A 44,865-nucleotide genomic window follows, 5' to 3' on the forward strand; every position below is an offset into this window, starting at 1 on the left:
TGCCGGACCGGTGATTCTGCTGACTGTCGCCGCCCTCGCCGCCTGGATGTACACGCAAGCCAACGCGACCATCGCCTGGTCGATCCGCGAACCGCTGAGCGGCGGCGAGATGTGGCGCAACATCTTTGCCGGCGGCGCGTTGTGGCTGGCGATCTACGGCACGCTGATCCTCAATTTCTGCGACTTCGCTCGCTCTTCGCCGTGCCGCAAGACCATCAAGGTAGGAAATTTCTGGGGTTTGCCGGTGAATATTCTGGTGTTCGCCGCGATTACTGTTCTGCTCTGTGGCGCGCAATTTCAAATCAATGGGCGGATCATTGAAAGCCCGACCGAGATCATCGCCTCGATTCCCAACACCTTCTTCCTGGTGCTCGGTTGCCTCGCGTTCCTGATCGTCACCGTGGCGGTGAACATCATGGCCAACTTCGTTGCTCCGGCGTTCGTCCTCAGCAACCTGGCGCCGAAATACCTGACCTTCCGCCGTGCCGGGTTGATCAGCGCGACCATTGCCGTGCTGATCCTGCCGTGGAATCTCTACAACAGCCCGCTGGTCATCGTGTATTTCCTGTCCGGTCTCGGTGCCCTGCTCGGCCCGTTGTACGGCGTGATCATGGTCGACTACTGGCTGATCCGCAAAGGCCAGGTCAACGTTCCGCAGCTCTACAGCGAAGACCCCAACGGCGCTTATTACTACAGTCGCGGCGTCAATTTCCGCGCGGTGGCGGCGTTTATTCCTGCCGCACTGATCGCCATTGTTCTGGCACTGGTGCCGGGTTTCCACAGCGTCTCACCCTTCTCCTGGCTGATCGGTGCCGGTATCGCCGGGATGCTCTACCTGATCATCGCCAAGCGTCAGCCGCACTACGCTGACGTCAGCGGTGAATCCATCGCGGTCGACAACGCCGGCCACTAACCCTTGGCGGCCCGGCGACGTCGGGCCGCAGAACCACCCGCTATAAGGACTTCCCATGCGTATTCTCGTGGTCAACGTCAACACCACCGAGTCCATCACCCAAGCCATCGCCCGCTCGGCGCAGGCTGTTGCTTCACCCGGTACCGAAATCGTTGGCTTGACGCCGTTTTTCGGCGCGGACTCGATTGAAGGCAACTTTGAAAGCTACCTCGCCGCGATCGCCGTGATGGATCGGGTGATGGCCTACGATCAGCCGTTCGACGCGGTGATACAGGCCGGTTACGGCGAACATGGCCGTGAAGGTTTGCAGGAATTGCTCAATGTGCCGGTGGTGGACATCACCGATGCAGCCGCCAGTACCGCGATGTTTCTCGGCCATGCCTACTCGGTGGTCACGACCCTGGATCGCACCGTGCCCCTGATCGAGGACCGGTTAAAGCTCTCCGGCCTGTGGGACCGCTGCGCCTCCGTGCGGGCCAGTGGCCTGGCGGTGCTGGAACTGGAATCGGATCCGCAGCGTGCGCTGGAAGCCATTGTCCGCCAGGCGGAATTGGCGGTGCTCGAAGACAAGGCCGAGGTAATTTGCCTGGGTTGCGGCGGGATGGCCGGGCTGGACGAGCAGATCCGCGAGCGCACCGGCGTGCCGGTCGTGGATGGCGTGACAGCGGCGGTGACCATCGCTGAATCGCTGGTGCGGCTGGGGTTGTCGACGTCCAAGGTGCGGACTTATGCCACGCCGCGGCCGAAGAAGATCATTGGTTGGCCGGTGCGGTTTGGTCGGTAGACCGAAGCGCTCCAATCGCGGGCAAGCCCGCTCCCACAGGTACCCCATATAACTGAAGACCACATCGAACCTGGGGGCCACAGGTACTACCTGTAATTGGAGACAACATCGAACCTGTGGGAGCAGCCTTGCTCCCACAGGCAGTACACATATTTGGAGCTGACATCGAACCTGTGGGAGCGGGCTTGCCCGCGATGGGCGCGCCTCGGCCTGAAACCTCGCTCAAATCGCACTGAATCGCCGCGCCAACCCTCTTTCGACAAACTGCTCAATCACGAAATCCACAAACGCCCGCGTCTTGCCGGGCAACAACTTATGCTCGGCATAGTAAATCGAAATATTGCCATCATCGACGAACCACTCCGGCAACACCCGCTGCAACGTCCCCGCGTCCAGATATCCCACCGCAAACGGCATGCTCACCAGCGCAACGCCCAACCCCTGCGCCGCCGTCCTGCAAGCGGCCTCGGAATCGCTCATGGTCATCCGCGCCTTGAGCATCAACGGCCGACAGTTCTGCGGATTGCGCCCGACCAATTGCCAGGAACGCACGCGCCCGGTTTGCGGTGAGCGGATCAGAATACCGTCGTGATGATTGAGGTCGTCCGGCTCAGTGATTTCGGGATTTCTCTGCAAATAATCAGCGGACGCCACCAATATCCGGTGCGCCGGACTCAACTTGCGTGCGATCACGCCTTGCGGCAGTTCGAAACCGCCACCGATGGCCGCGTCAAAGCCCTGCCCGATCAGATCGACCTGGCGATTATCGAAATGCCAGTCCGGATTGATCGCGGGGTAACGCCGCAGGAACTCACCGAGCATTGGCACGATATGCAGGCACCCAAACGCCGCGCCCATGCTGACTTTCAACGTTCCCGCCGGGAGCCCTTCGACACTGGCCAGATTGGCCACGGCATTTTGAATGGTCGTCAGACTGCCACTGACCTGATTTAGAAACAGCTGCCCAGCCTCGGTCAACGTCAGGCTGCGGGTGCTGCGCTGGAAGAGCCGCACACCGAGCCGCCCCTCGAGTTTCGCGACACTTTTGCCGACCGCCGCCGGGGTCAGGCTCAAGCGCCGCGCCGCCTCGGCAAAACTGCCGACTTCGGCGCTACGCACAAAGCATTCGATACTGCTGAAGGTTTCCATGCGGGGCTGACTATCGATTCATGCTGCGTTCGTAGGCCGCCAGAACGGTGCGCTCCGATTGCACCAGATAGGCTTCGAGCATCCGGGTCGCCTCCTCCGGTCGCCCCTCTTCTATGCAACGCAAGACTGAAATGTTCATGTCGACGTAAGGCATGTGCAGGAATTCGGCGTCATCCAGCAGGCCGAACGCCAAGCGCAACTCGGCCGATATCTGCCCATAGAACACCACCAATCGCGGGCTGTCGGCGAGCTCGACGATAGCCTTGTGGAACATCATGTTAGCGGTGCCGACTGCTTTCCAATCCTTGGCTTCGCGCGCTTGCATGCCCGCCTCCACCGCCTGACGCATATGCAATGCCCCCGGGTGCAGCGGGTACCCCTGGGCAATGGCCTTGCATTCGATAAAGCGGCGTACACGATAGATGTCAATGATCGACGCCATATCAGGCACCGCCACAGTGACCCCGCGATTAGGCTCATGCTTGAGCAAACCCTCACGGGTCAGGACCCTGAATGCCTCTCTGAGCGTGTTGCGGGAAATCTGCAGACTATCGGCCAGCGCCGCTTCGGACAGCCGTTGCCCCGGTACCAATTCGCCTTCGACCAGCATCCTGCGGACCTCCTGGGTAATGGACTCACCCAGCGAGCGCGGAAGGGAATGTGCAACGTCGTTCATGTGCGGTCCAGAGTCAGGGAAAGTCATTTTGATGTTCTATCAGAGCTCAGCGCATAGCAAGAACCGAGGGTGCCGAGTGCATCAATAAGTAACACGCAGGAGTGATATGGTTACAAACTGGTGCATATTGTGGAACTACCATGAATGGATTGTTCAACAATCAAATAGCCATGCATCAACACTTTCAGCCATATGATTGAAACCTGGCACGCTCGTTGCTCAATCAAACCATCCCCTACCGAAGGAATGATGCCGTGACAGAGACAGCCGTGACACCGTCCGCCGGGACACAGACCGCTCAGGATTTTGCCAAGGCGCGACGGTCCTCCTGGTCGCCGCCATTTTCATGATGGCGACTTCTGCCATCGGTCCTGGATTCATTACCCAGACCGCCACCTTCACGGCCAAGATGGGTGCGGCATTTGCGTTCGGTATCCTGGCGTCGATTCTTATCGACTTCGTGGTGCAACTGAACGTCTGGCGCATCGTCACCCTGACCCGAATGCGTGCCGCAGACGTGGCCAACAAAGCGATTCCAGGCAGTGGTTACCTGCTGGCGGTGCTGGTGATCTTCGGCGGCCTGGTGTTCAACGTCGGCAACATCGCCGGTGCCGGGCTGGGCCTGAACGCGCTGATGGGGCTTGATGCAAAATGGGGCGGCAGCCTGAGCGCCCTGCTGGCCATCGGCATCTTCCTCTCCCACCGCGCCGGATTGGCCGTCGACCGGCTGATCGTGGTGCTGGGCCTGGTGATGATTGGCCTGACGCTGTTCGTGGCCTTCGCCTCCAATCCGCCACTGGGTGAGGCGCTCTACCAGACCGTACTTCCGGACCAGATCAACTTCGCCACCATTACCACCATTGTCGGCGGCACGGTCGGCGGTTACATCACTTATGCCGGGGCTCACAAACTGCTGGACCGCGGTACTACCGGAGTCGAAAACCTCCAGGCAGTCACCAAGGCAGCCCTGAGCGGCATCCTGGTCACCGGCCTGATGCGCTACGTCCTGTTTCTCGCCATCCTTGGCGTGGTGGCCAGTGGCGTCGTTATCGACACCTCGGGTCAGGGCGCCAATCCGGCCGCGCAAGCCTTCCAGGCAGCGGCTGGGCAAATCGGCCTGCGCGTTTTCGGCCTCATCCTCTGGGCCGCCAGTATCACCAGTGTGATCGGCGCGGCTTACACGTCCATTTCCTTCATCACCGTGTTCATGCCGAGCATCACCGAGAAAGGACGCAACCGCGCCACGATGGTGTTCATCGCCCTGTCACTGCTGATCTTTGTCCTGATGGGTACGGCTCCGGCGGCATTGTTGCTCTTCGCGGGCGGCTTTAATGGCCTGATACTGCCCATCGGCCTGAGCATCTTCATCTACGTGGGCTGGCGCCGGTCCGACCTCATGGACGGTTATCATTACCCTCGCTGGCTGTTGCTGCTAGGCGCCCTGACCTGCCTGCTGACCTGGTACATGGCGATCAAATCCGTCGGGCCGATTTTCGCCTTCCTCAACATTGCCTGAGCCCGATGACGAACAAGGAGTCAAGTTAATGCCAACGATAGACATCAACAGCGACCTGGGCGAAAGCTTCGGCGCCTGGCGCATGGGCGACGATGCCGCGATGCTCGACGTCGTGACCAGCGCCAATGTCGCCTGCGGTTTTCACGCCGGCGACCCGGCCGGCATCCTGCAGACGCTGAAAGCTGCGGTGGCAAAAAACGTCACCATTGGTGCCCATGTCGCTTATCCGGACAAAGTCGGCTTTGGCCGCCGCAACATGGACCTGTCCAGCGATGAACTGACGGCTGATGTGATCTACCAGATCGGCGCGCTGCAGGGTCTGGCCAAGGCCGCTGGCAGCAGCGTGCGCTATGTGAAGCCCCACGGCGCCCTGTACAACACCATTGCTCACGATCGTCGTCAGGCGTTGGCCGTGATCGAAGCCATCCGCGCGATCGACTCCAGCCTGGTATTGGTTGCATTGGCAGGCTCGAGCCTGATTGAACTGGCCCGTAACGAGGGCTTGCAGTGTATCGCCGAAGCCTTCGCTGACCGTGCCTATACCCCACAAGGCACCCTCGTCTGTCGCCGCGAACCCGGCGCCGTGCTGCACGATCCCAAGCTCGTCGCCCAACGCATGCTGCACCTCGTTGAGCACGGCACCCTGGAAGCGATCGATGGCAGCCTGGTCAGCATCCAGGCCGACTCGATCTGCGTCCACGGCGATAGCCCGGCAGCGGTGGACATGGCCCGTGAACTGCGTCGCGTGCTGGAACAGGCCAACATGTCCCTGCAACCGTTTGCCGGAGGTCGTCCATGAACGCCCTGGAACGCGCTCGCCAGGCGGCCATCGCCGCTGGCCGTGAAGCTCGCTCGGCCTACCGCGGCGGCCTGGTCACCCCCACCGCCGGCATCGCACCGGGCATGACTCAGGCGAACCTGATTGCCTTGCCCCGCGACTGGGCCTACGACTTCCTGCTGTATGCCCAACGCAACCCCAAGGCTTGTCCGGTGCTTGACGTCACTGACGCTGCAAGCCCCCACACCCGGCTGGCGGCAGGGGCTGACCTGCGCACCGACCTGCCCCTGTACCGCATCTGGCGTGACGGCAAGCTGGTGGAGGAAGTCAGCGACGCCACCCAGGCCTGGGCCGAACACGACGACATGGTGGCCTTCCTGATCGGTTGCAGCTTTACCTTTGAAACAGCCCTGCAAGAGGCAGGCATTGAAGTGCGGCATATCGCCGATGGCTGCAACGTGCCGATGTACCTGACCAACCGTGCCTGCCGCCCGGCCGGGCGCCTGCAGGGTGAGATGGTGGTGTCGATGCGACCGATCCCCGCTGATCGCGTGGCCGAGGCCTGCGGTATCTCCGGGCGCTACCCTCGGTGCATGGGGCCCCGGTCCACGTCGGCGAGCCTGGCTTGCTGGGGATCCAGGACCTGGCCCGGCCCGATTTCGGTGACGCCGTGCGCATCGAGCCGGGCGAGGTCCCGGTGTTCTGGGCTTGCGGGGTAACGCCTCAAGCCGCGGTCATGGCCTCGGGCGTACCCTTCGCAATCACCCATTCGCCCGGCCATATGTTCATCACCGACGTGCCCGACAGCACGTACCACGTCTAGGAGTCTGCTGTGCGTTTCTTACCGGTAAACCTGGACGCCCTGCTCGTCGAATTGAACGACCTGGATGAGACCCTGGCATTGTTCGACGCCCTGACGGCGGAGCCTATTGCGGGCGTGGAAGAAATCATTCCTACCGCACGAACCTTGCTGATCCAGTTCCGCCCCAGCGCCATTGCGCGGCAGGCGCTGGTCAATCGTATCGCCGGCCAGGACCTGAGCCAGCGCCGCGCGATCGAGCATCGCCGGGTGGAAATTCCCGTTCATTACAACGGTGAAGACCTGGACGAAGTCGCAACGCTGCTGGGGATCAGCCGCGCCGAGGTGGTTCAACGCCACACCGCCCATGACTACAGCGTGGCCTTTTGCGGCTTTGCTCCGGGCTTCGCCTACCTGACCGGCGGTGCGGGTTTCCAGGTGCCTCGCCGACAAACGCCGCGTACCCGCATACCCGCAGGTGCGGTTGCCCTGGCGGGGAATTCAGCGGTGTTTACCCGCAGGCCAGCCCTGGTGGGTGGCAGATCATCGGCGTCACGCCGTTGCAGATGTGGGACCTGAACCGTGCTGAATCGGCCCTGCTTCGCCCCGGCTACAAAGTGCGATTCACCGATGCCGGCCCGCTTCCGGCAGGCGGCCTGCCCGCCTCCACTGCGCAGGCAAGCGCCGCCGCCCCCAGCGGTGCCTACCTGCAAATCATTACGCCCGGCTTGCACTGCGTCCTCCAAGACATGGGCCGACCCGGCCAGACCGGCCAAGGCGTATCCCGCTCCGGCGCGCTGGACCTCGGCGCGCTGCGCGCAGCCAACCGCGCGGTCGGCAACCCTTCGGACATGGCCTGCGTGGAAGCAGTGCTCGGCGGCCTGAGCTTCATCTGTCATGGCCATGCGGTGATCGCAATCACCGGCGCGCAAACCCCGGTCATCATCACCAACGCCAGTGGGCTGCAATGGTCTGCCGACAACTACCAGCCCATCGAACTGGAGCCCGGGGACAAAGTCAGCCTGGGTTCACCTTCGGCAGGGTTGCGCAGTTACCTGGCGATTCGCGGCGGCTTTGAGGTCACTGCGGTGCTCGGCAGCCTGTCCACCGACACGCTCGCCCAGGTCGGCCCCCTGCTCTCGCGGCCGGTGACCGACTGGGCTTTAACGCGCTGACGACAGGCACCAGCGTTTCGTTGAACGAATCTCCCGCCTTTGACCTGCCCACCGCGGCCACCATCGTGACCCTCGACGTGGTCATGGGGCCGCGCACTGACTGGTTTACCGAAGACGCCATCCAGCGGCTGGGCAGCCAGCTGTGGCGCGTCACCTCACAGTCCAACCGGGTCGGTATTCGCCTGGCGGGTGAAACGCCGCTGGAACGCAGCAACCATCAGGAGTTGCCCAGCGAAGGCACTTCCGTGGGCGCCATCCAGGTTCCGGCCAGCGGCCAACCGGTGCTGTTTCTCGCCGATCACCCGTTGACCGGTGGTTACCCAGTGATCGGCGCAGTCGCCAGCTACCACCTGGACCTGGCGGGCCAGATCCCGGTCAATGCGCAGATTCGCTTCAACCCTCTGGGTGGCTTCAAAGAGATGCAACCCGATACGCAAGCCTCTTCATCAACTGCCGATGTGAACAAACTCCCATGAAGAAATTACTGATTGCCAACCGTGGTGAAATTGCTGTCCGCATCGCCCGCGCCTGCAGTGACTACGGCGTGCAGTCTGTGGCGGTGTATGCCGATGCGGACATCGACGCCCTGCACGTGCGCCAAGCCAACGAAGCCTACTCACTCAACGGCCAGCGCCCGGCCGAGACCTACCTGGATATCGGCAAACTGATCGCCATCGCCCAACGCAGCGGCGCCGATGCCGTGCACCCCGGCTATGGTTTCCTGTCTGAGAGGGCCGACTTCGCCCGGGCAGTGATCGAGGCCGGGCTGATCTGGGTCGGTCCCAACCCGGAGACCATCGACGTGCTCGGCGACAAGGTCGAGGCACGAAAAATTGCCCACCTGGTCGGTGCCCCCCTGGTGGCCGGTACGCCTGGCCCGGTCGAAAGCGCCGCCGAAGTACTGGCCTTTGCCGAGCAGCACGGCCTGCCAATTGCCATCAAGGCAGCCTTTGGCGGCGGCGGACGCGGCATGAAAGTCGCCTGGCGCATGGATGAGGTGGCTGAATTGTTCGCCTCAGCCGTGCGCGAAGCAGAAGCGGCCTTTGGTCGTGGCGAATGCTACGTCGAGCAGTTCCTCGACCGGCCCCGGCACATCGAAGCGCAGATCCTCGCCGACAAACACGGCAAGGTCGTGGTCGTCGGCACGCGTGACTGCTCCTTGCAGCGGCGCAATCAGAAGCTGGTGGAGGAAGCGCCTGCGCCTTTTATCAGCGACCAACAGCGCCAGCGTATTCATCAGTCTGCCCAGGATATCTGCGCCAAGGCGGGCTACGTCGGTGCCGGTACGGTGGAGTTCCTGCTCAGCCAGGATGGCACTCTGTCGTTCCTTGAGGTCAATACCCGCTTGCAGGTCGAGCACCCGGTGACTGAAGAGACCACCGGGGTTGACCTGGTGATCGAGCAATTGCGGATCGCCGATGGTTTGCCGTTGTCCTTCAACGAGACGCCGACCCCGCGTGGCCACAGCTTCGAGTTTCGCATCAACGCGGAAGACCCGGGCAAAGGCTTCCTGCCCACCCCCGGTCAGATCACCGATTTCCTGCCACCATCTGGCCCGGGCGTGCGCCTGGACAGCGGCGTTATAAGCGGCTCGCGAGTACCCAGCACCTTCGATTCGATGATGGCCAAATTGATCGTCACCGGCGCCACCCGCGAACAGGCTATCGTCCGCGCCCGGCGCGCACTGGCTGAGTTCAACATCGAGGGCATCGCCTCGGTGCTGCCGTTCCACCGGGCCGTCATGGATCATGATGACTTCACCGGTGCCGATAAATTCGCCGTACACACGCGCTGGATCGAGACCGATTTCGCCGAGCAGATCACGCTCGCCCCACGTGCTGCTGTATCGGCCGACCCGGAAATACTGCGTACGTTTGTCGAGATCGACGGCAAACGACACGAACTGGGCCTTCCAGCTGCGCTGCTGCGCGGCGTCAGCCTGAATGCAGCGGGTACCACCAGCGAAAGCGCGGCCCCCGAGGTCATTGACCCGCAGTCGGTACTGACGCCCGTGGCGGGTAATCTGCATACCTGGGTGGTCGAAGACGGCGAGTCGGTAAGTGCCGGGCAGGTCATTGCCGTTGTAGAAGCCATGAAGATGGAAACTTCGGTCCTTGCACCTTGTGAAGGCCAGGTGCAGATCGCCAAACAGGCAGGTGACTATTTTGAAGCCGGCTCGGTGATTGGCCGCATCAAGATCCTGGCTTGATTTAAAGCTTTTCCTTTTACAGGTAGTCGCGCAACGGGTTCACCACCCGTTTGCCGCGTGCTGCCCGCAGAAAAGTTCAGCTGTAACTTTTCATGAAAAAACAATAAAACCTGACCATTAAAAGCTGCCGTTTATCTGGAGCATCAAGAGCATGTCAATCAACAAGGCTTTTGCCATTGCGGGTACCTGCGCGCTGGTTTTACCAGTGACCGCCTCGGCCGACTTTATTGCCGACAGCAAAGCGAGTGTGGAACTGCGCAACTTCTACTTCAGTCGTGACTTTCGTAACGGCCCGCCCACGGCAGAGCGTGACGCTGCGGCGGAGTGGGCACAGGGCGCGATGCTGCGCATTGAGTCGGGTTATACCGCAGGCACTATCGGCGTTGGCCTCGACGCCATCGGCATGCTCGGCATCAAGCTCGACGGCGGCGATGGGTCCGGTGGCACCGGCCTGTTGCCCGCTGACCTCAGCTCGAAGAACGGCCGCGGCTCGCAAAGCGAGTACTCCAAGCTGGGCCTGACGGCCAAGGCGAAGGTCTCTGCGACGGAACTCAAAGTCGGCTCCCTGGCTTTCCGTACGCCAGTCGTGTCGAGTAATGACACGCGCTTGTTGCCTTCGACCTTCGAAGGAGCGCTGCTGACTTCAAAAGATATCGACCAATTGGCCCTGCAAGGCGGCAAATTGCAGCAAATCAAGTTTAACAGTTCTTCAAACTACCAGGACTTCACGGGTAACCGCATCGGCGGCGTCAGTGATGATTTCCGATTTGCCGGCGGCACCTACAGTTTTAATAAAGCCCTGAGTACAAGCCTGTTCTACGGCAACCTGGAAAATATCTATCGACAGTACTTTGGCGGGGTCATCTATGAAATTCCTCTCGCCGCGCAACAGTCGCTCAAGTTCGACCTGCGCTATTCGAAAAGTACCGACGACGGTAATTTCCGCCCACTCGACAACCGCGCAGCGAACGGGCAAGTGGCCTATACCCTGGGCTCTAGCGTATTGACCGGCGCCTATCAGCGAATGAGCGGTGACGACCCGTTCCCGTACATCGCCAATAGCGACCCCTACCTGGTCAACTTTGTGCAGATCAACGACTTTGCCAACACCGATGAGCACTCATGGCAGGTGCGCTATGACTACAACTTCGCCGCACTGGGCATTCCAGGCCTCACCTTCATGACCCGTTACGTCAATGGCGACAATGTGCAGGTAGCGGGCAGTCACTCGGGGAAAGAGTGGGAGCGCAACACCGATATCGGCTACGTCGTGCAAAGCGGTTCGCTGAAGAATCTTGGGGTCAAGGTTCGAAACGCCACGGTCCGCTCGAACTTCAGCAATGACCTGGATGAGACACGGCTGATCCTGAGTTACACATTGGCCTTGTGGTAAAGGCGGATCGCTTGAGCGCCGTTTGACCGAAGCCTTTGTTCAGCCCTGGGAAGCCCTCGGCATTCGATACTGCTGATGGTTTCCACTGTAGCCATTGTAAACTTATGGTTTACACAGACTATCGTGATTACCGTCTACCCGGCAGGTAATCCCGAACCGATACTAGGCTCCATCAACCGGGACATCTCGCCCCGGCGACTTTGGAGACAGACATGACTACTCAGAACCTCAGCGGCAAAGTGGCTTTGATCCAAGGCGGATCCCGCGGTATTGGCGCAGCCATCGTCAAACGCCTGGCCGCTGAAGGCGCAGCCGTTGCCTTCACTTACGTAAGCTCCACGGCAAAAGCCGAAGAATTGCAGAACAGCATCACCGCCAGTGGCGGCAAGGCCCTGGCCATCAAGGCCGACAGCGCCGATGCCGAGGCCATCCGTCACGCGGTCACGGCCACCGTCGAAGCCTTTGGCGCGCTGGATATCCTGGTCAACAACGCAGGTGTGCTGGCGGTTGCGCCACTGGAAGATTTCAAGCTCGAAGACTTCGACCAGACCCTGGCCATCAACGTACGCAGTGTATTCATTGCTACCCAGGCCGCTGCCAGGCATATGACCGAAGGCGGTCGCATCATCAATATTGGCAGCACCAATGCCGATCGCATGCCCTTCGCCGGTGGCGGTCCGTACGCCATGAGCAAGTCGGCGCTGGTCGGCCTGACCAAAGGCCTGGCACGCGACCTCGGCCCGCGCGGGATCACCATCAACAACGTGCAACCCGGCCCGGTCGACACCGACATGAACCCTGCACAGGGTGACTTTGCCGACAGCCTGATCCCGTTGATGGCAGTAGGTCGTTATGGTCATGCCGATGAAATCGCCAGCTTCGTGGCGTACCTGGTGGGCCCTGAAGCGGGCTACATCACGGGTGCCAGCTTGACCATCGACGGCGGCTTTGGCGCCTGATGGCAACACCTGCGTGAAAAAGCCGGCCACCTGATCAGGTGGCCGGCTTTTTCATGCCTGCTGATTTACGCCCATTCCAACGCCGGCAAGCCGCAGTCAGCGGGCTTGAACGCCTTCAGCGTGCGCAGGATGCCATCGGCATGTGCGTACTTTTCATCGGCCATGGCCGCATCCGGGATGGCAATGGCGGTCATGCCCGCCGCCTTCGCTGCTGTGACGCCGAAGGGCGAATCCTCGAACACCAGGCAGTCGGCCGGATCGACACCCAGACGCCGCGCGGCGGTCAGAAAGATGTCCGGTGCCGGCTTGGCCGCGCCCACTTCCGGATCATCAGCCGTGACGATGAAATCGAATAAATCGAACCACTCCCGGTGCAGCGTGGTTTTCTGGCCGAAGGACTGACGTGAAGAACTGGTGCCCACCGCGATGGGGATATTGTTCGCCTTCAGGTGCCGCACCAGTTCCTGGGCGCCGGGCATTGCCAGCGCGTGTGGAAAACGCTCACGCATCAGCGGTTCGCGAATCACCAGGAATTCTTCTGCGGAGATCGGCAGGTCCAGGGCCTCGACCACGTAGCGCGCCAGATCATTTGCGCCGCGCCCGATGATGTTCTGTTTGATGCTCCAGTCGAAAACCCGGCCATAGCGCTGGGCGATCATCGACGTGACCTCGGTGTAGATGCCCTCGGTGTCCAGCAACAAGCCGTCCATATCGAAAATCACAGCCTTGATCGGGCCGAATTCGTTCAGCGGTGCATTCATCGCGTCTGATCCGTTTTCAACAACAAGAGGACCCGCACGTTAGCACCGATTCTGCGACGGATTAAAGGGTTCAGCAGGATATCGACTTGAGGAAAGGGTAAAGGCGTCCGACATCCACGACGACGTCAGCTCGGTTCATCGGATGCATCATTACCGGCAATGTCCTGATCATCGGGAACGGCCTCTACATCCCCACGCTTCACATCATCCCTGGGCAACTGCTCCACGGCCGTGTCTTCGTCAGGCGGCCGTTGATCGCGACTCAGGGAGTCCGTGGGGGATGGCAGGGGATACTCAGGCGTTTCATCCGGGTCGAATGCTTTGGGAACAGATTTCATGGGTCACCTCTCGACGGGCCTGCAATGGCAGGCCCTGACAGTTCGACGACCTCGGCGGCACGGCCGTTCTATGAGAGAGACAGTCGGTCGACAGCTTATTGCTCGTCTTCGTCCAGCTCTTCGTCTTCGTAGTCGACATCGCCAGCGTCATCGGAGTCATTGAGCGGCACTGTTGCATCGTCCATTACCGACCCTGGATCTTCATTTCCCGGATCGTTGATAAACGGCAGTCCACTCGGACCTTTTTCTTCCTTGCCTTCTGTTTCAGGCGTCATGGGGCATACCTCGCAGGGTGCAGGGATGGATCAACGATGCTTATTCTTATACTTGTTTTTATTCTTGTGCTTGTGATTGCCCTTGGAATGCGAACCACCGTCATCGGTACCCAGGTTGTTGCCGACAGCGCCACCGGCTGCACCACCGAGGCCTGCGCCAATGGTCGAACCGGTCGAACCGCCCAGGCTGTTGCCAATCACCGAACCACCCGCAGAACCCAAACCACCCCCCACCGCAGCGGCCGTGCGGCTGCCCTTGGGCGCCCCTACCGCACTCCCCGCGGCCCCACCGACGCCTGCGCCGATGGCCGCGCCAGTGCTGCCGCCCATTTGCTGACCCACGACATTCCCGAGTGCCCCACCGAGGCCACCGCCGACTGCTGCGGTGCCGTCGCCAGCGGCCACGGCGCCGTGGCTGACCATCAGTCCCAATACCAATGCAGACAACGTCAAGCCTTGACGACGACAGTCGCCTGGTTTGCTTTCGGATTTAGATGTCATGGTGCACCTCGCATGCGTTGGGGATGTAATGGCTTTGAGCCTCTGCAGGGGGAAACGTTCATAAACGCAAAAGCCCGGCAATTAGCCGGGCTTTGCTTTTGGATCAACAGGATCAGTGACGCTTGTGACCCTTGCCGAGGTTGCTGCCGACGCCACCGCCCAATGCACCGCCCAGGCCTGCGCCGATGGTGGAACCGGTCTTGCCGCCGAGGCTGTTACCAATTACCGAGCCACCTGCAGCGCCAACACCACCGCCGATCGCAGCCTTGGTGCGGCTGCCTTTACGTGCCGCAACAGCGCTGCCGGCTGCGCCCGCGACGCCTGCGCCGACTGCTGCGCCCGTGCTGCCACCCATGCTTTGGCCAACCACGTTACCCAAGGCGCCGCCCAGGCCGCCGCCGATCGCGGCCGTGCCATCGCCAGCGGCCATCGCGCCTTGTGCAACGAAAAGTCCCAGAACCAGAGCAGGCAGTGTTAAACGCATGACAAAAACCTCAAAAAATAGGGAGAAACCGAAACCCGGGCATTGAATGCCCAAGCGGAGGAAACGTCCACACAAATCCTCCGTTGCTGGAAACAGCGACGGTTGGACAGCGATATGGGAAAAGGTTTTATGACAGGCAAAAAAAGCCCGCTGGGGAAACGGGCCAGGACTTGCTTTCTAACGGATGAGCTGAGACTACGCAAACCCTTGTGAAAAAGTTGTGAAAGAATTTGAGATCAACACGCCTGGTTAAACTTTTTTCGGCGCCCATAAAAAACCCCGCTGTTCAGCGGGGTTGTCAGATGGCTGCTTACTTTCTGGAAGCGGCCGCAACCCTGGGCAGGAACTTCGCCTTGGGGCCTTGGCTCACCATCGATTTGATCTTGCCAACCTGGTGCTTGTCCTCCCCAAAGCTGGCCACGTATTCGGTCTGGCCACACTGGACGCAATTGTTGATCGGAAACTCGGACCCGTCGTCTTCGATATACGGTTCAGTCATCACTTCGCCCCTTCAAAAGCGGGATCGACACCGGCAAGCCCTATTTGCCCGAACCATATCGATCACCAAGGGTTTTGAGACTAGTCGGTCACGACTGGACTTGTCATTCAGATCACAGCGCGCCCGACGAATGGACTCTGGTTTTAGCGGGACAGATGCCGAGCCAGCGCCTCGAAGGCCGGCAGCGTCACCGGATCATTGGCGGCATTGGCTGCGACCGGGTGCGATGCATACCGCACGATCACCAGCTCGGCTTTGGGATCGACATAAATCCGCTGGCCATACACCCCGCGCGCCATGAACGCCCCGCCCTCCTTATCCGTCACCCACCACATCGAGCGATAGCTCCAGCCCTTGAGCAAGTCATAACCGGCCTTGGCAAACGCCTGTTTATCGCCACCGCGACGGATGTCGTCGATCACCGCCTTGGGCACAATCTGCTGGCCATTAAAGCGGCCTTCATTACGTAACATTTCACCGAAGCGTGCCAGATCACGCAGCCCGGTATTCAGCCCACCACCGGCAAACGGCGTGCCGATGGAATCAACGGTAAAATACCCATCCTGCTCCGCTCCCAGGCGGCTCCAGATACGCTCCGACAGCAACTGCGCCACGTTACGACCGGTCGCACGCGCGATAATCCAACCCAGGACATCGGTGTTCACCGTCTTGTAGGCAAACGCGGCACCGTGCTCACCCTGGGGCTGCACTGTCTGCAGATACTCGAAGTAACTGCGCGGCCCGGTATAGTCCTTGGCGAAAGGCAACGGACTCCCCGCCCGGCCATGGGCCCATACATCAGCCTTCGGGTCCGCGTAGTCTTCGCTGAATTTGAGGCCGGTCGTCATATCCAGGACTTGGCGCACCGTTGCATTGCCGAACGCCGACTCCGCCAGTTCAGGCACGTAGTCGACCACTCGCTTGTTATCGTCAATCTGCCCTTCAGCCACCAACGTGGCACCGAGTGTGCCCACCACCGACTTGGTCACTGACATCGCCGCGTGCTGACCTTGCGGGCTCAGTACCCCGAAATAACGCTCATAGACCAGCTTGCCGCGGTGCAGCACCACAATCCCGTCGGTATAAGTAGCCGCCAGCGACTGCTCCCAGGTCATCGACTGCTGCGCACCCAGCGGGGTAAAACTCAGTGCATCGATGTCCCGGCGCAAGGCTGACTCCAGCGCAACAGGCGCACCCAGCCCACGGGACACGTTGACGGTGGGCATCAGCTGCCGGAAGTTGGAAACGCTCCAGCGCATCGCCGGAAACTGGAAATAACTGCCATCGGCAAACCGCACGGTGCGCTCTGGGGGCGGCGGCGAGCCGACCATCCAGCCAAGTTTGGCGGGGTCGCTGGCTGCAGCGTCCGGGAAGGTTGCTGGCGTTACCGCGAACGCCAGGGATGGCAGGATCGACATCAGCAGCGCGGCGGCCGACTTGGCGATTTTCGGGGAGGTGGTGTCAGGCAGTGACATGAGGATCGATTCCATTCGAGAGGTGAGTGGCCAGGGCTGGATGTTAACAGCACACTTCACGAATTGAGATCCCGGAACTTCCCTTGAAGCACTCAAGCTCCCAGCCAAGCACTTTTTTTCAGACGCCAAAAACCACAAACCCCCGACTTTCTCTAGGAAAATCAGGGGTTTGTGTTTACTGAATGTGGCGGTGAAGGAGAGATTCGAACTCTCGATACAGTTTCCTGTATACACACTTTCCAGGCGTGCTCCTTAAGCCACTCGGACACTTCACCGTATCTCTTCAAACATGTTCTGTCTGTCGAGGCGCGCTAATGTAGTCGAAAGCTTTTCCGATGGCAAACTTTTTTTGCAGAATTTTCATGTGCTTAAGAGAAAAAGCCGTTTGCGCTGCTGACGGCCCATGGCAAACCGGCCAATCTTCGGTGGCCATGCCCCTTCTATATAGAAGCAAAGGCACAGCGGCGGTGGCTGGCCACGCGCTGAGTGGCGACGCGGGGTGACCGGCGGGTCAGTCACGGCGCTTTACCTGGCCTGCGGCGGTGGGTAACGTCTGCCCATCTTTCTTACAAGGAATAGCGTCATGAGTGAGTTGATTTCTTACCACCTCGAAGACGGTATCGCGACCCTGACCTTGAGCAATGGCAAGGTCAATGCCATTTCCCCGGACGTGATTGCGGCGTTTAACGCGGCGCTGGATCAGGCGGTGACTGATCGTGCCATCGCGATCATTACCGGTCAGCCAGGGATTCTGTCCGGTGGCTATGATCTGAAAGTAATGACCGCCGGCCCTAAAGAGGCCGTGGCGCTGGTGACCGCCGGTTCGACGCTGGCCCGGCGGCTGCTCTCTCACCCTTTCCCGGTAATTGTTGCTTGCCCGGGTCATGCCGTGGCCAAAGGTGCCTTCATTCTGTTGTCCGCCGACTACCGCATCGGCGTCGATGGGCCGTTCAGCATCGGTCTGAACGAAGTGCAGATCGGCATGACCATGCACCACGCCGGTATTGAGCTGGCCCGTGATCGCCTGCGTCGATCGGCCTTCCATCGCTCGGTGATCAACGGTGAAATGTTCGACCCGAAAAGCGCCGTCGATGCTGGCTTCCTCGACAAGGTGGTTTCTGCCGAGGAGCTGCAAGGCGCCGCTCTCGCAGCCGCGCGTCAGTTGAAGAAAATCAACATGACCGCGCACAAGAACACCAAGTTGAAAGTGCGTAAGGCGCTGCTGGATGCCCTGGATAACGCCATCGTCCTGGATCAGCAACATATGGGCTAAGCCCGGACTTGCGCCCCTGAAAAAGCCCGCCCGGCCATGCGGCCCATTGCAGGAGCGAGCGTGCTCGCGAAAAACGTCAACGATCACGCGTGAAGCCTGGGAAAACGCGGTGTCCACGAGTTCTTCGCGAGCAAGCTCGCTCCTACAAAGCTTTGCGACCCTCGTGTCGGGCTTTGCTTACCCATCGGTTAAAATCCTACGACAGCTCTAGGACGCATCTGACAACCGACTCGGAAACATGCGCTTAAACATCGGCTATCTCCGGACTCTATAGCGGCAATTGCCGAAAACAGTGCACATCCGTACACTGCGCCACCTTTTGTGCCGGTGGGGCCTGCAAATGCTGTTTGTGTTTCGTATGTTATTGATGGGCCTGCACTTTATTTTGGCCGGTGTGCTGGGGGTGATCCTCGGGATATGCCGCCCGTTCAATCCGGACAATAGCCGTCTGTGCGCCCGCCTCTACGCGCTGCCGGCGATGTGCATTTTGCGTCTGCGGGTGAAATCAGACGTCAGCGGTTTGATGAACAAACCCGACAGTTGCGTGATCATCGCCAACCATCAGTCCAACTATGACCTGTTCGTATTCGGCAATGTCGTGCCGCGCCGCACCGTGTGTATTGGCAAGAAAAGCCTGAAATGGGTACCGCTGTTCGGGCAACTGTTCTGGTTGGCCGGCAATGTGTTGATCGACCGTGGCAATGCGCAGAAGGCGCGCCAGTCGATGCTCACCACCACTAATACCCTGCAGAACGAAAACACTTCGATCTGGGTGTTCCCGGAAGGTACCCGCAACCTCGGCGAAGACTTGTTGCCGTTCAAGAAAGGCGCGTTCCAGATGGCGATCGCTGCTGGCGTACCAATCGTTCCGGTATGTGTCAGCAGCTACGTCAAGCACATGCGCCTGAACCGCTGGCGCAGCGGGAAAATTCTCATACGCTCGCTACCGGCGATTCCTACGGCCGGGTTGAACCTGGATGATATGCCGGCATTGATCGAGCAATGTCGCGAGCAGATGCGTGAGTGCATTGCTTCGATGGATCGGCAGATTCTGGCGGGTTAGTCGATCTTGGCCATGGAGGGCCGAGAGTACAGGCGACAGTGTAAGAAGATCGCAGCCTCGTTTCACTCGACAGCGCCTACGGGCTAAGCTGGACACTGCCTGCTAATCAGAAGTGAACCACCACCATGGGTCGAGTTGTTGCTGCTGCGGTGTACAGCGCCGGGAAAAAGTCACCAATATTTCCCTCGATGAAGGCGCTGCCTGGGCTGCGAAAACCGGGCACTTTGTCTGGATCGGCCTGGAAGAGCCGAGTGCCCAGGAACTGTCTAACCTGCAACGTCAGTTCAACCTGCACGAACTGGCGATCGAAGATGCCCTGGAAAAACACAGTCGGCCGAAGCTGGAAACCTTTGGCGACGCTTTGTTTATCGTCACCTACTCGCCCATCCGAGAGAACGGCGTCTTGCAGTTCATCGAGACGCACATCTTTGCGGGCAAGGGCTACATCATCACCGCGCGAAACGGTCACTCGGCGTCCTACGCACATGTCCGCCAACGCTGTGAGGCGCGCCCACTGTTGCTGGAGCACGGGGAAGATTTCGTCCTCTATGCGCTGCTCGATTTCGTCATCGAGAACTATCAGCCCGTGGGCGAAGCGATTCATGCGGAGATTGATGAGCTGGAACGCAATGTGTTGTGCAGCGCATTGAATGAGCGCGACATTCAAAAGCTGCATGGCTTGCGCCGCGATGTCGTACGCCTGCGTCGCTATGCGGCTCCGATGGTGGAGATAGGCGAGGAATTGCAGAAACTGAGCTTCCCGTTTATCGACAAGAACATGCGCCCGTATTTCCGCGATGTGCAGATTCACGTCACGCGACAAATGGAAGACCTGACCACACTGGCCGACATCGCCAGTCAGACCATCGAGATCGGTGTATTGCTGGAAGCGTCACGACAGAGCGTGGTGCAACGCAAGTTTGCTGCCTGGGCGGCGATTCTGGCTTTTCCGACGGCAGTGGCGGGGATTTACGGGATGAACTTTCAGAATATGCCGGAGCTGAGTTGGCATTATGGCTACTTCGCCGTGCTGGGGTTTATTGCGGTGGGATGTGTGAGTTTGTGGGCGAGTTTCAAGAAGTCCGGGTGGTTGTAGGAGCAAGGCGAGTGCTGCGCACTCGATCGCGGGCGAGCCTTGCTCCCACAGCGTTCGGCTGAGACCGCTTTGAGCTCTGGCTTGTGCGCCACAAACCGCATCATCCATTCCGCAACCGTAGCGCCATGGTGTTCCTGCTCCAGGCTGGCCACGCCCTTGCTGTAGATCTGCGAACCCAGCGCTTCCTGACGCAGATCCAGCAGCGCCCGCGAATAATCGTGAATGAATTCCGGGTGGCCCTGGAAGCACAGCACCTGATCATTGATGTGGTAAGCCGCAAACGGACAGAAATCGCTGGACGCAATCACTGTGGCGTTTTCCGGCAGAGCAGTCACCTGATCCTGATGGCTGATCAGCAGCGTCAGCTCTTCACGTACCGGGCTCATCCACGGCGCCTTGGCGGCGAGTTTGTAGTTGTGGGTGCCGACACCCCAACCCTGCGTCGCGCGTTCGCTTTTGCCACCGAGTAGCAGCGCCAATAGTTGATGGCCGAAACATACGCCAAGCAGTTTGTCGCCACGCTCGTAACGGCTCAGCAGGTAGTCCTTCAGCGTTTGAATCCACGGGTCGGTACCGAACGAGTCGGCCTTGCTGCCGGTGACCAGGTACGCATCGAAGGTCAGTTCGTCACTTGGGTATTCGCCCTGCATCACGTTGTAGACGGTGAACTCGGCGGCAATCGGTTGCTGCGAGAACAGGCGCTGGAACATCTGCCCATAACCCTGGTATTGATCGACCAGTTCCGGACGCAGGATGTCGGTTTCCAGAATGCAGATGCGTAGCGACATAAAAAATACCTGACACATGATGGGAATAATGAACACCCCAGAGCCTGCCTCGAAACACCCTGGCAAGGCAAGCCCCGACATGTGTTCACCGCCCTTAAAACAACTCGCCTTTCGCGGCTTTTTCAAGCAGCAGCGCAGGCGGAGCGAAGCGCTCGCCATATTGTTCAGCCAGATACTGCGCGCGGGCAACGAAGTCCTTCACGCCGTATTGGTTGATGAACTGCAACGCTCCGCCGGTCCACGCCGCAAAACCAATGCCGAAGATCGAGCCGACGTTGGCGTCCGCCGTCGAGGTCAGCACACCCTCCTCCACACAGCGCACGGTTTCGATGGCCTGCACGAACAGCAACCGATCACGCACATCCTTCGGTGAGATCTGCCCGTCGGCCTTCTCGAAGCGCGCTTTCAGTTCCGGCCATAGATGCTTCTGAGCTCCGGCCGGATATTCATAAAATCCACCGCCGGCGGCTTTGCCCGGACGCTTGTATTCGTTGAGCAGCAAGTCAATCACGGCGAAGGCCGGGTGCTCAATCAGCGGTTTCCCTTCTGCTTGTAGGTCCTTGGCCGTCTGTTGACGGATATGGCTCATCAGGCTGAGGGAAACTTCGTCAGAGATCGCCAGAGGCCCGACCGGCATCCCGGCCTTGCGCGCTTCGGTCTCGATCATAGGCGCGCTCACGCCTTCACCGAGCATGGCGATGCCTTCATTGGTGAAGGTGCCGAACACCCGCGAGGTGAAGAAACCACGGCTGTCTTTGACGACGATCGGGGTTTTCTTGATTTGCAGGACGAAATCAAAACCCCGGGCCAGGGTTTCATCGCTGGTGCGCGTGCCCCTGATGATCTCCACCAGGGGCATTTTTTCCACCGGGCTGAAAAAATGCAGGCCGATGAACCGGGTCTGGTCGGGCACGGCGGTCGCGAGGCCACTGATCGGCAAAGTGGACGTGTTGGAGGCGATCACCGCCTGGGCACCGACGACTTTCTGCGCGGCCGAGGACACTTTGGCCTTGAGCTCCCGATCCTCGTACACCGCTTCGATGATCAGGTCGCAACCGGCCAGGTCAGCATCATGTTCGCTCGGTTGAATCCGCGCCAGAATCGCTTCGCGCTGCTCGGATGACAGCTGCCCGCGAGCGACTTGTTTATCCAGCAGTGTCGCCGAGTGGGCCTTGCCCTTCTCTGCTGCGGCCAGGTTGATGTCCTTGAGCACCACCTCGATACCCGCCGAGGCGCTGACGAAGGCAATGCCCGCGCCCATCATCCCGGCACCCAGCACGCCGACCTTGTGCGTGGTGAACAGGGCATGCCCCTGGGGCCTGGAGCCCCCGGCGTTGATTTCATTGAGCTGAAACCAGAAGGTGCCGATCAGGTTTTTCGACACCTGGCCGGTGGTCAACTCGGTAAAATAACGGGTCTCGATCAGGTGCGCGGTGTCGAAATCAACCTGGGCCCCTTCCACCGCCGCACAGAGGATTTTTTCCGGTGCGGGCATGCAGCCCTGGGTTTTGCTGCGCAGGATCGATGGCGCGATCGCCAGCATCTGCGCGACTTTGGGGTGCGATGGCGTGCCGCCGGGTATCTGGTAGCCCTTCACATCCCATGGCTGCACGGCGGCCGGATTGGCCAGGATCCAGGCCCGGGCCTTGCTCAGCAACTCTTGCGGATCCTGCGCCAGCTCGTCGATCAAACCGGCCTGCAAGGCCTGTTGAGGCCGCACCTTCTTGCCCTCCAGCAGATACGGCAAGGCTTTCTCGATCCCGAGCAGGCGCACCATGCGCACGACCCCGCCGCCGCCCGGCAGCAGACCCAGGGTCACTTCCGGCAAACCCAACTGCACCGAGGCATCGTCCAACGCCACGCGATGATGACAGGCGAGGCAGATTTCCCAACCGCCGCCGAGCGCCGCACCGTTGATGGCCGCCACCACCGGTTTGCCGAGTGTCTCGAGGGTGCGCAATTGCCCTTTGAGGGTCAATACCATGTCGTAGAAGGCCTTGGCCTCGGGCTTGCCGACCTTGATCAGTTCATTGAGATCGCCGCCGGCAAAGAAGGTTTTTTTCGCCGAGGTGATGATCACGCCGGCAATCGACGCTTTCTCTTCGACCAGGCGCTTCACGCAGTCCGCCATGGCGTCGCGGTACACGGCGTTCATGGTGTTGGCGCTCTGGCCCGGCATGTCGATAGTCAGCACGACGATGCCGTCCTGGCCTTTTTCGTAACGAATGGCTTCGCTCATAACAAGGTTCCTTGAATTCGGGGCTCAGAGGCGTTCGATGATGGTGGCAATGCCCATGCCGCCGCCAACGCACAGCGTCGCCAGGCCATAGCGCAGGCGCCGGGCTTCCAGTTCATCGAGCAGGGTGCCGAGGATCGCGCAACCGGTGGCGCCCAGCGGGTGACCCATGGCGATGGAGCCGCCGTTGACGTTGACCTTGTCCGGGTCAACGGCCATGTCCTTGATGAACTTCAACACCACCGAGGCAAACGCTTCGTTGACCTCGAACAGGTCAATGTCTTCGACGCGCAGCCCGGCCTTCGCCAGGGCCTTGCGCGTGGCCGGGGCGGGCCCCGTGAGCATGATGGTCGGGTCAGTGCTGGTCACCGCGGTAGCGACGATCCGCGCCCGAGGTTGCAAGCCCAGCGCCCGCCCCTTGGCTTCGGAGCCGATCAACATCAGCGCTGCGCCGTCGACGATCCCGGAGCTGTTGCCCGGCGTGTGGACGTGATTGATCCGCTCGACATGGCTGTAGACCCGCAACGCCGTGGCATCGAAACCCATCTGGCCGATCATTTCGAAACTTGGCTTGAGCTTGCCCAGCCCTTCCAGCGTCGACTCGGCACGAATGAATTCGTCGTGATCGAGCAGGACGATGCCGTTCTGATCCTGCACCGGCACCAGGGATTTGCTGAACGAGCCATCGCCCCGAGCCCGCGCTGCCTTTTGCTGGGAGTGCAGCGCGTAGGCATCGACGTCCTGCCGGCTGAAGCCTTCGAGCGTAGCGATCAGGTCGGCGCCGACGCCTTGCGGGGTGAAATGGCTGTGCAAGTTGGTCTGCGGGTCCAGCGCCCAGGCGCCGCCATCGCTGCCCATTGGCACCCGCGACATCGATTCAACGCCGCCGACCACCACCAGATCCTCGAAACCCGAGCGCACTTTCATCGCGCCAAGGTTCACTGCCTCAAGGCCCGAAGCGCAGAAGCGGTTGATCTGCACACCCGCCACGCTGACGTCCCAATCAGCCACCAGCGCCGCCGTCTTGGCGATGTCGCAGCCTTGATCACCGATGGGCGTCACGCACCCCAGCACCACGTCATCGACCTGACTGGTGTCCAGCGCGGTGCGTTGTTGCAGCGCGGTCAGCAGACCGGCCACCAGATTGACTGGCTTGACGCTGTGCAAGGCGCCATCAGCCTTGCCTTTGCCACGGGGCGTGCGTAACGCGTCGAAAATCAAAGCTTGGGTCATGACGTCCTCGAACCTGTTGTAGTTGAAGATCAAAAGATCGCAGCCTTCGGCAGCTCCTACATTGAAATGCGTTCCCTTTAGGAACTGCCGAAGGCTGCGATCTTTTGATCTTCAGGAAGCCTTAACCTGATGCCTCAGCCCACCACATTCAATGACCACAGCGCTCAATGCGGTTGACGCACGCGCTCAGACGGACGGTCGTCGCCCATCAGGTGAACCGGTTCAGGTCAGCGAGTTGTCTAGCAAGCGGGCGGCAAAGAAGCTGGCAATACGCCTCATGCCTTTTTAATCGCTACTGGTAGCAATTCCATATGAAATGGATCTAAGCCAAGCGTGACGCGGGCCCTAAGGTAGTACATGTACGTCAGAGTCGTCGGGTTTTGCCGAGGCAGGCGTTCTTTAACAGGAAGTGCAGCGTTTGCCGTCATGGATATGCAGGCAAACATCAGGAAATAACAATAAAGGCGGTTCAGCCATGTTCAAACAACCGAAAGTCCGTCAAGCAGGGCTCATTCTTTTCGCCACGACGCTGTTGTTGATTTTGCCGAATCTGACCAAGGTCATCGGCTGACTCAAGCGGCAGGTGCTGTCATCGCCACTGAAAATGTGACTGGCCCGCTACCCGGGCCAGCGTGGCTGTGCCAACCTTTGCGCACTTCCACGACATGGACGACGATCATTTGAAAGTGCTCATTGTGTTCGGGGCTTTGCTGTTGAGCATGCCCTTGTCTGCCGCACAGCTGGATCTTCAGCTTGGCGCCAACAGTCGCACCTGGCAGACCGAGGAATTGCTCAAGCATCCTCAAGTGCAAACCCTGACGATCAAAAACGACGTGTCCTACAAGAAGGACATGACCTATCGCGTTGTGCCTGTGGCCGCATTGTTGACCGGAATCAAACCTGAAGATCATCTGCAAGCGGTGGCACTGGACGGGTTTGCCGCTGAGCTGGCCGCGGCGCCCTTGCTCAGCACCCAAGGCGCGCGTGCATGGCTGGCCATTGAAGACCCGGCCCAGCCGTGGCCACCGCTGTCAGCCGGCAAACACAGTGCCGGGCCGTTCTATCTGGTGTGGACTGACCCGCAGGCTGGCAATATCAGCCCTGAACAATGGCCGTTCGAAGTGGCGAGCATCAAGCGCATGGCACCGGTGGCCGAGCGCTTCCCTGCCCTGTTGCCTGATCCAGCGTTAAAGGCTGATGACCCGGTGAATCTGGGTTTCGCGTTGTTTCAGAAGAATTGCCTGGCGTGCCATCGATTGAACGGTGCGGGGGATGCGCAGTTTGGGCCCGATTTGAATATTCCGTATAACCCGACCGAGTATTTCGGCACGGATTTCCTCAAGCGCTACATTCGTGATCCGCAGAGTTTGCGTCAGTGGCCGCAGGCGAAGATGCCGGGGTTTTCTGCCGAGGTGTTGCCGGAGGGGGATCTAGAGATGTTGGTGGGATATTTGAAACACATGGCCGGGCGCAAGGTTAAGCCCTAGTTTTGTAATACCTGGGCTGACCTGATCGCGATGCGGTCTCCGGGTTACTGTTCCTGGACCGAAAACACCGGCAATGGCGTCGGCGAGACGAACACTTTTGCGTGCATCTGTTCACAGCCACCGCCCCGGCGCATGCCGCGTACCGGGCAGGCATCCAGGTAATCCAGACCCACCGCTAGTTTCAGGTGCCGCTCCGGCCGTGCCAGTTCATTGGTCACGTCAAAACTGTACCAGGCGTCATCCAGCCACGCTTCCGCCCAGGCATGGCTGGCCAGGTGCTCACAATCTTCGCTGTACAGATAGCCCGACACATAGCGTGACGGAATGCCGAGGCTGCGCGCGCAGGCCAGAAACGCGTGGGTGTGATCCTGGCAGACACCCGCGCGCCCGGCGAACGCCTCGGCAGCGCTGGTATCGACCTCGGTAGAGCCCGGGGTGTAGGTCATGTGCGAATTCAGGCCGTGCATCAGGTCGATCAGCGCCGTGCGATCGCGGCGCTTCTTGCACTGCTTCTCCGCGAACGCGCGCAAGGCTTCATCCGGTTCGGTCAGGCGGGTGAACCGCAGGAACGGCAGCGCCGACTGGCTTTCATGCTCGGCTTCACGCAGTTCGTCGATATCGACCTGACCACGGGCGCCAATGATGATCGCTTCGTGCGGCTCGTCCATGGTCAGCACATGCAGGATGTTGCCGAACGGATCGAGTTGCGCACGCACCGGGCGTGGCAGGTCGAGTTGCCAGCTCAATACGTGCTGGCGCTCGCTGTCGTGGGGTGTCAGTCGCAGGTACTGGATGCTCGCCCGCACCTGATCTTCGTAGTGATAGGTGGTCTCGTGGCTTATGGAAAGTCTCATGCAGCCTCCAGGTAGGAACTGTGAATAGCGTTACCCAACTGGCGCACCAGCGGGATGAACTCGGTCAGCCAGGCATGCAGGCCTTCCTCGAGAATTTCGTTGATGCCGGTGTAACGCAGGCGCGCGTCCATCTCGGCTGCCAGGCGTTGCGCCGGTCGGCCAATGGCGCCGGGCAATTGCGCAAGTATCTGGTCTATCTCTTCGGTGCACGCCCTCAACGAACGCGGGACATCGGCACGCAACAGCAACAGCTCGGCGACATGCCGGGCGCCGGGGGCGTCGCGGTAGATTTCGGTGTAGGCCTCGAACGACGACAGCGCGCGCAGTAATGCACTCCATTGATAGTAGGCGTGAGCCGTGCCGTCGCTGACCGCTTCGGCCTGGTCGCCGGCCATTTCGTAACGAGCATCAAGCAGCCGCAGCGTGTTGTCCGCGCGCTCGATAAAGGTGCCGAGACGAATAAAACGAAATGCATCGTTACGCATGATCGTGCCGTAAGACGCGCCACGGAACAGGTGCGAACGCTCCTTGATCCACTCGCAGAAACGGCTCATGCCGTAGCGACTGAGGCCCTGCTCAGCGATCCCGCGAATCTCCAGCCACGTTGCGTTGATGTTCTCCCACATGTCTGCGGTGATACGTCCGCGTACGGCATGAGCACTGGCCCGCGCCGCGCCAAGGCAGCTGTAGATGCTCGCCGGGTTGGCCGCATCAAGGGCGAAAAAGTGCAGCAACCGTTCGGCATGCAGCGCGCCGTGACGCTCCAGGTAATCATCGAGGGTGCCGGTGATCAGCAACGGCATGGCCAATTCGTGCAGACCGTCGCCGCGACCGTCCTGCGGCATCAGCGACAGCGAATAACTGACGTCGAGCATCCGGGCGAGGTTTTCCGCCCGCTCCAGGTAACGCGACATCCAATACAGATCCGAGGCAGTTCTACTTAACATGGCAAGCTTCCTTCAATCCTCGACCACCCAGGTGTCCTTGGTTCCGCCGCCCTGGGAGGAATTTACCACCAGAGAGCCTTCGCGCAGCGCGACGCGGGTCAAACCGCCGGGCACCACGCGGGTTTCGCGACCCGACAAGACAAACGGGCGCAAATCGATATGACGCGGCGCGATGCCGTTTTCGACAAAGGTCGGACAGGTCGACAGCGACAATGTCGGCTGCGCGATGTACGCGTGGGGTTTGGCCTTGATCCGTTCGCGGAAGGCGTCGATTTCCGCCTTCGTCGACGCCGGCCCCACCAACATCCCGTAACCCCCGGAGCCTTGGGTTTCCTTGACCACCAGATCTGGAAGATTGGCCAGCACATGGGAAAGTTCAGACGGGTTTCGGCATTGCCAGGTCGGCACGTTCTTCAGGATCGGCTCTTCGTCGAGGTAGAAACGGATCATGTCGGTGACAAATGGATACACCGATTTGTCATCCGCCACCCCGGTGCCGATGGCATTCGCCAGTACCACGTTGCCCGAACGGTAGGACGACAGCAGCCCTGGCACGCCGAGCATGGAGTCTGGATTGAACGCCAGCGGATCGAGGAATGCGTCGTCGAGTCGGCGATAGATCACATCGACCGCCTTCGGCCCGTCAGTCGTGCGCATGAAGACCTTGTCGTCACGCACGAACAGGTCCGCGCCCTCGACCAGTTCAACGCCCATCTCCCGCGCCAGGAACGCATGTTCAAAGAACGCGCTGTTGAAGCGGCCCGGGGTCAGCACCACCACGCTGGGGTTGTCGATGGGACTGGAGCTTTTCAGGGTGTCGAGCAACAGGTTCGGGTAGTGGTCGATCGGTGCGATGCGTTGCGCGGCGAACAGCTCCGGGAACAGGCGCATCATCATCTTGCGGTCTTCGAGCATGTAGCTGACGCCGCTCGGCGTGCGCAGGTTGTCTTCGAGCACGTAATAAGTGCCGTCGCCATCACGCACCAGATCGACGCCGGAGATGTGCGAATAGATATCACGGTGCAGGTCGAGCCCTTGCATCGCCAACTGATATTGCTCGTTGGCCAGCACCTGTTCGGCAGGAATGATCCCGGCCTTGATGATGCGCTGTTCGTGATAAAGGTCGGCGAGGAACATGTTCAACGCCTTGACCCGCTGGATGCAGCCGCGCTCGACGATCCGCCATTCGCTGGCAGGGATGCTGCGCGGAATGGTGTCGAAAGGAATCAGGCGCTCTGTGCCCTGCTCGTCCCCGTAGAGCGTGAAGGTAATCCCGGCACGATGGAACAGCAGATCGGCTTCACGTCGCCGTTGGGCCAAAAGCTCGTCTGGCGTGTCGGCCAGCCATCGGGCGAACTCCCGATAATGCGGGCGAACCTGGCCGCCGGCATCGTACATCTCATCAAAATAGGTGCGGATCATGCCGTACTCCTTGTCACCCGGACCTACAGGCCTTCGCAAGGCCCGTGCCATCGGCATAAACGCTTTGATTTCAATCGGTTGGATATTCACGCCACAGGCACCGCACCATTCCTGTGCGGCAAATGCCCCAACCTGAATGCCCCCCGCTCCATTGCGAAGCAATGCTGTCGCTATCACCAGCATAGTCAGAGTTGATTTCACTGCCCGCCTGGCGATAGGGATAATTGGCTTATTCGCTGAAAAGCTCATCGAACTTCCCTTTTGGCCGCCTGTTTTGGGCGGTTTTTTTGCCTTTTTGAATCAAAAGCAGGATCAAAAGTTCGCAGCCTTCGGCGGCTCCTACGGAGGGCGCATTCCAATATGGGAGGTGCCGAAATTCGGGCCGCGATTGCACGATCTTTTGATCATGCTTTGAACGAAAAACGGCCAACCGAAGGTCAGCCGTTGCTGGGTGTTGTTGCTGTTCATAATGTTATGCGAGTCGCCCTCGTACCTCCTGCTTGACGCCCCAGCCCTCGATGATGCCACCCAGCGGTTCGACCACGGCGGAGAAGCCCTGCTCGAAATCGCCAATATCGTCATAGGTCGCGTACATCACTTTGCTCAATTCCAGCGACCACGCGCCGTCATCCCGCGCGCTGACCTGTGCATTGATGGATTCACCGCGAAACTTGCCTGCCGCCCTGCGCGCCCGCTCCTCGTCCGGGAAAATGGCGTAGAACTCGATGGGATGGAATCGGGAAAAATCGAAACCGCCTTCTTTCATGCGGCGCAGAACATTGCTGCTGATGTCTTCTTGATAGGCTGTGCTCATGAATCGTCCCCCTCGCATAGATGGATAGACTTTCCGAATCCCGCCCCGGGCCTTTGGCCAAAGTACTACGGCAACGTGGTTGCACGCGGGAACAAGCATGTAGCTGACAAGACCAGACCTTAGCGATCCGTTCGCTGATCTCGCTTGCAGAGTAGCCCCAAGTTAGAGCTGCTGCCAAGGCCTGGTGTTAAAGGTGACAGGAAGAATGTCAGATGGGAGTGATGCCGAGGATTTGTATGCTGTTCTGGGATTTAAGACTTTTGACGCTCGCGTCGGCGGTACGCCCTTCCAGATCATTCAGATCCAGTTCCGCAGCGACAGGAAGCAGACGAGCCTTGATGAGTTTGGCGGCGTGCTCGTTGTCCGGGCACTCCTCGCACTCGAAGATTTCGTCGACTGTTTCACCGTGATCATCCACGAAAGTGATTTTCCACTTTTGCATCAGTGCCTCCTCGATAAAACCCGCAAGTGGGCTTACATCTATCTGGACTTTTGCACGGGGTGATCGTTCCCGCGGATTATTCACCGGTTGACACAAAAAACTGTAGGAGCGAGCTTGCTTGCGATGGCTTTGAGGGAGCCACGTTTAACCTGGCAGCCCGCGTCATCGTTGACGTCCATCGCGAGCGAGCTCGCTCCTACAGTCAATGTGTGTGTGCCTTCAGTCGTTGCTTGGCTTGTTGATCGCTTGCAGCACGTACTGTGGCAAAGCAAATGCGCCGATGTGGATTTCCGGGTTGTAGTAGCGCGTGACAATGCCGCTGCCAATAAAGCGCTGTTGCAGCACTTCACGGCTCAGTTTGCGGTAAGCCGGGTTGGTCGAGCCCCAGGCGAAGGTCATCGAGCCGCCGATGTAGGTCGGCACGGCTGCCTGGTAGAAGTGCCAGTCCGGGAACAGGCTGCGCAGGCGACCGGCAGTGGTTTTGACTTCTTCGATCTGCATGAACGGTGTGCCGTTCTGCGTCACCAGGATGCCGCCTTCGTTCAGGCAGCGACGGCAAGCCTGGTAGAAGTTTTCCGAGAACAGCACTTCTCCCGGGCCGATCGGATCGGTCGAGTCGGAGATGATCACGTCGAATTTTTCGGTGGTAGTGGCGACGAAACGCATGCCGTCGTCGATCACCAGGTTCAGGCGCGGATCGTCGTAGGCGCCCTTGGAGTGATTCGGCAGAAACTCTTTGCACATATCGACGACGGTGCCATCGATCTCGACCATGGTGATGTGCTCGACACTGCCGTGCTTGGCGACTTCACGCAGCATGCCGCCGTCACCGCCGCCGATGATCAGCACGCGCTTGGCGGTCCCGTGCGCCAGGATCGGCACGTGGGTGAGCATTTCGTGGTAGATGAATTCGTCGGCTTCGGTGGTCTGGATCACGCCGTCCAGCGCCATCACCCGGCCCATGCGCGGGTTTTGAAAGATCACCAGATGCTGGTGTTCGGTGCGCACTTCGTGCAGCAGTTTTTCCATGCGAAAACGCTGGCCGTAGCCTTCGTAGAGGGTTTCCAGGTACTCGCTGGTTTTGGTGACGGTCATGGTGAAGTGCTCCGATGAATGCGCGGGCGCCAATCGTGGGGACGATTGCCCGGGAAAGGCGCGCATTCTACGTTGCCGAAGATGACAGGTCGAACCTCAGTTGCAGGGCAAGTTTGATTCCATGTGGGAGCTGGCTTGCCTGCGATACAGACGGTGCGGTCTGTCAAACACACCGCGTTGATCCAATCGCCGGCAAGCCAGCTCCCACAGGATGGGTGCTTTGCTGAAAAATGCGTTAGATCCGCACATTGCCCCGCGGACCGGCGATGGCCCAGATGATCAGCCCAAGGACCGGCAACAGCAGGATCAGCAGCACCCAGACGATCTTCATGCCGGTGGATGCGCCACTTTTCAGCACGTTGATGATGGCCCAGATGTCCAGGGCAAGAATAATCAGGCCAATCAGGCCGTTGAACGTGGAACCCATGGTGACGCTCCCTAAGAGTGGTTTGCACTCTTAGGATAGCCGGCCAATGCCAGGGTTCCGTTTTATTGTATTAAACGTGGATGGCGACTTTCAGGGCTTCCAGGGATGGAGCGGCGGCAATGCCGACCTCGGCGCACAATTCCAGTACCCGCGGCACGTCGTCGCCGTACACCAGCACCACCTGCAATTCATCATCGAGCAACTGGCTGAAGTTCATCAGCGTGTAGCCGCCGTTTTCCTTGTTCATGCTGCCCATCTGCACCTGGATGCGATTGAGCGCCGTCAGGGCTTCGGTCTTGGCCAGTTGTTTGGGCTTGATGTTGAAGTCCACGCCCGGCCCGAACGAGGCGACGATCAGGGCGAACAGGTCCATGTAGGTATCGGCCTGGAACAGCACGGTTTCCGGCAGGCTGCCGACCACCACCCATTCGCCCAGCGGGATCGGGAAAGTGTCGTCGTAGTTGATGTCCGGATTCGCCGTCAGGAACGCCTGCGGGTCGGCGTAGGCCTGGGCCGCTTCGTCCGCCACCTTGAGGATTTCGTCAGCGCTCATGCACCCGGAGCTGATTTTGCTGATGAGTTCGACGAGTGCAGCTTTCATGGGACGCGATCCTGTAGCGAGGGAAATTTTAAGGCGCGCAGGATAGCGCATTACGCAGGCAATGGCTGTGTCCAGCCTGACCGGGAACCCTTGATCCACATCAAGACCCTTCCGCCCGATCCCGGCACAATACTGGCACCTTGCCAATGCTGTTTCCGCTATCAGAGAAAACCTCCATGGGTGCCTGGCTTAGCAATATCTCGCTGAAGTACAAATTCTGGGCGGTCAACGCGGTCGCCTTCATCACCACCCTGCTGCTGGTGTTGTACGCCGTACAACTCGAACAGCAGGCGCGCAGCCACGCCTCGAAAGCCTCGGCTCAAGCCCAGGCGCAATTGCTCATGGCCTGGCCGGCCGGGCAACCGCTGCCCCAGGCCGACAACGTGCTGGCCTTCTCCAACGGGCCAGCGCCGATCATTGACGGACAACCCGTGCCGGCGCTGACCGGCGCCCGTGGCTGGGTCGAGGTCAATTCCCTGCCGCTGTTCGGCGAAAACCCACTGATGGGGGCCGAAGTGTTCAGCCGCGCCGACGACCAGCAAGTCGCCGTGATCGCGTATGGCCCGAGCCTGACGCAAGTCTTCAGCGAGCGCTTCGCCAATTACGCAGTGGCGGTATTCATTCTGATGCTGGCGATGCTCGGCGCTTCGCAATTGCTGATCCGTTTTCTGCTCAGCCAGCTCAATACGTTGAAAGACGTGATGCTGCACGTTGAAAAGAGCGGCGACCTCTCCGCCCGCGTCCCTTTGGCCGGCAAAGATGAAGTCGGGCAGATGGCCAATGCGTTCAACGCCATGCAGGCCGGTTATCAGCGCGTGGTCAGTACGGTGGCCAGCACCGCGCGGCAGCTGGATGACGGTGCGGCGCGGCTGGCTTCGAGCATGGACGAAGTGCGCCACGGCATGCTTGGCCAGCAAAGCGAAACCGACCAGGCCGCCACGGCGATCAACCAGATGACCGCGACGGTTTATCACATCGCCCAGCACGCCGGCGCCACCCGCGACTTGTCGCAAACCGCCGACACCCTGGCGGGCAGCGGTCAGGCCGTGGTCAGCCGCGTGCAGTTGTCGATTGCCGGGCTATCGTCCGGTGTGCAGCAAACGGCCCAGATGATCCAGCGCCTGGCCGAAGACAGCCAGAAAATCAACAGCGTGGTCGGGGTGATTCACAGCATCGCCGAGCAGACTAACCTGCTGGCGCTGAACGCGGCCATCGAAGCGGCCCGGGCCGGAGAGATGGGCCGGGGTTTCGCGGTCGTCGCCGATGAGGTGCGCAACCTGGCCAAGCGCGTCCAGGCCTCCACCGACGAGATCACCCGTATGGTTTCGGCCCTGCAGGCGGGCACCCGCGATGCGGTGGATTTCATGCAGGAAAGTTCGTTCAAGGCCGACGACTGCGTACAGCAGGCGCAGGAAGCGGGCGCGGCGCTGGCGCAGATCACCAGTGCGGTGGCACAGATGCGCGAAAGCAACACGCAGATTGCCGTGGCCGCCGAGCAGCAGAGCCAGGTAGCCGAAGAGATGAACCGGGCGGTGGTGAGCATTCGCGATGTGACCGAGAACACGGTGCAGCAAACGGTGAGTTCGGCGCTGACCAGTAATGAACTGGCGGCGTTGGCGGGGGAATTGAGCAAGGCGATTGGGCAGTTGAAACTCTGAGTCCCCAACGTCCTGATCAATACACATCTTGAACCTTGCGCTATCACCCCGATAGCCAACCTCCATTCGCCGCTGCGCTGTCCCAGGCCTATTCTTCAATCATGTGTTCAACACGGATCGAGGATCAGCATCATGGGCAAGCGTCATCCCAACCTTCCCGCCTGGCAATGGCGGGAGTACCCCAACAATCATCAGCACCCGACCAATCTGGTGTTGCACTTGCTTGCGGTACCGCTGTTTATCCTGGCGTTCCTGCTGATCGTGACGGGTGTGTTCGGCTTGAGCTTCGTCAACTTTGCCATCGGCATCGTCGGGCTGCTCGCCGCCCTGGGCTTGCAGCGCCATGGGCATACCCTGGAAAAACAGGCATCCGAACCCTTCAGCGGTCGCAAGGACGCCGTGTCGCGCCTGCTGGTCGAGCAGTTCGTGACCTTTCCGCGGTTCCTGCTCAGCGGCGGTTGGTGGCGCGCCTGGCGTGAGCGCCACCGCCGGCATTGATCAGGCGAAAATAGTCACGGTCTGGCGGCTCATGGCGATCAATTGACCGTCGTGGCTCCACAGCTTGGCAGCCGCATGCCCGTAGCCATCCGCCGCGTATTCGATTTCAACCAGGTATTTGCACCAGTCCAGCGTGCTCACCTCCAGCAGCGGCTGAACGAATTCGATGGTCCAGGTCAGCGTGCTGCCCATGGCCGGTTTCTTCAGATGCGGCAACAAGGCAGGAGGCCAGGCATCGACCAGCGCCAGGATGTGCGACTCGGTGACCGGCTCTTCCTTGACGTCCCCGCGCAAGCGCACCCATCCCCCATTTGACGCGAAGTATTGCCGGTGAACGGCAGCCCGCCGACGCTCCAGCGCATGGCCAGGTGGCGCATGAATTCCGGCGTGATGCCCTTGATATAGGGCAATTCCTGGCATTCTTTCCCAATGTTTCATTTCCGGCGCCGGTTGTGCGCTCACCGCCACCTCCGACGGACGCGATCCGCCGAAGCTGCCTTGCACCAAGGTCACCACCTGGCCTTTTTGCATCGCCCGGCCCAACACCTGGCTGACGGCTTTACCTTCACGCAGCACATCCACTTCGAAACTGACCGGTACATCCGGCTCGACCGGCCCGACAAAGGTGATCGCCAGCGAGCGTACGGGACGATCTGCCGGCACCTGGGCACGCATAGCTTCGTACTGCAAAGCGGCCACCAGACCACCAAAACTGGCCCGGCCCTGGGCCCATTCGGCTGGAATACTCAGTTCCAGCGGTTGGCTGCGAACAGCGTCAAGCAGATCGGAGAAGCGCATGAAAACCTCGGAGCAGATGGGGATGCAGGGATGTTAACCAGACGCGGGAGGCGATACAGGGCTTATTCCGGACAAATCCACCGACAGATAGGCCGAGACGCACGCATATCCCGCAGGAGCTGCCGCCCGCAGGCTGCGATCATCTGATCTTGGGCGACAGCGATGACGCCAAAGATCAACGTCAAAGATCAACGTCAAAAGATCGCAGCCTGCGGCAGCTCCTACGAGGGGTGGTGGGATGCCGAGTCAGAAGGTCGCAGCTTGCGGTAGCGATGCCGGTTGTCAGGACTTGAAGCAGTCCCCACTGAGCTTGTCCAGCACCCGGTCGGCGCGGCTTTCGGCCTTGGCCATGGTGGTTTGCCAGGTGCTGATGCAGGGTTGCAGATCGGCCTCGTGCTCGGCGCGCGCCAGCCACTGCCAGCAATCGTGCCAGTCACCCAGGGCCGCTTGCGCAGCTTTCAGGCGCGGCAGTGCGGCCTTGGGCAAGCGGTCCAGTTCGGGATAGGCCTCGATGCCATAGCGCACACGCTTGATCAGCAAGCGCAGGCGATGACGGTCGTGGGCGGGATCGTGCAACGCCTGGTCGAGTTTCTTCCATTGTTTGCCGAGACGTTTTTCGATGCGTTTGCCCAAGCCATTGAGCAATCCCTGGCGCTGCGAGGCGCGCAGAAAACGTGGAAAAGCGTCGAGAATCATCAGCAGCGAAGCCACTTCGGCACTCGCTGCCAGCGCCGGATAGGCCTCGGCCATCTGCGCCATACGCCGTTGCGCGGCTTGCGGCTGTTGGTGTTCGAGCAAATACGCCGCGAGCACTTCGCGATCGCGCCACGGCGTGGTCAACTGACCGACCGCCGACGCCGCCTCTTCCAGTTGCTCGACACCGGGCAAGCCGCGCAACGGCCGCAGCAGACTGCGCAAGCGCCGCACCGTGGTACGCAAATCGTGCAGCGCCTCAGGGTCGGTGCGCGCCGTCAACCGCGCCTGACAGGCCAGCAGGCGCACTTCAATGCTCAGAACATGAGCCACCAAGCGGTCAACCAACGCAGACATCACTCGCTCCTTTTTTCCAATGGCGCCTCAGCCTTGCATCATGCCTCAACGACCGGCGCGTGACTCACGAATGTAGAAGCGCGCTTTTTCGGCTTTCTTGGTGCAGCCTTCGAATGCCTCGAATTGCTGCTGGGTCTTCGCACCGGTCAGCAACGACAGCGCCTTGGAGTAGCTGACGGTGCCGGCAAACCCTTCCGCCTTGGCCAGGTCCAGCTCATGCCACGCCGCATCGATGCCACTGCCGCAGCTATCACGATAAGCGGTTTTGCCAGCGCAACCAGCCAATGCCAGGGCCATCAACGGCACACAGATCCAGGCTTTCATCACTCACACCTCAAAATTAGGTTAACAGTCGTGCAGGTAAGACGGTCTGGCGCTTGAAAAGTGCCTTGAGCGCCTTGCTGAAACTGTCGCGCTGAGCAAGATACCCTTGCGCCGCCACGGAGTGTCGAAAAAACGACGTCTTCGCCTGCCTGAACGACCTTGGCGATTGAAGCGCGCCCCTCGTTGGGTGCATTGTTGAACCTTGTCAGACGAGGGCGATTCATGAAAAAGCGTGTCGCACTGGTACTGGGATCAGGTGGCGCCCGGGGTTATGCCCATATCGGCGTCATCGAGGAGATCGAACGGCGAGGCTACGACATCGCCTGCATTGCCGGTTGTTCGATGGGCGCGGTGGTCGGCGGGATCTATGCCGCGGGCAAACTCGATGAATACCGCCACTGGATCGAAAGTCTCGATTACCTCGACGTATTGCGGCTGGTGGACGTGAGTTTTCGCCTGGGTGCCATTCGTGGCGAAAAGGTCTTCGGGCAGATTCGCAAGATCGTCGGCGAGATCAACATCGAAGACTTGCGCATTCCCTACACGGCGGTGGCCACCGACCTGACCAACCAGCAGGAAATCTGGTTCCAGGAAGGCTGCCTGCACCAGGCCATGCGCGCCTCGGCGGCGATCCCCAGCCTGTTCACCCCGGTGATGCAAGGCAATCGCATGCTGGTCGACGGCGGGATACTCAACCCCCTGCCGATCGTGCCGGTGGTCTCGAGCCATTGCGACCTGATCATCGCGGTCAATCTCAACTCCACCAACCAGCGGCATTATCAGCTGCCGGTGATCCCGCGCCCGCCTGCGTTCAAAAGTCGCTTCGACAGCCTGATCAATTCGCTGGGGTCGAAGTTACCGTTCCGACGCACGCAGGCCGAGCAATTGCTGGCGCTGGAGAAAGAAGCACTGAGGGCGCAAGGGGCGGATATCAATCCGTGGCTTGAAGGCGCCGAGCCTGAAGCCCAGCAACCCGCCGCCGCGCCCGAGCGCGAAGGCGCGCCGAAATCCGCTACGGGCTCGTTCATCATCGATAACGTCGGGCCAGCGTCGTTGCTGGATTTGATCAACCAGAGTTTCGAGGTGATGCAGACCTCGTTGGCGCAGTACAAGATCGCCGGGTATCCGCCGGATATCCTGATCAACGTGCCGAAGCGGGTGTGCCGGTTCTTCGAGTTCTACAAGGCGCCGGAATTGATCGCGCTGGGGCGGGAAATTGCGCGCGATACGCTGGATCGGTATGAGGAGGAACAGGGTCGCAGTCCCTGAAGACTTGTGCAGGATTCCAGGGCCTCATCGCGGGCAAGCCCGGCTCCCACAGGTTATGAGTTGATACACAATTTTTGTGAACAACCTCGAACCTGTGGGAGCCAGGCTTGCCCGCGATGGGGCCAGGACATTCAATACGAATGTTAAAGGCTGTCCCCACCCAGCAACCGATAGCCGACTCCCGCCTCCGTCACGATAAACCGTGGCCGCGTCGGGTCATCCGCCAGCTTCTGACGCAAGTGCCCGACGACAATCCGCAAGTAATGGCTGTCCTCGGTGTGCGTCGGCCCCCAGATGTCCTTGAGCAGTTGTTGTTGGGTGATCACCCGTCCAGGATGGCGCGCCAACTGCGCCAGCACCGCGTACTCCTTGCGGGTCAGCGCCACCTCGACGCCGTCGAGCAATACCCGCCGATAGGCCAGATCGACCGTCAATGGGCCGAAACTCAACGCCGCCTGCTGCGCTTCACCCGCTGGCGCCTGGCGCAACAGCGCGCGCACCCGCGCAAGAAATTCCTGAATGCCGAACGGCTTGGTCACGTAGTCATTGGCGCCGCCATCCAGCGCTTCAACCTTTTGCCCTTCGCTGGCGCGCACCGACAGCACCAGCACTGGCGCCGTGGCCCATTCGCGAAACTCGCGCAGCACCTGCTGGCCGTCCATGTCCGGCAGGCCGAGGTCAAGCACCAGCAAGTCGGGTTTGTTCAGCGCCGCCTGCGCCAGACCTTCGGCGCCGGTGCCGGCCTCGAGCACTTTATAGCCCTGTGAAGCGAGGCTGATGCGCAGGAACTTGCGGATCTGCGGTTCGTCGTCGATGACCAAAATGGTCGCGGTCTGGCTCATGAATTCTGATCGCGGCATAGAGAGATCCAAAGGGTATCAGGCTTCACTTTCAACGTCCGGCTGTTCTTGCAGTGGCAGATGCAGGGTGATGCAGGTGCCCCGGCCCTCGATCCCGTCCGCGACACTGATCCGCCCGCCATGAGCGCCCACCATCCCCTGACAAATCGCCAAACCGAGGCCTGTGCCCTGGCCACCACGATCACCGCGCGCGGCGGTGTAGAACATGTCGAAAATCTTCGCCCGCTCGTCTTCGGGAATGCCCGGACCTTCGTCGCTGACCGAGAAGAAAATCTCACTGTTGTCAGTCCCGGCGCGCAGTTGCAGGCGACCGTGAGCGGGTGAAAAACGTGCGGCGTTTTCCAGCACATTGACCAGCGCCTGTTCGATCAGCGCCGCATGAACGAACAGCAGCGGCAGCTCGGCCGGCACGTCGGTGCTGACCTGCAACGGCGCCAGCACCGCGCGCAGGCGATTGAGCGAACTGCCGACGATGTCGGCCGGCGAGACCCAATCACGCGCCAGTTTCAATGCACCGTGGCCGAGACGCGTCATGTCGAGCAGGTTCTGGATGTAGCGGTCGAGGCGTTCGGCTTCATCGCGGGTGCCTTCGAGCAGCTCGCGACGATCCTCCAGCGGGATCGCCTCGCCCAATGCAAGCAGGCTGTCGATGCTGCCGCGCATGGCGGTCAGCGGCGTGCGCAAATCGTGAGAGACCGAGGCCAGCAAGGCGCTGCGCAACTGTTCGGTTTCGCCGTGCAGACGCGCGGCCTCAAGATCATCCGCCAATTGCGCGCGCGCCAGGGCTTGCGCCAGTGGCTGGCTCAGCGCGGTGAGCAAGCGCCGACGCTGGCCGCTCAAGGTCTGGCCTTCTTTGGCGCAGACGCCAAGCAGCGCCAACGGCCCATCCTCGACCGACAACGGCCACCACCACCAGCGTCCCATCGGCAAAGTCCCGGTTCCCGCACCCGCCGGCTGATCGTGTTGCCAGGCCCAGTCGGCCGCTGCGCGCTCGGCTTCGGTGAAGGTCAACGGGCCACCGGTTTCAACTTTCCAGCCCGCCTGCCCGTCGCGATTGAGCAGGCACAGTTGTACGTCGCTCCAGCCATTGAGGTGCTGCGCCGCCGCGCTGACTACCGCCTGGCGATCAGTGGCAGCGGTGAGTTTGCGCGACAGGTCGAGCAGCTCGGTGGTTTCTTCCTGGGTGTCGCGCAACGCCTGCAATTGCCGACGTTGACGCGCCGCGAGGTTGCCGGTGAGCGCTGCCATCAACAGGAAAAACAGCAGCGTCAGCACGTCTTCTTCGCGCTGGATGCTGAAAGAAAAATTCGGTGGAATGAACAGAAAATCGTAAGTCAGAAACGACAGCGCCGCGCAGGCCAGCGCCGGGCCGAGGCTACTGCGCACGGCCACCAGCAGCACGGCCGCGAGGAACACCAGGGAGATGTTGGGCAGCGGCAACACACTGGCTACGGCCCAGGCCAAGGCAGTGGCGAGCACGGTCGCGACCAGCGCCAGCGCATAGTCGAACCACACCAGTGGCTGGGTCGAACGCGGGCGTGGCGAATGTTGCGCGTGATCGCTGTCGAGGACGTTGATTTCCAGGCCATGGGCCTGACGCAACAAACGCGCCGCCAAGCCACCGCCGAACAGTCGACGGCGCAAACTCGGCCGGGACTGGCCGACCAACACCAGACTCGCACGGCGTTCAGTCGCGTGTTGAATCAAGGTTTTCGCCACTTCACCGGCGCGCAGTAAAACCACTTCGCCGCCGAGGCGTTCGGCCAGTTGTTGCGCGCTTTGCAGGCGCAGGCGTGCCTGTTCGTCGCCCGCGCTGCCGTTGTCCACATGCACCAGGCTCCACGGCAGGTGGCGACGCTGGGCGACCCGGCTGGCATGCCGCACCAGGCGCTCGGCCTGCTCATCGCCATCGACCCCCACCAGCAACCGACCGCGCACAGCCGGCGCATCCTGGCCGAGTTGGCGATAGCCCTGGGCCAGGTCATTGTCGACTTGCGCGGCGGCAGTCTGCATGGCCAGTTCACGCAGGGCGGTGAGGTTGGTCTGGGTGAAGAATGCATCGATGGCCGCCCGTGCCTGCTCCGGCACATAGACTTTGCCGTCGCGCAGACGCTCGAGCAATTCCCGCGGCGGCAAGTCGATCAGCAGCAGTTCATAGGCTTCCTGCAGCACCCAGTCCGGCAACGTCTCGCGGACCTGCACGCCGGTGATGCCGCGCACCTGGTCATTGAGGCTTTCCAGATGCTGGACGTTAACCGTGGTGAACACGTCGATGCCGGCTGCGAGCAATTCCTGAATATCTTGCCAGCGTTTGGTGTGACGGCTGCCGGGGGCGTTGCTGTGGGCCAGTTCATCAACCAGCACCAGCTTCGGCTTTGCCGCAAGGATGCCATCGAGGTCCATTTCTTCGAGCATCACGCCACGGTATTCCGAGCGCACCAAGGGTTGCTGCGGCAGACCGCCGAGCAGTGCTTCAGTCTCGGCGCGGCCATGGGTCTCGACGACCCCGGCAATGACTTTCACGCCTTGGCGCAATTGGGTATGGGCGGCCTGAAGCATGGCGTAGGTCTTGCCGACACCGGGGGCGGCACCGAGGAAAACCTTCAGCCGGCCACGGCCATCGCGGGGCAGGTCTGCTAGCAGTGCGTCGGCGCGGCCGGAGTTGCTCATCTGTTATTGCCTTGTTCGACTTGGAATGGGGGTTGCCATGAAAAGATCGCAGCCTTCGGCAGCTCCTACGGTGTTGCCGTCACGATTCGTGTAGGAGCTGGCGCAGCCTGCGATCTTCTGATCTACAGCTTTTCCAGCGCAATATTCAACGCCAACACATTCACCACCGGCGGGCCCCACCAGCGGTTGCTCGATATGCGCATTCATCAATTGCTCAACCGTCGTCACCGGCAAGTTTCGCGCTGCCGCAACTCGCGCCAGTTGATAGGCAATTGCCGCAGGAGGCAAGTGCGGATCGAGGCCGCTGCCGGAAGTGGTCAGTTGCGCCAAGGGCACCGGTCCCTGGCCGGGCACCAGCAGTTTGTTGGCCTCGTCGACCACCCGGGTGGCGAGCGCCGGGTTGCTTGGCGCGAAGTTGCTGGCACCACTGGCAACCGTGGCAAAGGCACCGGCGGAAGGTCGTGGATGGAACCAGGCGTCACCGGTGAAATCCTGGGCGATCAGTGCAGAGCCACGCACCTTGCCACTGGCGTCCTGCACCAGGCTGCCGTTGGCCTGGCTGGGGAATGCGACCTGGGCCACACCGGTGACAACCAGGGGATAGGCAACGCCGGTGATCAGGGTCATGAGAACAAGCAGGCTCAAGGCCGGGCGGATCATTGTGGACATTTCAGATTCCTCGAATTCCGGTAACAAATTCTGTGGTTCGTGAGCAAACTGCCCTTGTAGGGGCGAGCTTGCTCACGAAAAACTTGAGCTCAACGCGCTCATCCAGACAGAACGCGTCATCGTTAACTTCCATCGCCAGCAGGCTGGCTCCCACACAAGCGGTCAAACCAGATGCAACGCCGTGAGCAACATATCGATCGCCTTGATCCCCACAAACGGCACCAGAATCCCGCCCAACCCATAGATCAACAAATTGCGCCGCAACAACGCCGCCGCACTCGCCGCCTGCACACGAACACCGCGCAATGCCAACGGAATCAACACGACAATGATCAACGCGTTAAAGACGATGGCCGACAGAATCGCGCTCTGCGGACTGGTCAGGTGCATGATGTTCAGCACGCCCAGTTGCGGATAGATCGAGGCGAACAGTGCCGGCAGAATCGCGAAGTATTTGGCCACGTCATTAGCGATGGAAAAGGTTGTCAGCGCACCACGGGTCACCAGCAATTCCTTGCCGATTTGCACCACGTCCAGCAGCTTGGTCGGGTCGCTGTCGAGGTCGACCATGTTCGCCGCCTCGCGTGCCGCCTGGGTCCCGTCGTTCATTGCCATACCGACATCAGCCTGGGCCAGGGCCGGGGCATCATTGGCACCGTCGCCGCACATCGCCACCAGCCGACCGTCGTTCTGCTCGTGCCGAATGCGCGCCAGTTTTTTCTCTGGCGTGGCTTCGGCCAGCACGTCGTCGACGCCTGCTTCAGCTGCAATCGCCGCGGCCGTCAGCGGGTTGTCGCCGGTCACCATCACCGTACGAATGCCCAGCTTGCGCAGTTCGGCAAAACGCTCGCGGATGCCGGGCTTGACCACGTCCTTGAGGTGGATCGCGCCGAGCAGTTTGCCGTCGGCACACACCAGCAGCGGCGTGCCACCGCTTTGGGCGATCTTGTCGATTTCCCGGGACAGCGCCGGTGCCAGGTCGGCGCGTTTCAGGCCGACAAACGCCAGCACCGAATCCACCGCACCCTTGCGATAAACGCGGCCCTGATAGTCAACGCCGGAGAGGCGGGTTTCAGCGCTGAACGGTACGGCAGTCAGAGCGTCCAGCGCCGGCTCAGGCTGCGGATGCAGGCCACGCAGGTACTCGACGATAGACTTGCCTTCAGCGGTGTCATCGGCCAGCGACGCGAACAGTGCCCCTTCGGCCAATTCACGACCACTCACACCCGGTGCCGCATACACCGCCGTGCAGCGACGGTTGCCGAACGTGATGGTGCCGGTCTTGTCCAGCAACAGCACGTGTACATCCCCGCCGCTTCCACGGCGCGACCGGACTTGGCGATCACATTCAAGCGCACCAGGCGGTCCATCCCGGCAATACCGATGGCGGACAACAAACCGCCAATGGTGGTCGGAATCAGCGTGACCAATAACGCCACGAGGAACACCAGCGGCAGGCTGCCATTGGCGAAATGGGCGAAGGGTTGCAGGGTCACGACCACCAGCAGGAAGATCAGCGTCAGGCCGATCAGCAGGATGTCGAGGGCGACTTCGTTTGGAGTTTTCTGGCGTTTGGCGCCTTCGACCAGGGCGATCATGCGATCCAGCGTCGACTCACCGGGATTGACGGTGATCTTTACCAGCAACCAGTCCGACACCAGTCGCGTGTTGCCGGTGACCGCCGAACGGTCGCCGCCAGACTCGCGGATCACTGGCGCCGACTCACCGGTAATCGCCGCTTCGTTGACCGCGGCGATGCCTTCGATGACTTCGCCGTCACCGGGGATCATCTCCCCCGCTTCGACGCGTACCACATCGCCTTTGCGCAGGCTGGTGGCCGGCACGATTTGAAAGCTGCCATTGGCCTGTTTGCGCCGCGCACTCAGGCCCTCGCTGCCTGCCTTCAAGCTGTCGGCGCGAGCCTTGCCACGACCTTCGGCCAAGGCTTCGGCGAAGTTGGCGAACAGCACGGTAAACCACAGCCACAGAGCGATTTGCGCAGCGACGAACGTTGGCACATCGGCATCGGGAATGAAGCACAGCACGGTGGTGAAAATCGCTGTCAGTTCGACCACCAGCATCACTGGCGAACGTTTCAGTTGCCGAGGGTCGAGTTTGACGAAGGCTTGCACCAGCGCCGGCCGCCACAGGGCCGAGATCGCGGTTTTCGGTGCTTCTGCCGACTTGGCCGGCACCGCAGGTTTTGATGCAGGAACGTGCATATTCATGATGGATTCCTTAGAAGCCCATACTTAAATGTTCGGCAATCGGGCCGAGCGCCAGTGTCGGCAGGAAGGTCAGGCCACCCACCAGCAAAATGGTCACGGTCAACAGGGTCACGAACAGCGGGCCGTGGGTGGGGAAGCTGTTCGGGCTGACCGGCGCGGCTTTCTTCAGCGCCAGGCTGCCAGCCAGCGCAAGCACGGGCAGGATGTAGCCGAAGCGACCGATCAACATGCCAAGACCGAGCATCAGGTTGTGAAACGGCGTGTTGGCGCCGAAGCCGGCGAAGGCTGAGCCGTTGTTGGCGCTGGCCGAGGTGTAGGCATAGAGCAACTGGTTAAACTGGGCGTTAAAGATCAGCCCGAACACGGCAGCGATCACCAG

The 44,865-nt window shown here is 60.6% G+C and carries 38 protein-coding genes, 1 tRNA gene and 8 pseudogenes; 17 read left to right on the forward strand and 30 right to left on the reverse strand.

What is annotated here, in order from left to right:
- Nucleotides 1–913: cytosine permease (locus tag JFT80_RS05535; RefSeq protein WP_201147195.1), on the forward strand; the 913-nt coding region annotated here is incomplete at its 5' end.
- Nucleotides 914–968: 55 nt separating this feature from the next.
- Nucleotides 969–1,697, forward strand: coding sequence for an aspartate/glutamate racemase family protein (locus JFT80_RS05540; protein ID WP_201147196.1), 729 nt, complete (start codon nucleotides 969–971; stop codon nucleotides 1,695–1,697).
- Between the two features lie 222 nt (nucleotides 1,698–1,919).
- Here the strand turns inward: JFT80_RS05540 and JFT80_RS05545 are convergent, their stop codons facing one another.
- Entirely contained in the window at nucleotides 1,920–2,846 is a 927-nt protein-coding gene (locus tag JFT80_RS05545) for a LysR family transcriptional regulator (RefSeq protein WP_201147197.1), read from the reverse strand.
- 10 nt (nucleotides 2,847–2,856) lie between these two features.
- Nucleotides 2,857–3,522 carry a GntR family transcriptional regulator gene (locus JFT80_RS05550; RefSeq protein WP_122838076.1) on the reverse strand — a complete coding sequence of 222 codons (666 nt, stop codon included), beginning with the start codon at nucleotides 3,520–3,522 and terminating at the stop codon, nucleotides 2,857–2,859.
- Nucleotides 3,523–3,791: 269 nt separating this feature from the next.
- Between JFT80_RS05550 and JFT80_RS05555 the strand changes: the two are divergent.
- The 7 genes and pseudogenes from JFT80_RS05555 (at nucleotide 3,792) to JFT80_RS05585 (ending at nucleotide 12,351) form a co-directional block, all read left to right on the forward strand.
- Nucleotides 3,792–5,038 (forward strand): annotated as a pseudogene (locus JFT80_RS05555) (NRAMP family divalent metal transporter).
- A 28-nt stretch (nucleotides 5,039–5,066) separates the two neighbouring features.
- A complete protein-coding gene (locus JFT80_RS05560) occupies nucleotides 5,067–5,837 on the forward strand; it encodes a LamB/YcsF family protein (protein WP_201147198.1) in 771 nt (256 codons plus the stop codon).
- Nucleotides 5,834–6,639 (forward strand): annotated as a pseudogene (locus tag JFT80_RS05565) (putative hydro-lyase). The gene JFT80_RS05560 and the pseudogene JFT80_RS05565 overlap by 4 nt, the downstream one beginning before the upstream one ends.
- A gap of 9 nt (nucleotides 6,640–6,648) precedes the next feature.
- A pseudogene (locus JFT80_RS05570) lies at nucleotides 6,649–8,266 on the forward strand (5-oxoprolinase/urea amidolyase family protein).
- Complete coding sequence (locus JFT80_RS05575; RefSeq protein WP_201147199.1) at nucleotides 8,263–9,999, forward strand: biotin carboxylase N-terminal domain-containing protein; 1,737 nt, start codon at nucleotides 8,263–8,265, stop codon at nucleotides 9,997–9,999. Before JFT80_RS05570 ends, JFT80_RS05575 begins: the two are co-directional and overlap by 4 nt.
- Before the next feature lie 151 nt (nucleotides 10,000–10,150).
- Entirely contained in the window at nucleotides 10,151–11,392 is a 1,242-nt protein-coding gene (locus tag JFT80_RS05580) for an OprD family porin (RefSeq protein WP_122838071.1), read from the forward strand.
- Between the two features lie 212 nt (nucleotides 11,393–11,604).
- The gene (locus JFT80_RS05585) at nucleotides 11,605–12,351 is read left to right on the forward strand and encodes a 3-oxoacyl-ACP reductase family protein (RefSeq protein ID WP_201147200.1); all 747 of its coding nucleotides are present in this window, start codon (nucleotides 11,605–11,607) and stop codon (nucleotides 12,349–12,351) included.
- Between the two features lie 65 nt (nucleotides 12,352–12,416).
- Here the strand turns inward: JFT80_RS05585 and JFT80_RS05590 are convergent, their stop codons facing one another.
- From JFT80_RS05590 to JFT80_RS05630, 9 genes are all read right to left on the reverse strand, one after another.
- A complete protein-coding gene (locus JFT80_RS05590) occupies nucleotides 12,417–13,112 on the reverse strand; it encodes an HAD-IA family hydrolase (RefSeq protein ID WP_122838070.1) in 696 nt (231 codons plus the stop codon).
- A 125-nt stretch (nucleotides 13,113–13,237) separates the two neighbouring features.
- Nucleotides 13,238–13,450, reverse strand: coding sequence for a hypothetical protein (locus JFT80_RS05595; protein WP_201147201.1), 213 nt, complete (start codon nucleotides 13,448–13,450; stop codon nucleotides 13,238–13,240).
- A gap of 95 nt (nucleotides 13,451–13,545) precedes the next feature.
- Entirely contained in the window at nucleotides 13,546–13,725 is a 180-nt protein-coding gene (locus JFT80_RS05600; protein ID WP_045058979.1) for a hypothetical protein, read from the reverse strand.
- Nucleotides 13,726–13,755: 30 nt separating this feature from the next.
- A complete protein-coding gene (locus tag JFT80_RS05605; RefSeq protein WP_045058978.1) occupies nucleotides 13,756–14,226 on the reverse strand; it encodes a glycine zipper domain-containing protein in 471 nt (156 codons plus the stop codon).
- Between the two features lie 112 nt (nucleotides 14,227–14,338).
- Nucleotides 14,339–14,710 (reverse strand): hypothetical protein, encoded by a 372-nt coding sequence (locus JFT80_RS05610; protein WP_045058977.1) that lies wholly within the window; start codon nucleotides 14,708–14,710, stop codon nucleotides 14,339–14,341.
- A gap of 310 nt (nucleotides 14,711–15,020) precedes the next feature.
- Nucleotides 15,021–15,209 (reverse strand): hypothetical protein, encoded by a 189-nt coding sequence (locus tag JFT80_RS05615; RefSeq protein ID WP_201147202.1) that lies wholly within the window; start codon nucleotides 15,207–15,209, stop codon nucleotides 15,021–15,023.
- Between the two features lie 143 nt (nucleotides 15,210–15,352).
- Nucleotides 15,353–16,627: a serine hydrolase domain-containing protein gene (locus JFT80_RS05620; RefSeq protein WP_374091327.1), complete on the reverse strand. Its 1,275-nt coding sequence runs from the start codon at nucleotides 16,625–16,627 to the stop codon at nucleotides 15,353–15,355.
- A gap of 242 nt (nucleotides 16,628–16,869) precedes the next feature.
- A tRNA-Ser gene (locus tag JFT80_RS05625) sits at nucleotides 16,870–16,959 on the reverse strand.
- Nucleotides 16,960–16,967: 8 nt separating this feature from the next.
- Nucleotides 16,968–17,117, reverse strand: a complete 150-nt coding sequence (locus tag JFT80_RS05630; RefSeq protein ID WP_201147204.1) for a hypothetical protein — start codon at nucleotides 17,115–17,117, stop codon at nucleotides 16,968–16,970.
- Nucleotides 17,118–17,267: 150 nt separating this feature from the next.
- On the opposite strand from JFT80_RS05630, the gene JFT80_RS05635 reads away from it, so the two are divergent.
- The 3 genes and pseudogenes from JFT80_RS05635 to JFT80_RS05645 all read left to right on the forward strand — a co-directional run bounded on the left by JFT80_RS05635 (nucleotide 17,268) and on the right by JFT80_RS05645 (nucleotide 20,116).
- Nucleotides 17,268–17,957: a crotonase/enoyl-CoA hydratase family protein gene (locus JFT80_RS05635; protein WP_201147205.1), complete on the forward strand. Its 690-nt coding sequence runs from the start codon at nucleotides 17,268–17,270 to the stop codon at nucleotides 17,955–17,957.
- 340 nt (nucleotides 17,958–18,297) lie between these two features.
- A complete protein-coding gene (locus tag JFT80_RS05640; RefSeq protein ID WP_201147206.1) occupies nucleotides 18,298–19,020 on the forward strand; it encodes a 1-acyl-sn-glycerol-3-phosphate acyltransferase in 723 nt (240 codons plus the stop codon).
- Between the two features lie 125 nt (nucleotides 19,021–19,145).
- A pseudogene (locus JFT80_RS05645) lies at nucleotides 19,146–20,116 on the forward strand (magnesium and cobalt transport protein CorA).
- Between the two features lie 77 nt (nucleotides 20,117–20,193).
- Here the strand turns inward: JFT80_RS05645 and JFT80_RS05650 are convergent.
- The 3 genes and pseudogenes from JFT80_RS05650 to JFT80_RS05660 all read right to left on the reverse strand — a co-directional run.
- Nucleotides 20,194–20,904: pseudogene (locus tag JFT80_RS05650) on the reverse strand (amidotransferase); the annotation flags it as partial.
- Between the two features lie 94 nt (nucleotides 20,905–20,998).
- On the reverse strand, nucleotides 20,999–23,143 hold the full coding sequence (locus tag JFT80_RS05655; protein ID WP_201147207.1) for a 3-hydroxyacyl-CoA dehydrogenase NAD-binding domain-containing protein: 2,145 nt from the start codon (nucleotides 23,141–23,143) through the stop codon (nucleotides 20,999–21,001).
- Between the two features lie 24 nt (nucleotides 23,144–23,167).
- On the reverse strand, nucleotides 23,168–24,373 hold the full coding sequence (locus JFT80_RS05660; protein ID WP_201147208.1) for an acetyl-CoA C-acetyltransferase: 1,206 nt from the start codon (nucleotides 24,371–24,373) through the stop codon (nucleotides 23,168–23,170).
- Nucleotides 24,374–25,038: 665 nt separating this feature from the next.
- On the opposite strand from JFT80_RS05660, the gene JFT80_RS05665 reads away from it, so the two are divergent.
- A complete protein-coding gene (locus JFT80_RS05665) occupies nucleotides 25,039–25,860 on the forward strand; it encodes a cytochrome c (protein WP_201147222.1) in 822 nt (273 codons plus the stop codon).
- A gap of 44 nt (nucleotides 25,861–25,904) precedes the next feature.
- Here JFT80_RS05665 and JFT80_RS05670 read toward each other — a convergent pair whose 3' ends face one another.
- From JFT80_RS05670 to JFT80_RS05705, 8 genes are all read right to left on the reverse strand, one after another.
- Nucleotides 25,905–26,714 (reverse strand): transglutaminase family protein, encoded by an 810-nt coding sequence (locus JFT80_RS05670; RefSeq protein WP_201147209.1) that lies wholly within the window; start codon nucleotides 26,712–26,714, stop codon nucleotides 25,905–25,907.
- Nucleotides 26,711–27,661, reverse strand: coding sequence for an alpha-E domain-containing protein (locus JFT80_RS05675; protein ID WP_201147210.1), 951 nt, complete (start codon nucleotides 27,659–27,661; stop codon nucleotides 26,711–26,713). The genes JFT80_RS05670 and JFT80_RS05675 overlap by 4 nt, the downstream gene beginning before the upstream one ends.
- Nucleotides 27,662–27,673: 12 nt before the next feature.
- Complete coding sequence (locus JFT80_RS05680; RefSeq protein ID WP_150601308.1) at nucleotides 27,674–29,083, reverse strand: circularly permuted type 2 ATP-grasp protein; 1,410 nt, start codon at nucleotides 29,081–29,083, stop codon at nucleotides 27,674–27,676.
- Nucleotides 29,084–29,555: 472 nt separating this feature from the next.
- Complete coding sequence (locus JFT80_RS05685) at nucleotides 29,556–29,897, reverse strand: ribonuclease E inhibitor RraB (RefSeq protein WP_201147211.1); 342 nt, start codon at nucleotides 29,895–29,897, stop codon at nucleotides 29,556–29,558.
- Between the two features lie 208 nt (nucleotides 29,898–30,105).
- Nucleotides 30,106–30,339: a hypothetical protein gene (locus JFT80_RS05690; RefSeq protein WP_201147212.1), complete on the reverse strand. Its 234-nt coding sequence runs from the start codon at nucleotides 30,337–30,339 to the stop codon at nucleotides 30,106–30,108.
- A 219-nt stretch (nucleotides 30,340–30,558) separates the two neighbouring features.
- Nucleotides 30,559–31,434: a polyamine aminopropyltransferase gene (gene speE / locus JFT80_RS05695; RefSeq protein ID WP_201147213.1), complete on the reverse strand. Its 876-nt coding sequence runs from the start codon at nucleotides 31,432–31,434 to the stop codon at nucleotides 30,559–30,561.
- 235 nt (nucleotides 31,435–31,669) lie between these two features.
- Nucleotides 31,670–31,861: a PLDc N-terminal domain-containing protein gene (locus JFT80_RS05700; RefSeq protein WP_028622263.1), complete on the reverse strand. Its 192-nt coding sequence runs from the start codon at nucleotides 31,859–31,861 to the stop codon at nucleotides 31,670–31,672.
- Nucleotides 31,862–31,931: 70 nt separating this feature from the next.
- Nucleotides 31,932–32,462, reverse strand: coding sequence for a hypothetical protein (locus JFT80_RS05705; RefSeq protein WP_122838057.1), 531 nt, complete (start codon nucleotides 32,460–32,462; stop codon nucleotides 31,932–31,934).
- Nucleotides 32,463–33,097: 635 nt separating this feature from the next.
- Here JFT80_RS05705 and JFT80_RS25360 point away from each other — a divergent pair.
- The 3 genes and pseudogenes from JFT80_RS25360 to JFT80_RS05715 form a co-directional block, all read left to right on the forward strand.
- A pseudogene (locus JFT80_RS25360) lies at nucleotides 33,098–33,250 on the forward strand (HAMP domain-containing protein); the annotation flags it as partial.
- Between the two features lie 114 nt (nucleotides 33,251–33,364).
- Nucleotides 33,365–34,120 carry a methyl-accepting chemotaxis protein gene (locus JFT80_RS25365; protein ID WP_374091328.1) on the forward strand — a complete coding sequence of 252 codons (756 nt, stop codon included), beginning with the start codon at nucleotides 33,365–33,367 and terminating at the stop codon, nucleotides 34,118–34,120.
- A 132-nt stretch (nucleotides 34,121–34,252) separates the two neighbouring features.
- Complete coding sequence (locus JFT80_RS05715) at nucleotides 34,253–34,618, forward strand: Mpo1-like protein (RefSeq protein WP_045058960.1); 366 nt, start codon at nucleotides 34,253–34,255, stop codon at nucleotides 34,616–34,618.
- Here the strand turns inward: JFT80_RS05715 and JFT80_RS05720 are convergent, their stop codons facing one another.
- From JFT80_RS05720 to JFT80_RS05730, 3 genes are all read right to left on the reverse strand, one after another.
- Complete coding sequence (locus tag JFT80_RS05720; protein WP_201147215.1) at nucleotides 34,619–35,416, reverse strand: acyl-CoA thioesterase II; 798 nt, start codon at nucleotides 35,414–35,416, stop codon at nucleotides 34,619–34,621.
- A gap of 282 nt (nucleotides 35,417–35,698) precedes the next feature.
- Nucleotides 35,699–36,466 (reverse strand): CHAD domain-containing protein, encoded by a 768-nt coding sequence (locus JFT80_RS05725; RefSeq protein ID WP_201147216.1) that lies wholly within the window; start codon nucleotides 36,464–36,466, stop codon nucleotides 35,699–35,701.
- A gap of 45 nt (nucleotides 36,467–36,511) precedes the next feature.
- On the reverse strand, nucleotides 36,512–36,790 hold the full coding sequence (locus JFT80_RS05730) for a hypothetical protein (RefSeq protein WP_201147217.1): 279 nt from the start codon (nucleotides 36,788–36,790) through the stop codon (nucleotides 36,512–36,514).
- Between the two features lie 222 nt (nucleotides 36,791–37,012).
- On the opposite strand from JFT80_RS05730, the gene JFT80_RS05735 reads away from it, so the two are divergent.
- The gene (locus JFT80_RS05735; RefSeq protein ID WP_201147218.1) at nucleotides 37,013–38,059 is read left to right on the forward strand and encodes a patatin-like phospholipase family protein; all 1,047 of its coding nucleotides are present in this window, start codon (nucleotides 37,013–37,015) and stop codon (nucleotides 38,057–38,059) included.
- Nucleotides 38,060–38,202: 143 nt separating this feature from the next.
- On the opposite strand, the gene JFT80_RS05740 is transcribed toward JFT80_RS05735, so the two are convergent.
- From JFT80_RS05740 to JFT80_RS05760, 5 genes and pseudogenes are all read right to left on the reverse strand, one after another.
- Nucleotides 38,203–38,901 (reverse strand): response regulator, encoded by a 699-nt coding sequence (locus tag JFT80_RS05740; protein WP_201147223.1) that lies wholly within the window; start codon nucleotides 38,899–38,901, stop codon nucleotides 38,203–38,205.
- 36 nt (nucleotides 38,902–38,937) lie between these two features.
- Complete coding sequence (locus tag JFT80_RS05745; protein ID WP_201147219.1) at nucleotides 38,938–41,589, reverse strand: sensor histidine kinase KdpD; 2,652 nt, start codon at nucleotides 41,587–41,589, stop codon at nucleotides 38,938–38,940.
- A gap of 122 nt (nucleotides 41,590–41,711) precedes the next feature.
- Nucleotides 41,712–42,258, reverse strand: a pseudogene (gene kdpC / locus JFT80_RS05750) (potassium-transporting ATPase subunit KdpC).
- 162 nt (nucleotides 42,259–42,420) lie between these two features.
- Nucleotides 42,421–44,486: pseudogene (gene kdpB / locus JFT80_RS05755) on the reverse strand (potassium-transporting ATPase subunit KdpB).
- Nucleotides 44,487–44,496: 10 nt separating this feature from the next.
- Nucleotides 44,497–44,865: potassium-transporting ATPase subunit KdpA (locus JFT80_RS05760; RefSeq protein WP_201147220.1), on the reverse strand; the 369-nt coding region annotated here is incomplete at its 5' end.

It is taken from the genome of Pseudomonas sp. TH10 (genome assembly GCF_016651255.1).
Taxonomy (GTDB): Bacteria; Pseudomonadota; Gammaproteobacteria; order Pseudomonadales; family Pseudomonadaceae; genus Aquipseudomonas.

Coding starts and splice junctions, on each gene's coding strand:
- JFT80_RS05585 (WP_201147200.1), top strand. CDS start 11,605: ATGACTACTCAGAACCTCAGCGGCAAAGTGGCTTTGATCCAAGGCGGA.
- JFT80_RS05560 (WP_201147198.1), top strand. CDS start 5,067: ATGCCAACGATAGACATCAACAGCGACCTGGGCGAAAGCTTCGGCGCC.
- JFT80_RS05575 (WP_201147199.1), top strand. CDS start 8,263: ATGAAGAAATTACTGATTGCCAACCGTGGTGAAATTGCTGTCCGCATC.
- JFT80_RS05735 (WP_201147218.1), top strand. CDS start 37,013: ATGAAAAAGCGTGTCGCACTGGTACTGGGATCAGGTGGCGCCCGGGGT.
- JFT80_RS05630 (WP_201147204.1), bottom strand. CDS start 17,117: ATGGCCACCGAAGATTGGCCGGTTTGCCATGGGCCGTCAGCAGCGCAA.
- JFT80_RS05685 (WP_201147211.1), bottom strand. CDS start 29,897: ATGAGCACAGCCTATCAAGAAGACATCAGCAGCAATGTTCTGCGCCGC.
- JFT80_RS05580 (WP_122838071.1), top strand. CDS start 10,151: ATGTCAATCAACAAGGCTTTTGCCATTGCGGGTACCTGCGCGCTGGTT.
- JFT80_RS05655 (WP_201147207.1), bottom strand. CDS start 23,143: ATGAGCGAAGCCATTCGTTACGAAAAAGGCCAGGACGGCATCGTCGTG.
- JFT80_RS05740 (WP_201147223.1), bottom strand. CDS start 38,901: ATGAGCCAGACCGCGACCATTTTGGTCATCGACGACGAACCGCAGATC.
- JFT80_RS05610 (WP_045058977.1), bottom strand. CDS start 14,710: ATGCGTTTAACACTGCCTGCTCTGGTTCTGGGACTTTTCGTTGCACAA.
- JFT80_RS05635 (WP_201147205.1), top strand. CDS start 17,268: ATGAGTGAGTTGATTTCTTACCACCTCGAAGACGGTATCGCGACCCTG.
- JFT80_RS05615 (WP_201147202.1), bottom strand. CDS start 15,209: ATGACTGAACCGTATATCGAAGACGACGGGTCCGAGTTTCCGATCAAC.
- JFT80_RS05730 (WP_201147217.1), bottom strand. CDS start 36,790: ATGAAAGCCTGGATCTGTGTGCCGTTGATGGCCCTGGCATTGGCTGGT.
- JFT80_RS05670 (WP_201147209.1), bottom strand. CDS start 26,714: ATGAGACTTTCCATAAGCCACGAGACCACCTATCACTACGAAGATCAG.
- JFT80_RS05660 (WP_201147208.1), bottom strand. CDS start 24,373: ATGACCCAAGCTTTGATTTTCGACGCGTTACGCACGCCCCGTGGCAAA.
- JFT80_RS05690 (WP_201147212.1), bottom strand. CDS start 30,339: ATGCAAAAGTGGAAAATCACTTTCGTGGATGATCACGGTGAAACAGTC.
- JFT80_RS05725 (WP_201147216.1), bottom strand. CDS start 36,466: ATGTCTGCGTTGGTTGACCGCTTGGTGGCTCATGTTCTGAGCATTGAA.
- JFT80_RS05705 (WP_122838057.1), bottom strand. CDS start 32,462: ATGAAAGCTGCACTCGTCGAACTCATCAGCAAAATCAGCTCCGGGTGC.
- JFT80_RS25365 (WP_374091328.1), top strand. CDS start 33,365: ATGCTTGGCCAGCAAAGCGAAACCGACCAGGCCGCCACGGCGATCAAC.
- JFT80_RS05540 (WP_201147196.1), top strand. CDS start 969: ATGCGTATTCTCGTGGTCAACGTCAACACCACCGAGTCCATCACCCAA.
- JFT80_RS05605 (WP_045058978.1), bottom strand. CDS start 14,226: ATGACATCTAAATCCGAAAGCAAACCAGGCGACTGTCGTCGTCAAGGC.
- JFT80_RS05590 (WP_122838070.1), bottom strand. CDS start 13,112: ATGAATGCACCGCTGAACGAATTCGGCCCGATCAAGGCTGTGATTTTC.
- JFT80_RS05640 (WP_201147206.1), top strand. CDS start 18,298: ATGCTGTTTGTGTTTCGTATGTTATTGATGGGCCTGCACTTTATTTTG.
- JFT80_RS05595 (WP_201147201.1), bottom strand. CDS start 13,450: ATGAAATCTGTTCCCAAAGCATTCGACCCGGATGAAACGCCTGAGTAT.
- JFT80_RS05665 (WP_201147222.1), top strand. CDS start 25,039: ATGGACGACGATCATTTGAAAGTGCTCATTGTGTTCGGGGCTTTGCTG.
- JFT80_RS05715 (WP_045058960.1), top strand. CDS start 34,253: ATGGGCAAGCGTCATCCCAACCTTCCCGCCTGGCAATGGCGGGAGTAC.
- JFT80_RS05745 (WP_201147219.1), bottom strand. CDS start 41,589: ATGAGCAACTCCGGCCGCGCCGACGCACTGCTAGCAGACCTGCCCCGC.
- JFT80_RS05550 (WP_122838076.1), bottom strand. CDS start 3,522: ATGAACGACGTTGCACATTCCCTTCCGCGCTCGCTGGGTGAGTCCATT.
- JFT80_RS05720 (WP_201147215.1), bottom strand. CDS start 35,416: ATGCGCTTCTCCGATCTGCTTGACGCTGTTCGCAGCCAACCGCTGGAA.
- JFT80_RS05700 (WP_028622263.1), bottom strand. CDS start 31,861: ATGGGTTCCACGTTCAACGGCCTGATTGGCCTGATTATTCTTGCCCTG.
- JFT80_RS05620 (WP_374091327.1), bottom strand. CDS start 16,627: ATGTCGATCCTGCCATCCCTGGCGTTCGCGGTAACGCCAGCAACCTTC.
- JFT80_RS05675 (WP_201147210.1), bottom strand. CDS start 27,661: ATGTTAAGTAGAACTGCCTCGGATCTGTATTGGATGTCGCGTTACCTG.
- JFT80_RS05600 (WP_045058979.1), bottom strand. CDS start 13,725: ATGACGCCTGAAACAGAAGGCAAGGAAGAAAAAGGTCCGAGTGGACTG.
- speE (WP_201147213.1), bottom strand. CDS start 31,434: ATGACCGTCACCAAAACCAGCGAGTACCTGGAAACCCTCTACGAAGGC.
- JFT80_RS05680 (WP_150601308.1), bottom strand. CDS start 29,083: ATGATCCGCACCTATTTTGATGAGATGTACGATGCCGGCGGCCAGGTT.
- JFT80_RS05545 (WP_201147197.1), bottom strand. CDS start 2,846: ATGGAAACCTTCAGCAGTATCGAATGCTTTGTGCGTAGCGCCGAAGTC.